Source organism: Pseudomonas sp. RA_5y_Pfl1_P24 (assembly GCF_963970945.1).
Taxonomy (GTDB): Bacteria; Pseudomonadota; Gammaproteobacteria; order Pseudomonadales; family Pseudomonadaceae; genus Aquipseudomonas; species Aquipseudomonas tritici.
In genome coordinates this window covers 229,475-287,145 of record NZ_CAXAOJ010000004.1, presented here as the reverse complement: position 1 = coordinate 287,145, position 57,671 = coordinate 229,475, and the positions used below count along the sequence as shown (strand labels likewise).

Here is a 57,671-nt window from a genome sequence, read left to right as displayed (position 1 = left end):
TTGTAGTAGAGCACGGCCTGACCGATAGCGACGGAGGGCCACTACGTATTAACATTTCGCGCCTGCGTAAGACCTTTGCCAACCGCATCTTCGAGCTGACCGGCGGCGATCTCGCTACTACCGCCGCGGCTCTAGGCAACACTTCACAGGTAACCGACCAAAACTATTTGGCGCCCGACGAGGTTACCCGTAGCAACTGGCAATTCATGGGCGAGGTACTAGTGCAGGAGTTGCTAACCAAGACAATTGGTGCGACCTACAGTGATACCCCCATGGGGCGCTGCGCTGACCCGGTGAACGGCCAGTACGCTCCGAAACGCGAGGGCGCGACCTGCATGAACTTCATGAACTGTCTGCGCTGCCCTCACTACGCAGTGACTGCCGAAGATTTGTACAAGTTGTACAGCTTCTATTTCCATGTGCTGGCTGAGCGCTCGCACGTGGACAAGCGACGCTGGGCACAGGAGTATGCTTACATCCCCCGCTTGATCGACCATTACATCGTTGCCGAAGGACTGCGGCGCGGCACCTTCAAAGCCGCGGCGGTAGAGGCTGCCCGTGAGCGCGCTCGCGCCCTACCGCACCCATTCTGGTCGGTTGATTTGATCGAAGACCTGAGGGTCTTCATATGAGTAACGTTACTCTAACTACGCAGACTTGGGGTTCCATTGCTACCCAGCCGAACCATGTGCGTGAACTCATCGAATCCGTACGCGACGCGCTTATTATCAGCGCAACTCAGGTCGATGGACATTGGGTCACTCTCAGCTACTACAGAGACGACATATGGCAACTGAACGGGTTCACCAGCAATGTGCCAGCCAGCAGAAAACGGCTGGACTTCAGTCTCATACCGCTGGCGTTTCGCGCGGTGATGAAGGCGATACTCTACCGCTATATACAACGTGGACGTCGTGGGGCTGGTCGACCGAAAGGTGCCATAATCACACAATTGCTAATTGATACAAGGCCATTCCTGCTCCACCTAGAAGCGCTGAAGATAGACCACTTAAGCGCGGTGACGCCGTTGATCTGTGCCGCTTATATTTCCGCCTGTAAGGCTCACCGGCAAGCTAGCCGATCCAAGGGCAAGCCATTGTCACAACGCGGACTTCAAGCCCGCTATGCGGCCGTCGAAGCGATCTATGAACTGAGCCAGTACACCAACGACAGGATACCGCAGCATCCGTGGCCCGAGACTTCCGCGAAGGCGATGGCGGGTCTTATCGGCAACAGCGCTCAGCCCAGCAAAACCCCACTGATTCCCGATGACGTGTTCTGCACTCTTTTCGAGCAGGCCCACCAGCAGGTTGAGCGCGGAGAGCAATTGCTTGACCTCCGTGACGCCCTAAATACCGAGTCGACACGCAGAACGGGGCAAGCAGCATCTTCCATTATTCAGGCAAAGAATCGTCACCTGGACGCCGTAGGCTGGAAGGGGGGGCTGAGGGCATTCATCAAAACGTTGATCAACCTGCGTACGGCCTGCTACATCGTTCTTGCCAGCACCTCCGGCTGTCGCAACCACGAACTAGCCAACTTGCATAGTGGTTCGCACCACCGCACCCAAGATGATGACGGCACCGTCTACCACTGGATGCGCTCACGTTCGGACAAAACTGATACCGGCATCCATGACTGGATGATTCCCGAGGCCGCCGTACGAGCCCTCCGCGTGATGGAGCGCTGGGCCGCCCCCTACCAAGTAATTCTCGCCGCAGAAATCTCACAGCTACGACGCGTCAACCCCCATGATCCGAAAATCATCGAGGCACGCAAGCACCGCCATGCACTCTTTCTCAACATGGCTCTGGGAAGTAATCAAGTTCGTACGCTTTCTATCACTAATTGGAGCCCATACCTTAAAACATTCGCCAAGGATTGCGGATTACAGTGGAATCTCGCCAGCCACCAGTTCCGTCGCACGTTCGCCACCTATGCCGCGCACAGCCGCTTCGGTGATCTACGCTACCTCAAACAGCATTACGCTCACTGGTCGCTGGACATGACCTTGGGTTACGCCATGGACGACACTCTGGGACATCACCTGGACTTAGAACTGTACGCCGATATTCAGGGGGAGTTGGAAGATATCAAGCTCGGCGTCGTCGATAACTGGTTGGGTGATGCCTCCCTATCCGGGGGTTATGGTCGGGCGCTCAAAAAATGGCAGCGGGAGCCTCAGAACCTGCTTATTTTCAAGGATTACGCAACTATGCTGAAGACCATTGCCGAGAGCACCTCAATTCGCAGCAATGGCCATGCCTGGTGCACGGCGGACAGTAGCGGTTGCGTCGGTAATACCCTCGAGCGTACCCGATGCAGCAACTGCAACAATGCCGTGATCGGAAACCGCCACACAGCCATCTACCAGCGACTCTATGATGACCTAAAAGAGCTGTTGCATTGCCCAGACATTGGTGAGGGTGGCCGCCTGCGCGTGGAGCGAGATCTGACTCGCTGCCGTGACGTACTGTTCCAGCTGGGTATGGATCCGGAGGCGTTAATTGCATGAAGCCAATGGACAAAAGAAGCAATTACAAGCCGGCTGAGGATCGTGAGAAGGATTTGAAGCTCGCCCTCTACCGTATCCAGAGGGTACGTGCACACACAGGGGAAACCAAAGTTACCATCGCTGCAGTAGCCAGCAAGGCTGGCGTATCGTCAGCGCTGATCCACAACCACTATCCCAATATTGCCGAGGCTACCCTTGAGCGCTCTCGCTGCAGTAGATGCAACCACTCAGTGATCGGAAACGTCCATGCACCGTTCTACCAGCGACTCTACGATGATCTTAAAGAGTTGCTGCACTGCAAGGATATTGGTGAGGGAGGTCGCCAACGCGTTGAGCGCGATTTGAACCGCTGCCGAGACGTATTGGTACAGTTGGGCATGCCATCGGAGGCGCAGACCGCATGAAGAGCAAAGGCAAGGCAGCCAACTACAAGCCTGCCGTGGATCGAGAAAAGGATCTCAAGCTAGCCATCTACCGAATCGAGAAGGGGGGCGCTCATACCAAGGAAACCAAATTGACCATCGCAGCCGTTGCCCGCGAGGCCGGCGTGTCGACGGCGTTGATACACAACTACTATCCGGCAATTGCAGAGGCCATACGGGAGAAGCAGGGTCGATCTAGCCGCGCCATGCGGGATATCAAACATCAAAATCTGATAGCCGAACGTCAAAAGTCTACAGGCTACCGCCAAGAGATTGATGAGTTGCGCGCCCAGCTGGCCAGAATCGCATCCATCAATGAGGTGCTGTTGGATGAGAACCAGACTCTCAAGTCTAAGCTGAAAGCGCAAAATGTAGTTGAACTGGTTTCCCCAATGCCGCGCAGATACGCAAAGCAATGTAAGCCACTATAAGGTTACTGGTCAGTGCTCGCAGAACGCCGGCTTTGAACCCCCTAATGACGACAAATGGGGGGAAGCTGTCGTGACCTGAAAGCCTAGCAAAGGTACAAGCCCATTCCGTATCCATGAGCGAAGTGGTGATGCAAAAGCTTACGCCGCGGGTTCTATGCCTCAATGTAGCGGTGCGTGACGAAGACCAGGGCTGGCCCGCCTGACGGCCCTCTCAGTTGGCTAGTTCCAGGTTCTCGATCCGCTTGTAGGTCTCGTAGAGTGCAATCATGTCGCCTTGAGCCATGACTTCCAGGGAAGCGGCCTTAGCTCATCTAGTGAGCTAGGGGTAGCTCATCCGTGAACGCTACCGTTCACGGATGAGCGATAGCGTTAATTAACCATATGGCGCAGAAGGCTTTTTGCGGAAGTGCGTATTCCGAAACTCCCAAAAACTCACTTAAGCTGCGTCTTGACCTCTTGTAGCAGAGCGTCCTGAGCCTCTACACCGCCCTCCCTAGTATATGCAGCAACCAGCAACGTCACAGGATGCACGCCAATTACGGCGGCAAGATCCTCTAGCTTTTCCAAGGTAGGGCACTTGAGCCCACGCTCCAACGTACTGAGATACGTCCGACTGCTAACCAAGGAAAAATCTTCCTGGGTGAGCCCCTTCTCAATTCGTATGCGCTTCAAGGTGAGACCGAAGGCTCGCTTCAATTCCATGGTTTTGTCCCACAAAACAGAAGATGAAGCGCTAGCGAGCCCTATAGAGCTACAATCTATAGGGCTCATTCATGGAACTTAAGCATGTTTCGTACGCATACCTCCACCTTGCTGGGATCGCCCGCCGTCGAGAGCGACTGTTTTCTTTGGGGCTGTATTGAGCACAGTCTCATCTTGCCATGGTTCTATGTCACTCTTGTAGGCGATGAAACCCAGACGACAACAATGCTTCAGGTGATGGACCCTAAGATTTTCATTGAATTACTGGAGCAACACCAAAAATCGCTACAGATAAAAGAAGTGCAACTTGTCACTCCACCGCACATAAATGGCGGCTCACTCTGGCAAATGGAAAAGCTTTTAGAGTTCTCTTATTGCCATGATTTAAAACTAGGCAGCTTTGAGCTTTATGAAGTCGAAGGCGGTTGCTTTTATACAAATCTAGAGCGAGATAAAACGTGCGACATTGCCGGCGCAGAGAAAACTATAGTATACCGAAGATCCATGCTGCAACATTGAGCACCAACACATTGAGTGGGCTACTACAAGACACCTCCTCAAAAAAATATTAACAGCCAAAACCAATAATACAAATTTCACCCACCTGACGTATCAGCAATTTTTCGACGGGATGACGCGGAGCTCTCGAAGTCGTGCCCGCATCCACTTTCCGTCATTTTGCATCTCCGACCTTAAGGAGACTAGTTCTTCAAACGTGAGACTCGAAATTTGAGCATAGATCGCATGATTAACCCTAGCTATCGTAGCAATATCAACAGAATGAAAAAAATTTGAAACCATAGATAAAGAGAAGCCCGTTCGGCAGACTATCTGGACCTGCGATAACTTTCGCGCAGCAAGCAGAAGAATATATGCATTGCATAATCCACGTATTGAATAGTCATTTATTCCTGAATCCGGGGATAATTCAGAAAGCTGGGCAAGACTTAGAACTATGATATTTTTCATACATCCCCCCTCAAAACACATGTTATTACAGATTCAAATCTCTTGACCGCACACCGCACCGCCTATCGTTTCAAGAATAGCATCATCCGAGGGGGATCTATGCTGCAGCATTGGACCTATTAGCTAGCGCGCTCAACGGCCATCGACACCCTACCTTTTAGGTTGGAACCCATCAAGGAATAGCAGCAGGCCCCTAGCGATTTCGCCGGGGGGGGGGACTCACGTACTCGTTATGGGAGATAGCTGAAAAGGCACTGCATTCGATTGGCGGCTTGTTCGAAGTTGAACACCTAGCAAGATACATGAACGACAGGGATCGCTGGTCGGATCTCTACGCGGCGGAAAAGGGGCCTTGGTGGTAATGGGCTTGATCCAGTCGGCACGCATGAGCAAGCACGATTCGCATGCCTATCCCAATGATATGCCGACTCAAATAGCAGGTGAGATCAGGTACTCCAGAAATACCCGTAAATACCTACCTGACTTACGTAAGATTAATTAACCATACACTTGCGAAGCTGCGAACTCACGACGATCAAAAGCAAGGTCGCCTCACCAACAATTACCCATCTAAGTCATTTATCAATACTTAGGAAATAACGAAGAAATTCAATTTTGGTCGCCACCAGTACGCTAGCCTTTGAGGAGTGCCCCCAAACAACCCCAGTTACACGAGAGTCCTCGGGGCGCCATTCTTTTCCTTGGCTTGTCACTTCGACATATCGAGTGTTCCAAACCAACGAACCACTCATTCCTGGCGGCTTAGGAAGCAATGGGTTTTTACCATCAAGTAAAACTGCATGTTCTGGGTTATAGGGTATTAAAAAATGATACTTGTCTATCGGTTTAGGTTCCTCATCAATCAACACGGTAGAGAAATCTCTCTCATGAGAAAATACTGCTAAGCCGCGGTGATGATGCTGGCCAAACCCGACTGCCGCGTCGTCCCCAGGAAATCCATAAATACAAAGATACTCGCCATCAACTGGCTCATGCCTTCTTGCGATCATTCCTATATCAACACACTTAGCCATATGCGGCACACGGTCCCAGTTTTTATCTGGAATGTGGTTAACAGCGATGTCAATCGGATATTTTTCTGAACTAAAAGCGCCGGGAATAGATATTGCGTGGCCAGCTCCAAATTGTGTCATAACAAGCATTGTGCCTTGTTCAACGCTAGCCACATGCTCGCATGTGAGCATTAGCCTGACTTCGTCCAAGTAAAGAAAGGAGCCGGTCCCATGGTGATCTCCGGGGGGGTCTCGATCATCACCAGGCTCGATTAGTGAAATAGCGCTGATAAAAGGATCTACAAAGGGCGGCAGCAACTGCTCAAGACGCTCGGGGAACGACATTAGCTAACTCCTGTATGACATCTGAAGGATCTTCTAAACATTAATCTACCGTTAAACAAGATGCTGCTTGTGCGCAAAAAACACTGATGCCAAGTAGACGCAGCCTTCAGCATTGGGAGTGGGTCATTTCCTTGTAATCGACGCGTCGACAAATGGGTTACTACCCTCCCCCCCCCCCGAAAGCCCACCAGTCACGAAATTGACGATGCCACAGATCTATCCGCAGACGATGACCGCCGACAAGTCACTGAGATTGCTCGGTTACGCGGTATACCGGTTTGGGGCTCACGAGCACCTTCAGCTCGATGCCGAAGAGATAATCATTAACTTCTATCCAGCGCTTTTTTTAACGCTACTCACTGCTGCCAGTTGATCTCAGAGCTACTTCGTAAGTTGCGCGTGGTCGGTTCGTCACCCACCGCTGCTGGAAATTAGGTTACGCCCATCTTGCTGGCATTGTAGAATCAGTCGCGAAGGGGTGGGTTTTTCCTCTCGTGCAAGCGAGGGCGGTTCTGATAATTAACAGCTTCGGCTGTTGGGCCTTGCCCACTGATCCCCTAGGGGATGTTCAACGGTACTCAAACCCTCCTGCCCCTTCGCCTTTTCTATGGAGAGATGTGAGTGAAAAAGGACGGCGTCTGGTTCACCTATAAAGCACGCATTCAGGCTCACAAGCGCCTGGAGTGGCTCGACTTTCACTCACAGCTTTTGCTGGTGTGGTACGCAATACTGAGTGCAGCACTCGGCGTGCTGACTATTAGGAACAGTGAGGTACTAGGCGCCAATACCGACATCATGGCGACCATTCTGTCGGTCGCTCTACTCGGCGTTTCACTCACTGTTACTAACCGCGACTTCCGAGCACGCGCCGCACAAATGCGCACGAACTACCTAGAGCTGCAAAAGCTCCATCGCCGGCTCCCTGACGAATCCCAAGATCCCAGGCCCACCGCTGAACAAATCGAGCGGTATGACGAGTTGCTTGCGGCCACTGAGAACCATCGTGAGATCGATGATCGAATTGCCCGCGTTTTTGCAACGGGACTCACAAGTAGATCACCTACGGCGTTCGAGAGCTTCGATGCTCTGTTATGGCTCACTTTGCGCTTTCTGATCACAGCAGTTCTTTATATTCTGCCGATAGCAGTAGGGCTTTACTCGTATTGGGCCAAGACATGAATGCTGCCCTTAGCTTTAAGAGACGTTTCTCTCGCAAAAGCTTGCAGGAAATCTACACCGACAAAATCAAGCTATCTGGAGCAATCGGGCTGGATCGCGTGAGGCCCGCGAATCTCGACAAAAATCTATCCGCCGAGCTGGATCACATCATCCAAAAGATTGGCCAATGCGCCTATCGATTCACGGCATACAAGGAAAAATTGATTCTCAAGGGGGCCTCGTCGCTTCCTAGGCAGATTTCCATCCCCACAGCTAGGGACAGAATTGTTTTAAGAGCCCTCTGTAACTGCCTCGCCGACGTATTCCCGACAGCCAAGCTAACCCTACCGCAAATCGTCATCGACGACCTCAAAGGTGCTCTCGACTCAGGCGCTTTCGCTGAATACGCAAAGATCGACCTAAAGACCTTCTACCCCAGCATTCCACACGAACTGATTACTAAAGCCACCAAAGCAAAGATCCGAAAGACAGAATTCAGACGCCTCATAATCGACGCCCTCACCACACCCACTGTCCCGGAATCCCGAGGTGGCAGAGATGTGGATCGACCAAGTGTCGGGGTACCACAGGGATTGGCTATCTCAAACGTCTTAGCTGAAATTGCTATGCAGGGCATCGATACCACTTTCCAGTCGCGACCAGGAATTTGGTATAAGCGATATGTAGATGACATCCTGATTTTAACTCCGGAAGGTGAGGCTCAGTCCACCGCGAATGAGCTGATTGTAGCCCTTAAGGCACTCAAGCTGAATCCGCACGACTTTGGCCCGGACTCTAAATCCAAGGTCGATGACTTGACCGAGCCTTTTAGTTTTCTGGGATATCAAATCGAAGGTGGCGAAATCTTGGTTCGCCGGGAGAGCATTCTTAGATTTGAAGGCTCAATAGCAAAGATTTTCACTGCCTATCGTCATAAGCTTCAAAGCGCTCGCAGTCGCGCAGATAAAGAGCGTGCACTCGCCTATTGCCAATGGAAGCTCAATCTCCGGATCACCGGCTGTATTTTTGAGGGCAAACGCCTTGGGTGGGCTGCGTACTTTTCGCAGATAACCAGCACCTCTCAGCTCCGAGCGATAAATCATACCATCAGCAAGCTGACTCACCGCTTCTGTCCACGAGGCGAGGTTCGCCCGAAGTCTCTTATCAAGACCTTCTATGAGCTGAAGCGGGGCTTAAGCGCAAACCATCGTTACATCCCTAACTTCGATGACCTGCACGTAGCTCAGAAGCGCCAGGTGCTTGAGATTTGGCTTGGCGCTGACGCCAGGCTTTTAAGCGATGCCGAGGTTGAGCGGCGGTTTGCGATCAAGATCAGTAAGGCGGTACGCGAACTGGAAGAGGATATTGCTCAAACATCTTAGCGATTTTCAGCTCTTGGGTCTGTAAAACGTTGAAGAATAACAGCAACACTCGTCCTTCATACCTGAATGACTATTGCTGCCAGCTAGGCAACCATGTACGGCAGATGACGCGATGGCGGCAGCGCTACTGACCAGCGGACACAAATTTATTGGCGTAGTTAAGGTATCGACAGTTTTTAGCGATTAAACTAGCTGGATGAAAAAGGTAGGGAATCATGGCTAGCGGCGAGCATTTAAAAGCGCTATTGCGCTCACATATCAAAGGAGATGACAGTCATTTCCTTGCCGTCGCTATGCAGATGGCTGCACACGAAGCCAAGCAAGGACATGGAAAGCTTGCTGAAGACTTACGCATGCTTATCGACTCTGCCCAGTCCAAGCGAAAGCCGATTCCGTCCGGACAACCGGTCCCCATTGGCCAACCCAGAGGGGAACTGAGCAATCTGCTATCTGTCTCTCTCCCGCAGACTCGTTTCTCAGAAATGATCTTAGACGACGCCACCCATGGACGGCTTGCACGCATCATCAGTGAACAGCGCAACTTCGAAAAAATACGTGCCCACGGCCTTTCACCGCGCCGTAAGTTGCTGCTGGTCGGCCCACCAGGAACGGGTAAAACAATGACGGCCTCGGCACTCGCTGGAGAACTCGGCATCCCCTTGTACATCGTGCGTCTTGATAGCCTGATAACCAAGTTCATGGGTGAGACAGCAGCCAAGCTTCGGCAGGTGTTCGATGCTATCCGAGACACTCGTGGGATTTACTTCTTCGACGAGTTTGACGCCATTGGATCTCAGCGTGGCCTTGCCAATGACGTTGGTGAGATTCGTCGTGTACTCAACAGCTTCTTGCAGATGATTGAGCAAGATCAGTCAAACAGCTTAATAATCGCAGCAACGAACCATCCGGAAATTCTCGACTATGCCTTGTTCCGGCGCTTTGATGATGTTATCGAGTACGGGCTACCTAACCAGGAACAGATTAAAGCCGTGCTGAGAACCCGGCTTGTTAATTTTTCGAAGTCGATAAAAAGCTGGGACAAGCTCACCACTGTAGCGAGCGGCCTGAGCTACGCGGAACTGGTTCGGGCAGCAGATGACGCAATTAAAGACGCGATCATTCATGATCGTGCTGAGGTAGACGCTAAGGACGTGGCAAAGCATCTCGAAGAACGTAAGGCTTTCCACGGAAGACAACGATTATAAGCCGGTAGAGCTTTTCGATGACGGAACCAAACGCAGGGCAGCGACGACACTTTCATTTACAACGCACAGGGCGACCGGAGCGATATCAATCAACGGCGTCCCCAACCCGCGAACCAATCTTCCCTCCACGCGAGCGAAGAGATCATGGGGCAAAGTTGCTGAGCCAACTGGAGCAATTCAGAGTACGAATGGCGGAGGCTGTTCAACTTCAGCGCTCTGAAGGTCAGGAAGGTGGCTTTGGCTTGCAACTTGAGTTTGTAAGTGAGCCTGGGTTTGAACTGGCATTTGAGGGGTTGGCCCGAGGTCAGCAGCGAATTGAGTTGTTGAATTTGCGTTACGACGGGGCAACTCAAACGCATTTCGCGACCGTGTTCGTTCCTGATGGAAAATTAAGCGCGTTTGAAGGACTGGTGACCCAGTATCTGGACGTCAACACCAGTAAAGGCGTTCCGCGTAATACACCTCTTCTAAACCCGATCCTTGAAATTCGAGCTGCAACTTTCAGCGCACTTTGGACTGATAGTCCTGGGGCTCTGCCAAGTTCTCCTGATGAGCCGATTTGGTGGGAATTCTGGTTACCCGCTCGCGATAACCAAGCCGCTGTTCTTCAGAGATTCCGCACGATTGCGGAAGTGCTTGAATTCCAGATTTCACATGAAGCGCTGATCTTTCCAGAGCGAACAGTCATAAACGTGTATGGCACACAAGCAGACATCAGCTCATCCATGGCGCTGCTGAATGAGGTTGCAGAAATACGCCGGGCCAAGGAAACGGCAGAGTTCTTCGACGCATTAAGCCCAGTTGAACAACGCGAATGGGTGGAGGAACTGCTCGAGCGTACCTCAGCCGGCGATGACAAGAGTGTTCGAATTTGCCTGATTGATACCGGCGTAAATCCCGGACACCCCCTACTGAGCAATCATATAGGAATGGCAGATCTGCACACTGTTGATGCCGAATGGGGAGTTCAAGATGACGTGGGCCATGGCACCGGCCTTGCTGGGATTGCCCTTTACGGCGATCTGATTGATCCACTGTCGGCTCAGGGCCCGGTCTCTATTTCTCACCGTGTCGAGTCCGTGAAGCTCTTACCTGGTGCTCAGTGCTACCAGCGCGAATCTTACGGTTCGTTGACCATGAACGCAGTTGCCCGGCCAGAAATCATCCAACCCAACATACAACGCGTATTCAACATGGCGATCACAAGCCTTGATGATCGTGACAAAGGTCGCCCTTCGGCGTGGTCGGCAGCAGTAGATCTTCTAACTTCCGATGCACTGGGTGGCCGCACACAGCCACGGTTGATGATTGTTTCGGCAGGCAACGCCGACACAGAACAATACCTCCGATACCCCTTCAGCAATCAATCTGATGGCATTCATGATCCCGGCCAATCATGGAACGCGATATGCGTGGGTGCTTATACCCAAAAGGTCACTCTAGATCCGCTGGTTGCAGGAGAATCTGCTCTTGCTGCCAATGGCAGTCTCAGCCCTTACAGCACCACGTCTTGTACTTGGACCAGAACACCTTGGCCATTGAAGCCGGATGTCGTCTTCGAGGGAGGAAATCTAGTTCGGGACGCTCACGGAATTTTCAGCCATACCTCTCTTTCGCTGCTGACAACATCACATCAACCTCAAAGTCGCCTGTTTTCAACCACATGGGCCACCAGTGCCGCATCTGCATTAGCTTCTCGTATGGCTGCTCAGATCTCTTCTGCATATCCACAGATTTGGCCGGAGACAGTACGTGCATTAGTGGTGCATTCCGCCGAGTGGACGGAGCGGATGAAGGCCGACTTTCTCGCAGGCGATGCCAAGTCAGACTATGAAGCACTGGTTCGCACCTGTGGTTTTGGTGTCCCTGACATAGGTAGGGCCTTGTGGAGCGCGTCCAACTCTTTGACCTTGGTGGTGGAAGACTCTCTTCGCCCATTCACCAGACAAGGATCCAAACCCGCAACAGCTCGTGACATGCATCTCCACCTACTTCCCTGGCCGCATCAGGAGTTGCTGAATCTCGGAAACGAGGATGTCGAGATGCGTGTAACCCTTTCTTACTTCGTTGAGCCAAATCCTGGCGTGGCGGAACGTGGAATCAAAGGGCGCTATCGATATGAATCCCATGGGTTACGATTCGAGGTCAGCCGATCTGGCGAGGATGCGACAGTGTTCCGTCAACGCATCAACAAACGCGCCCGAGAAGAAGATGATGAAGCCCCCTACCTCAGTAGTCCCTCCGACTCGCGTTGGCTGATAGGCACCCGGGGTCGCCACAAGGGGTCACTCCACTCAGACATCTGGCAAGGACCTGCCTCTGATCTGGCTGGGTTGGGAATGATCGGTATTTATCCAGCGCCAGGCTGGTGGAAAACCTTGGTCAAACAGCGGCGCTTTAACGATGACGTGAGATACAGCCTTGTCGTATCGATCAAGACACAACAAATGGAGGTCGATCTGTACAACGCCGTCGACGTCGCAATTACCAATGCGACAGCAATTGTGACGTGAGGTAGTGCGCGCCTTAATGTCCAGCGGTTTGAGCTGAAGGGGCGCTAGCACCCTTTTGGCTCAACCAAATTGGATAACATAACGGCTTGCGATAAACCGCATGCAAATCAATTAGGGTGGTGAACATGGAAGGAACGGTTGAAACACAGGCCGAAGATAGGCGACGCGCGTGGAGTTACAACGGTGCAGTGGAGGCTGGCTTCGAGCCTCAATCCTACTCCTGGAAGGACCTTCCGGTAGGGGTGTTGGTTGCTCGACTCGACTTTAAAATTTGGTCGAATAAAACAGCCGCCGGCTGTCTTGGATGCTACTTCACGTCGCTTGTTGATGGTCGCAGGTATCAACTCTCCGCATTCCGTCCTTACAGATCGACCTCACGACGATACTCACCGACAGACGAGGGTATTGATTTTTCACAACCAGGACTTGATGGCCAGACCTTTTTATTGGAGGTAGGTAAATCCGCGAACGGAAAGATCAAATGGCTTTCCGCGGAGTTCCAGGAATAGCTCTAAAAGCGCCCAAGTCGGCAACAATGCGGCCGTAATGCTGCATATATATCTGCCCGACGTACGGCTCATTTTTGAGAATGAAGCCAAACAAACTGGCCCTTTAATACGAACTTTCATGTCCCGACCTATAAAAACTCGGCAAACAAGGATGAGCTAATGGCTGACTACTTCAGTGATCGTGAGCGAGGCCCCCGCCCTAGAACGGAACAAAAAATAGGGCAGGTCGCATGGGTTGGCATCGTCACAATTGTAGATGTGCTTGCCCAGCAGGGGGCATTTGGACGTAGCTTCCCAGAGCGATGCCCTGATGGAACCGACATATGTGGTAACAACGATCTATCCCTGAGAAGAGCCATTGAAGCTGAACTCGACGGTTTAACTTGGCCGCTGCCGACTGAGCATAAGATCGAAGATGACATGTTCTTCCACAAGAGCGAACCATGGCATCCAGACACTTTGATTGCTCTAGATCTCGTAGAGTTTGTGTGGCGCACAGTAGCTCAACCCATCACCGGCTCTTACCACAGCTATCATCGGCATCATCATCTCACCTTTGATGAAGAAGTTGGACGTAATACATTTCGCGAGGATGTGAACCGGGTTCTCGCACGTAATGGCCTTGCCTACGAGCTCAAGTCCGACGGTAAAGTCCGGCGTGTATTGCCCGCTTTGATTGGTGAGGCCTTGTCACGGCCCTACCTCCGGACCGGTGATTCAACCCTGGACGTCATGCTGGAAGAGAGCCGTATCAAGTTCTCTGATCCCAACCCTTTGATCCGCCGCGAGGCGCTAGAGCGACTCTTCGATTCTTGGGAGCGAGTGAAGTCTCTCGCCCATACGGATAAGGCGAAGTCGATTACTATCATCCTAGACAACTGTGCAACCGAAAAAGGGTTTCGCGCACTGCTCGAAAAAGAGGCTCGCGAGCTTACTGCGATCGCCAATAGTTACTTGTTGCGTCATCATGAGGTCGGACAGGAGCCAGTGATTGATGTCCAGCACGTGGACTATTTGTTTCACCGCCTATTTGCGATGCTTGAATTAGTCATTCGCAAGAACGCCCCTACCTAATGTCGCACGCGACCGGGGTTAATCTGAAACATGCTCTATGTGGTAAAGCCGGCGTTCGAAAATTTCTTCGGACCCAAGCCCGTATGGAAGAGTAAAAGCTTTACCCCAACCACTGGCGTCCTACACGGTTGAGAGCTTTATCTAGGCATGATGAATTCCTGGCTGGAGGATTTGTGGGTATTTTCAACGTACCTCAGAATATTCTTGACGACCTATTTTACGAAGAAGACTAATAACAGTGTTAGGTGATACGACGCCCCTAACCCATTGAGAAGCGATGGCGTATTCCCTTTTGCAGCTAACCACATCGTTAAGCTCGGTTTACAGACGGAAAAACGGCAATGGATATCCAGATGGCTTCGGAAGCTGCTGTTCATCAGTTGGTCGCTCAGATCACAAGCATTACGATTGAGTGGGCTAAGCGCCATGATATTTGGTACGACGCCTGCCATACGGACCCTATAGTTCACTATGATGACGAACCTTGGCCTGGTGGGGCACTACTTCTTCTTTGTGCGGAGAGTCCGATAAATACTGTACTCGAGTGGGACCACAAGGAGGCACAGGAGCTAGGTCGTACACTTGAGTCAGCCGGCGTGTATTTGGAATGTCATGAGTCATGCACATGGGGATACTATTTAATCGATGACGATAGTGATCTTGCTCAAGCAGCCTATCGAGTGGCACGCTGGAAATGGATATGCCGTTTGGTTGAGGCAGACACGGCGGATGTCAGTGGTGACCTCTACGCTCATTTTGCGACGAACGCGCAAGACTTTCATCGGCTTACGCCTCGCGAGTTTGAAACGCTCATCAGCAGCATCTTCGCCGCTAGAGGCTGGAAAACAGAGCTCGGACCGGGTTCTGGGGATGAGGGTGTAGACCTACGTATTTGGCAACGAGATCCGATTGGAGACCTGCTCACACTGGTACAGGTGAAGCGTTACGCAGCCGGGAATCCGATCAAGCTTGATGCGGTTGCTGCCCTTTCAGCTCATGTAGACCGTCATAAGGCTAGTCGCGGCCTATTTATTACTTCATCGCGCTATCTACCTGGCGTGCGTCGTTTCGCCGAGCAGGCGGGCTCAAGGCTCATCTTGGCAGATGCCAGCAATCTGACACAGTGGTGCCATGAATCGGCGCAAGAAATGACTATGGCCCGTAATCGTGCTCTCGCCGCTCAAGAGCTTTTACCCCTGCTTCAAGGAATCCAAAGTCGAGGAGTAGATCCTCGTCTGGTTGTTGGCGATCGGCGTTATCCGAGCTTTTGCGTCGTATTGCGTGAGTCGCGAACGTCCGCTCTGCTAGCGCACATACCCAGTGTCCGGATATCCGGAGACATTCAAATGGGGCAGGTCATGCCAGTTTTGAATCAAGGAGCTGAAGTCTCTGAATACCGAGACACAGTGTTCCGTGCAACACGGACTGAAGAACGAGGGGAAGTAAGGTATTGGGGGCAGCGAACGCTATTTTCAGCTTGGAAAGGCAGGCCAGTTGGATTCGACCATTGGGATTAGGCAAGTGATTCAAGAAGCATAACAGACAGTTCGCCGATGCCGGCACACAGAAAAATTTGCGCTCACGCGGCTTGTGTCTTCAGCGGTTACCATAGAATTACGACTGTGCGGGATGGGCCGTTACTCAATCGTTCCGTGCATAAAAAATACGAAAAAAGTTAGATTAGGTAACCAATTGATTTATGGACGATAAAACATATGTAACAGTTAACAAGGCTCCGGAAGTTATGAGCGAAATTCCAAGCGCCACTGCCCTGACCAGCGAAACCTTGCAACGTGCCAGCGGGCAAGCCCAGGCTCTGCGCACTGAATTGCGCAAGGCGGTGATTGGCCAGGACCAGGTGATCGACGATGTCCTGACTGCACTGATCGCCGGTGGCCACGTGCTGCTCGAAGGGGTGCCTGGGCTGGGCAAAACCCTGCTGGTACGCGCCCTCGCACGTTGCTTTGATGGCGATTTCGCGCGTATCCAGTTCACCCCGGACCTGATGCCCAGCGATGTCACCGGCCACGCCGTATATGACCTGCACACCGAGCAATTCAAATTGCGCAAAGGCCCGGTGTTCACCCACTTGTTGCTGGCCGACGAAATCAACCGCGCCCCGGCCAAGACCCAGGCGGCCTTGCTTGAGGCCATGCAGGAACGGCAAGTCACCCTTGAAGGCGAGGCGCTGCCTATCGGCCAACCGTTCATGGTACTGGCGACCCAGAACCCCATCGAACAGGAAGGCACCTACCCCTTACCGGAAGCGGAACTGGATCGTTTTATGCTCAAGGTGCGCATGGATTATCCCGACGCGCAGCAGGAGCTGGATATGGTGCGCGAAGTAACGCGCTCGTCCCGGGCCGACATGCTGGATGTACACCCATTGCGCACCGTGTTGCAGGCCGAGGACGTGCTGCAACTGCAGCGGTTTGCCAGTGAATTGGCCCTGGATGAACAGGTGCTCGACTATGCCGTGCGCCTGGCGCGCACCACTCGTAGTTGGCCGGGGCTGACCATCGGCGCCGGGCCGCGGGCCTCCATCGCCCTGGTGCGTTGCGCGCGTGCTCGCGCCCTGTTGCGCGGTGGTGAATTCGTCACCCCGGACGACATCAAGGGATGCGCCTTGGCCGTACTGCGTCATCGGGTGCGTATAGCGCCAGAGTTGGACATCGACGGGCTGGAGGTCGACCAGGTGCTCAAGCAAATGCTCGATCAGATTCCGGCGCCTCGGCAATGACTCGCCCATGAAACCGACCCGTCTGCTGCTGAACTGGCTCGGCGTATTGCTGGCCTTGGGCATATTGCTAGGCACCGCAACAGCATTGCAGTTCAAGGTGCCCGACACCTTGCACTCAATCGCATGGGGGTTGCTCCTCGCACTGTTGCTGCTGGCTACGCTGGATGCGATACGCATGCGTCGGCGTCCATCCCCCCGTGTGCAACGACAGCTGCCCGGCAGCCTGGCGCTGGGACGGTGGGGCGAAGTACGGCTGGCTTTGGAGCATGACTTCCCACAGCCGCTGACGGTGCAGGTATTCGATCATGTCCCCGATGGATTGAGTGTCGAGAACCTGCCCCAGTCCATAGCGCTGCGCCCGGGTGAAAGCAGTGAGCTGGGTTACCGCCTTCGCCCTTTGCGGCGCGGGCATTTCAGTTTCAGTTGCTGTGAAATTCACCTGCCCAGCCCCATGGGCCTGTGGTCGGCGCGGCGACTTATCGATGTGAGCGATGCCACACGTGTCTACCCGGATTTCGCCCGACTGTACGGCGCGCAATTGCTGGGGGTGGACAACTGGCTGAGCCAACTGGGTGTGCGTCAACGTCAACGACGTGGATTGGGGCAGGCGTTTCATCAACTGCGCGAGTTTCGCGACGGTGACAGCCTAAGGCAGATCGATTGGAAGGCCACCGCCCGACAGCGCACGCCCATCGCCCGTGAATACCAGGATGAGCGCGACCAACAGATCGTGTTCATGCTTGATTGTGGACGACGCATGCGTAGCCAGGATGGCGAGCTGTCGCATTTTGACCACGCCCTCAATGCCTGTCTGTTGCTCAGCTACGTTGCCTTGCGCCAGGGTGATGCGGTGGGCCTGTGCACCTTTGCCGGTGACCCGCCACGCTACCTGGCACCGGTCAAGGGCAGCGGCCAGCTGAACCTGTTGCTCAACGCCGTGTACGACCTCGAGACCACCCGACGGACTGCCGATTACCAGACCGCGGCAAGTGATTTGCTGACTCGACAAAAGCGGCGCGCGTTGGTAATCGTGGTGACCAACCTGCGCGATGAGGACGATGAGGCACTGCTGACTGCAGTCAAGCGTATCAGCCGTCAGCACAGGGTGCTGGTCGCCAGTTTGCGCGAGGAAGTACTCGATCAAGTGCGCCAGGCGCCCGTGCAAACCTTGCCTGAAGCCTTGGCCTACAGCGGCACCATCGACTACCTGAATACCCGCGACGAATTGCATGACCGCCTCGCCGCCCAAGGCCTATCCGTATTGGACACCTTGCCGTGTGAACTGGGACCGGCCCTGGTGACACGTTACCTGGGCTGGAAGAAAGCGGGTGCGCTCTGAAAAGAGCACGCGCACACGGCAGGCCCCCCAAAAAACCGGATAGAAAATGCACTGTGTCTAGGCCGAAGCCTGCAAGGGATCAAAACTGAAGTAGTGCAGCAACACGTTGATCAGTTGCCCATATTCCTCAGGAGCGTGGAGCACGCTGAAACCTGAATCGTACTGCTGCGGGTTAATATCCTCGTGGCTCCACAGGCAGGTTGCCGTCAGATCGATTGGATGGAAGGTGCCGTCAGCACTGGGAATCTTCAACCGCAGCTCGAAGTCCACGTCGACCATCATGGGCAATTGGCTGATTAACATCAGCCCACCTTCCGAGACATTGCCCAAGAAGCCGATGGGCTTATCGGTGAGACGGTTAAACACTTGCAGAAAGTAAGGTAGCTGATGCCGCTCAATCCGTCGGTCGGTAAACATGGTGAGATCGCCATCCAATGGCCATGACTGCGGCCGTGCCAGTGATTCGGTGCGAGAAAAACCGCTCGCTCTCCCTGGATCTCGGTGCGACAACAGGCAATAGTTGCCGATGGACGGCCGCCGAGTCCGGACCCTTGATTCGTTCGAATGGAAACTTGTACAAACGAACATTCAAAGAATAGCTCAAGACTTGCAGCAGGCCAGTTATGAAATGACGAATATCATCAAAGGGAGGCTGGACGCGGCTGAGCGACGCGGGCTCCGGGGTAATGCCCAAGTTGTTGCAAGGTGTCGAGCCTCGCGCGAGCACGGTAGGCGTACTCACTCGACGGGTACTGATTAATGATGAATTGATAAGTCTGTACCGCGTCGACAAACAGCTTTTGCCGTTCCAGGCATTGGCCGCGCAACATCGAGACCTCCGGCTGTACATAACGCCGGGTACGACTTTCGCGGTCGACCTGGGACAATTCCAGGGTGACACGCTCACAATCACCGACCTTGTAGGCGCGGTAGGCATTGTTCAAATGGTGATCCATCGACCAACGGGTGCAGCCGACAACACTGACGGCCAGGGCAGCAATGAGCAAAATTCGCATGAGGGTTCTCCTGTCTTGTGCAGTGTATCGACCCATCGTCGAAAATCTTCAAGGATGTTCGTATTCAGCCGCAACGAAAACAAGTCAATCGTCGATAAGTAGTGCAAACGAACAATGACTACAACGAAAGAGCATAGTAGCCTTCCTCAGCGCTTGAACTCAGGAGTCTGTGCATGTCCGTCCGTCGCACCAAAATCGTCGCCACCCTTGGCCCGGCCAGCAACTCGCCGGAAGTCCTCGAACAGCTGATTCTGGCTGGCTTGGACGTCGCCCGTCTGAACTTTTCCCACGGCACCCCAGACGAGCACAAGGCTCGCGCCAAGCTGGTGCGTGACCTGGCCGCCAAGCACGGCCGCTTCGTGGCACTGCTGGGTGACCTGCAAGGCCCGAAAATCCGTATCGCCAAATTCGCCAACAAGCGGATCGAGCTGAAGATCGGTGACAACTTCACGTTCTCCACCAGCCATCCGCTGACCGAAGGCAACCAGCAAGTCGTGGGTATCGACTACCCGGACCTGGTCAAGGACTGCGGCGTCGGTGACGAACTGCTGCTGGACGACGGTCGTGTTGTGATGCGCGTCGAAACCGCGACCCCGACTGAGCTGCATTGCGTCGTGTTGATCGGTGGTCCGCTGTCTGACCACAAAGGCATCAACCGTCGCGGTGGTGGCCTGACGGCGCCGGCCCTGACGGAAAAAGACAAGGCCGACATCAAGCTCGCCGCCGAAATGGAAGTGGACTACCTCGCGGTGTCCTTCCCGCGCGACGCCGCCGACATGGAATACGCCCGTAAACTGCGCGACGAAGCCGGCGGTACTGCCTGGCTGGTGGCGAAGATCGAACGCGCCGAAGCTGTGGCCAACGACGAAACCCTCGACGGCCTGATCAAGGCTTCCGACGCGGTGATGGTTGCGCGTGGCGACCTGGGCGTGGAAATCGGTGACGCTGAGCTGATCGGTATCCAGAAGAAGATCATCCTGCACGCACGCCGCCACAACAAAGCGGTGATCGTAGCGACCCAGATGATGGAGTCGATGATCCAGAACCCGATGCCGACCCGCGCCGAAGTGTCCGACGTAGCCAACGCCGTGCTCGACTACACCGATGCGGTGATGCTCTCAGCTGAAAGTGCCGCTGGCCCGTATCCGCTGGAAGCGGTGCAAGCCATGGCGCGTATCTGCCTCGGCGCCGAAAAGCACCCGACCAGCAAGACCTCCAGCCACCGCATTGGCAAAGAGTTCGAAAGCTGCGACCAGAGTATCGCCCTGGCGGCCATGTACACCGCCAACCACTTCCCGGGTGTGAAGGCGATCATCGCCTTGACCGAAAGTGGCTATACGCCGCTGATCATGTCGCGCATCCGTTCCTCGGTACCGATCTATGCGTTCTCCCCGCACCGCGAAACCCAGGCCCGCGCGGCCATGTTCCGTGGCGTGTACACCGTCCCGTTCGACCCGGCTTCGTTGCCACCGCATGAAGTCAGCCAGGCGGCCATCGACGAGCTGATCAAGCGCGGCGTCGTGGAGAAAGGCGACTGGGTCATCCTGACCAAGGGCGACAGCTACCACACCATCGGTGGCACCAACGGCATGAAGATCCTGCACGTTGGCGACCCAATGGTCTGAGTGACGCGCTGAAAAACAAAAGCCCCGCCATGTGAATGGCGGGGCTTTTGTTTTTCAGATTGGTTTTTGTATTGGCTTCAATGGCCTAGCCATACATCATCAGCGCCGAGAAATGAAAGCCGACAACGCAGCAATCGCCTCCGGCGACCTCAACCGCTGGGTAAACAACGCGCCCTCCTCCTCAATCACCTGCCGCAATTGCTCGCGATCCACACTCTTCATGAGTTGCTTGGTCACCTGCACCGCTCCCGGCGCCAATGTCTCAAAGCGCTCGGCCATTTCCCGCGCCCTGGCCAACGCCGCCTCGCCGCTACCCAACGCCTCGGTGGCAATCCCCCACGCCGCCGCCTGCTCGCCGCTGAAGCCCTCGCCCAGCAGCAATAACTCAGCCGCCTTGGCGTGACCCAACAACCTCGGCAGGATCAGGCTCGAACCAAACTCCGGACACAGCCCCAGGTTGACGAACGGCATCCGCAATCGTGCATCACGGCTGACATACACAAGGTCGCAATGCAGCAGCAGGGTTGTACCGATACCCACCGCTGCACCTGCTACCGCGGCGATCACCGGCTTGCGGCAGTTGAGCAGGCTCTTCATGAAATGAAACGGTGGGCTGTCGAGGTCGCTGGGCGGCTGTTCGAGAAAGTCGCCGATGTCGTTGCCCGCAGTGAAACACTCACTGCTGCCCTGGATCAGCACGCAGCGGATATCCACATCCGCATCGGCCTGCTCGAGCGCCTCGGCCAATTGGGTATACATGGCCCGAGTCAGCGCATTTTTCTTCTCGGGACGATTGAGCTGCAGGATCAGCAGCCCGCGTTCGCGGTGCTGCAGGAGGGCGTCAGTCATGGCAGATCTCGCGGCTGTGGAGTTCAGCGCTCAACCACGGGGCAGGAACACATCGGCCAGCAGTTGATTACGCGGCAGTCCCGCCAGGAACAGGCGCTTGGAAAAGGCCTCGACGCTGACGGGGTGACCGCAGAGTAGAGCCAGCGTTTGCCGCGAAACAAGCCGCAGTTGCGCCAATGCCTGTGCCGACCCGGCCGCCGTCCACAGCTCCACCGTGAGGTTGGGATGCTGCGCAGCCAACGCCGCCAAGGGTTCGGCGAGATAATGGCCTTGAGCATCATGGGCCAGGTGAATCACGCGGATGGCGCCCTGGTGATCCTGGCGCAGCGCCTCGCGCAACACGCCCCACAACGGCCCTAACCCTGTGCCGGAGGCCAGCAGCCACAGCGGTCGGGATTGCCAGTCGGGGTCGTATTGCAGCGCACCGCCACGCAGTTCGCCCAGGCGCAGGTGATCGCCAATCTGCAACTGCCGGGCAAGATCGCTGAATTCGCCGGGGTGGCAGCAGTCAAGGTGAAACTCCAGAAAGGGATCTTCCTGTGGCAGGCTCGCCAGGGAATATGGACGTGCCACCTGCCCCGCCCACAACACCAGGTGCTGCCCGGCCCGGTAACGCAGGCCACGCTCCGACTGCAGGCGCAGGCGCAGCACGCTCGGATTCAGCCAATCAGCACCCACTACCTGCGCCGGCAAACCCTCACGCGTCGGGTCAAACGCCTCGACCCGCACATCCCCGCTGACCTGGCACTGACAGGCCAACCGCCAGCCATCCTGGCGTTGCGCCGGGCTCAAGGCCTCGGGTTGCTTGTCCTCGACATCACCTTGGCAACGCACCAGGCAGGCATGGCAACTCCCAGCGCGGCAACTGTAAGGCACAGCAACACCTGCCTGGTTCAGGGCATCCAGCAGGTTGCTGCCGGTGGATACCGACCAATGGCGTTCGCCGACGTACAGTTCAGGCATATAAGGACTCCATCATAAGAGGCGCGCACAGGGAATCATGCCTGCGACAGTTTGACCATAGTCGGGTGTATCGGCCACCGTGTCGGGTTATACTGCCGCGCCTTTTTAGCGTCGCGCCTGCACCAGTGGCGTGCCTTGGAAAGGTGGTTTCAGCCGACCGATGCACCCCACTGAAGCCACCTTATTGAATGTTCCCTTATAGAGGAGCGCGACTCATGACCGTGATCAAGCAAGACGACCTGATTCAGAGCGTTGCTGACGCCCTGCAATTCATTTCCTACTACCATCCGGTTGATTTCATCCAGGCCATGCACGAAGCCTACCTGCGCGAAGAATCGCCAGCGGCCCGTGACTCCATCGCCCAGATCCTGATCAACTCGCGCATGTGCGCCACCGGCCATCGCCCGATCTGCCAGGACACCGGTATCGTTACCGTGTTCGTGCGCGTGGGCATGGACGTACGTTGGGATGGCGCCACCATGGGCCTGGACGACATGATCAACGAGGGCGTGCGTCGCGCCTACAACCTGCCGGAAAACGTCCTGCGTGCATCCATCCTGGCCGACCCGGCAGGCGCGCGTAAGAACACCAAGGACAACACCCCGGCGGTCATCCACTACTCCATCGTCCCGGGTAACACCGTGGAAGTGGACGTAGCGGCCAAGGGTGGCGGTTCCGAGAATAAGTCGAAAATGGCCATGCTCAACCCGTCCGACTCGATCGTCGACTGGGTCTTGAAGACCGTTCCGACCATGGGTGCCGGCTGGTGCCCACCGGGCATGCTCGGCATTGGCATCGGCGGTACCGCCGAAAAAGCCGCCGTGATGGCCAAGGAAGTGTTGATGGAATCCATCGACATCCACGACCTGAAAAAGCGCGGCCCGCAGAACCGTATCGAAGAGATGCGCCTGGAGCTGTTCGAGAAGGTCAACCAACTGGGCATCGGCGCCCAGGGCCTGGGTGGCCTGACCACGGTGCTCGACGTCAAAATCATGGACTACCCGACCCACGCCGCCTCGCTGCCGGTGTGCATGATCCCCAACTGCGCCGCCACCCGTCACGCACACTTTGTGCTCGACGGTTCGGGCCCGGCGTCGCTGGAAGCGCCACCGCTGGACGCCTACCCGGAAATCGTCTGGGAAGCCGGCCCATCGGCCCGTCGCGTCAACCTCGACACCCTGACCCCAGAAGAAGTGCAGAGCTGGAAGCCGGGCGAGACCGTGTTGCTCAACGGTAAGATGCTCACCGGTCGCGATGCGGCGCACAAGCGCATGGTCGAGATGCTGAACAAGGGCGAAACCCTGCCAGTGGACCTCAAGGGTCGCTTCATCTACTACGTTGGCCCGGTTGATCCGGTGCGCGAAGAAGTGGTTGGCCCGGCTGGCCCGACCACCGCGACGCGGATGGACAAGTTCACGCGTCAGATCCTCGAGCAAACCGGCCTGCTGGGCATGATCGGCAAATCCGAGCGCGGCCCGACCGCCATCGAAGCGATCAAGGACCACAAAGCCGTGTACCTGATGGCCGTTGGCGGTGCTGCTTACCTGGTGGCGCAAGCCATCAAGAAGTCGCGCGTTGTCGCCTTCGCCGAACTGGGCATGGAAGCGATCTACGAGTTCGACGTGAAAGACATGCCGGTCACCGTTGCGGTGGACAGCAAGGGCGAATCCGTGCACATCACCGGTCCTGCCATCTGGCAGAAAAAGATCAGTGAAAGCCTGGCGGTAGAAGTGCAGTAAGCGCTTCTTTCGCGGGGACAAAGGCGACTGCGGCTCATGGCCCAGTCGCCTTTTTATTGCCTGCTGATTTCTCTGCCGTGAGCCGGCCCCGCTCGCCACAACATTAACGTCGCGCATGCTATGGTGCACTCCCCTTTCTGCGCCTGCTCATCACCGTATGATCGTGATCCCTCGCCCCCTGCGCCTGACCTTCTATTCCTTGCTGATCATCGCCGGTGCGGTGCTGGCCGCGGCCTTGGCCACGCGCCATGCCGAACGCCAGGCTCTGGGGGAGGATGCGGCCCGTGCCAACCAGCAACTCGCGCTGTATGCCAACTCACTGCATACCCTGATCGAACGCTACCGAGCGCTCCCGGCTGTGCTGGCGCTGGACTCGGAGATGATCAATGCCTTGAAAAGGCCGGTGGATGCTCAAACTCAGGACGTACTGAACCGCAAGCTCGAACGCATAAACGGTGCCGCGCAATCGTCCACCCTGGAATTGATGGACCGCACCGGCCTCGCCGTTGCCGCCAGCAACTGGAGCCTGCCGAGCAGCTATGTCGGCCATAACTACGCCTTCCGGCCGTATTTCAGCCAGACCCTGAGCCAGGGCACCGGGCGTTTTTACGCGGTCGGCGTGACCACTGGCATACCGGGTTACTTTCTCTCCAGCGCCGTGGTGGACGAGCACGAACAGTTTCTCGGCGCCATGGTGGTCAAGCTGGAGTTCCCCGAACTTGAGCGCGAGTGGGCCCAGGGCAATGACCTGCTGCTGGTCAGCGACGCGCGTGGCATCGTGTTTATCGCCAATCAACCGGGCTGGCGTTATCGCAACCTGCGGCCGCTGTCGGCCAGCGATCTCGCCGAACTCAAGGCCACCCGCCAATACGACAAAAAACACCTGCAGCCGTTGGACACCCAGACGCTGCAACGCTTTGACGAAAACAGCCATTTGATGCGCGTCAATGGTCCGGACGGTAACGCCAATTACATCTGGGAATCCCTGCCGCTGAAGGCCGAAGGCTGGACCCTGCACCTGCTGCGTAAACCGCAGTTCGCTTTTGAGGACCAGCGCAACGCTGGCCTCGCCGCCGCCGGTTCCTGGCTGGCGCTGGTGTTCCTGGTGCTGTTCCTGACCCAGCGCTGGCGCCTGGCCCGCCTGCGCCAGCGCAGCCGCGAAGAGCTTGAGCAACTGGTGGAAGAACGCACCCAGGCGCTACGCACTGCCCAGGATGGCCTGGTGCAGTCGGCCAAATTGGCGGCACTGGGGCAAATGTCCGCCGCCCTCGCCCATGAAATCAATCAGCCGCTGACCGCCCAGCGCATGCAGTTGGCCACCTTGCGCCTGCTGCTGGATCACGGCCGCGTCGACGACGCCTACAAGGCGCTCACGCCGCTGGACGACATGCTCACGCGCATGGCCGCGCTCACCGGCCACCTCAAGACCTTCGCGCGCAAAAGCCCGAGCGGCCTGCGTGAACGACTGGACTTGGCCAGCGTGGTCGATCAGTCCTTGCACCTGCTCGACGCACGCTTGCGCGATGAAGCCATCGGCGTCGTGCTGGACCTGACACGCCCCGCCTGGGTCCGTGGCGATGCAATCCGCCTGGAACAGGTACTGATCAACCTGCTGCGCAACGCGCTCGACGCCATGGCCGACAAGCCACGTAAACGCCTGGAAATCCGCCTGCACGCCGATGAACAACTGTGGCAACTCACCGTCAGCGACAGCGGCGGCGGGATTGCCGAAGAACACCTGAACAACGTGTTCGACCCGTTCTTCACCACCAAGCCAGTGGGTGACGGGCTCGGCCTGGGGCTGGCAGTGTCCTACGCTATCGTGCACGAACTGGGCGGCCGCCTGATCGCCGCCAACCGTGGCGACGGCGCGGCTTTCACCCTGACCCTGCCTATCGCGCTGGAGACGCCCGACCTATGTTGAACGCGGTGATTGTGGTCGACGACGAAGCCAGTATCCGTAAGGCGGTCGAGCAGTGGTTGAGCCTGTCTGGGTTTGAGGTGCAGTTGTTCAGCCGCGCCGAGGAATGCCTGGCGAAACTGCCCAAGGACTTTCCCGGGGTGATCCTGAGCGACGTACGTATGCCGGGGCTCAGCGGCCTGGAACTGTTGGCCGAAGTGCAGCGCCGTGATGCGGATTTGCCGGTGATATTGCTGACCGGCCACGGCGATGTGCCGATGGCCGTCGACGCCATGCGCGACGGTGCCTACGACTTCCTGGAAAAACCCTTCAGCCCCGACGCCCTGCTCAACAGCCTGCGCCGCGCCTTGGACAAGCGTGGATTGATCCTGGAAAACCGTCGCCTGCATCAACAGGCCGATCATCGCGCACAGTTGGAGTCGACCCTTTTAGGCGTGTCTAGAGGTTTGCAAACCCTACGCCGCCAGGTGCTGGATTTGGCGAGCCTGCCGGTCAATGTGCTGATCCGTGGCGAGACCGGCAGTGGCAAGGAGCGGGTTGCCCGTTGCCTGCATGACTTCGGCCCCCGGGCGAAAAAACCCTTTGTGGCACTCAACTGCGCGGCGATCCCCGAGCAGTTGTTCGAGGCCGAGTTGTTCGGCCACGAAAGCGGCGCATTCACCGGCGCCCAGGGCAAGCGCATCGGCAAACTGGAATACGCCCACGGCGGCACGCTGTTCCTCGATGAAATCGAAAGCATGCCGCTGGCCCAGCAGGTGAAACTGCTGCGCGTATTGCAGGAACAGAAGCTCGAGCGACTGGGCTCCAACCAAAGTATCCACGTGGATCTGCGCATCATCGCCGCCACCAAGCCGGACCTGCTGGAAGAGGCCCGCGCCGGGCGCTTTCGCGAAGACTTGGCCTACCGATTGAACGTCGCGCAATTGCGCCTACCGCCCTTGCGTGAGCGCCGTGAAGATATCCCGTTGCTGTTCGACCACTTTGCACAGAGTGCCGCCGAACGCCTGGGCCGCCGCGTTGAACCGCTGAGCGGTGCGCAACTGGGGCGCCTGCTCAGCCATGACTGGCCGGGCAATGTGCGTGAATTGGCCAACGTTGCCGAGCGCCAGGTACTGGGCCTTGGCGAGCCGGAACCGGAAGGCGTCGAGGCCGGACAATCGTTGGCGGCGCAGCAGGAGGCGTTTGAAGCACATTGCCTGAAGGCTGCGCTGACGCGGCACAAGGGCGATATCAAGGCCGTGCTGGCCGAGCTGCAACTGCCCCGGCGAACCTTGAATGAGAAGATGCAGCGGCATGGGTTGGTGCGAGAGATGTTTCTCTAGCGACCTTCTGATCGCCATCGCTGGCAGGCCAGCGCCCACAGTTGACGGTGTTCACCATTCAAAATATGGGAGCTGGCCTGCGATGACGCCGGTGTCCATAAGCGGATTTCCGCTCATCACCTGCAAATTATCAGCGACTTTCCGCTCAAAAAAACCCTGTAACCCTTCTATTCCGGGCCTTCATCTACCTGGCACAGCTCGTGCTATAGCCCAAGCCAGGCAGTGCTCAAGCACGCTCCACAAAAACAATTAGATGAAGGATCCTTCAATGGATAACTCCAACTCCCTGCCTCTGGGGTCGGCGGCTGCGCCGGCAAAAGCACGCACCACTTCCAGCCGGATCAAATCGATTTTCAGCGGATCGGTCGGCAACATGGTCGAGTGGTACGACTGGTACGTCTACGCCGCTTTCTCGCTGTACTTCGCCAAAGCCTTCTTCCCGAAAGGCGACACCACCGCCCAACTGCTCAACACCGCCGCGATCTTCGCCGTCGGCTTCCTGATGCGCCCGATCGGTGGCTGGCTGATGGGCCTGTACGCCGACAAAGTCGGGCGTAAAAAGGCCCTGATGGCCTCGGTCTACTTGATGTGCTTCGGCTCGCTGCTGATTGCCCTGAGCCCGGGTTATGAAATGATTGGTATCGGTGCGCCGATCCTGCTGGTGTTTGCCCGCTTGCTGCAGGGGCTGTCGGTCGGGGGCGAATACGGTACCTCCGCCACTTACCTCAGCGAGATGGCGACCAAGGAACGTCGTGGTTTCTACTCCAGCTTCCAGTACGTAACCCTGATCTCGGGCCAGCTCATCGCCCTGGCGGTACTGATCGTGCTGCAGCAAGTGCTGACCACCGAGCAGTTGTACGCGTGGGGCTGGCGTATCCCGTTCGCCATCGGCGCCCTGTGTGCAGTCGTCGCGCTGTACCTGCGTCGCGGCATGGAAGAAACCGAGTCGTTCACCAAGAAGGAAAAAGCCAAGGAAAGCGCGATGCGCACCTTGATGCGACACCCCAAGGAACTGATGACCGTGGTCGGCCTGACCATGGGCGGCACCCTGGCCTTCTACACCTACACCACCTACATGCAGAAATACCTGGTGAACACCGTCGGCATGAGCATTTCCGACTCCACCACCATCTCGGCGGCGACGCTGTTTCTGTTCATGTGCCTGCAACCGATCGTCGGCGGGCTGTCGGATAAAGTCGGCCGTCGGCCAATCCTGATCGCCTTCGGTATCCTCGGCACCCTGTTCACCGTGCCGATCCTCACCACCCTGCACACCATCCAGAGCTGGTGGGGCGCGTTCTTCCTGATCATGGCAGCACTGATCATCGTCAGCGGTTACACCTCGATCAACGCCGTGGTGAAGGCCGAGCTGTTCCCGACTGAAATCCGCGCACTGGGTGTGGGCCTGCCCTATGCACTGACCGTGTCGATCTTCGGCGGTACCGCTGAATACATTGCACTGTGGTTCAAGAGCATCGGCATGGAAACCGGTTACTACTGGTATGTGACGGCGTGTATTGCAGTGTCGCTGGTGGTCTACTTGACCATGAGAGACACGCGCAAGCATTCGCGGATTACCACCGACTAAACATGTGGGAGGGGGGCAAGCCCCCTCCCACATTGGTTTTATATCGCTGAGTTAATCAGGACAGTTCCGCCACCTCGTTGCGCCCATACCGCCGCTGCGCATACGACGCCCCGGCAATCATCACCACCAACACCGCCGCCAATACCGCCGATGATCCAATGGTGCCGAAATCCAGCCCGCCCTTTTCATGGGGCTTGGTCAGGAAGTCGCCCAGGGTTGCACCAAACGGCCGGGTCAAGACGAACGCCACCCAGAACAACAACACCGACGAGATTTGGGTGAAGTACTTGAGCGCCACCACCGCAGCGATGGTCGAGCCAATCAACAAGGCACCACCGGCGAAGCCGAGACCCGAATCATCCGCCAGGAAGTCGCCCAATGCGGTGCCCAGGGTGTTGGAGAACAGGATCGCCATCCAATAGAACAACTCACCCCGGAAGGTCTGCACCTTGTTCACGTTCAGCGAGTCACCGCTGAGGTGCCACAACGCAAAGATGATCATCAGGATCACGATCAGGATCATCGACCCCGTGGCGTAACCCAGCCCCAGGGTACGGTCCATGAAGTCGGACATCGTGGTACCCGCAGTACTGGTGGACAAAATCACGATCCAATACAGCACCGGGTTGTAGGTTTTGGACCAGAGTTGCGTCACCAGGGTGACCAGGAACACGCTGATCAAAATCATCGAACTGATCGCGTAACCGACATTTAGGGTCATCGACAACAAGTCCCCGGCGGTTTCGCCCAAGGTGGTTGCGCAGATTTTCATGACCCAGAACGCCAGGGTGATCTGAGGAAGTTTATTCATAAGTAGAAGGCTCCGAAGCTCAGTCTTTCGATGGCCGACTTATAGGGATGTCGACCTTGAGCGCAGACTGAACGGGCCGCTGTGAAAAATAGGTGGGCGATGAATGAAAATTCCATGGCTTGATGGAAATTCGCTGCCACGGGCTGCACTATGACTGCCTCCCAGAATTGCGTAGCAGGAACCCCGGCTCATGTCTGACGATATCCATTTCTACGAACCCGCCATCGGCCACGGCCTGCCCCATGACCCATTCAATGCCATCGTTGGTCCACGGCCAATCGGCTGGATCTCGTCGCACGACAGCGCAGGCCGCCTGAACCTGGCGCCCTACAGCTTCTTCAATGCGTTCAACTACATTCCGCCGATCATTGGGTTTTCCAGCGTCGGACGCAAAGACAGCCTGAACAACATCGAGCAGACCGGCGAGTTTGTGTGGAACCTGGCGACCCGCCCGTTGGCCGAGCAGATGAACCAGAGCTGCGCCGCCGTATCGCCAGAGGTAAACGAATTCGAGTTGTCCGGATTGACGCCGGTAGCTTCGAAGATCGTTGGCGTACCACGGGTGGGCGAGAGCCCGGTGTCGTTCGAGTGCAAGGTGACGCAAATCATCCAACTGCAACGTGCCGACAAGGCGCTGGTGCCGAGCTGGCTGGTGCTGGGCGAGGTGGTCGCGGTGCATATCGCCAAGTGGCTGCTCAAGGATGGCATCTATGACACCGCCGCCGCCGAGCCGATTTTGCGTGGCGGCGGGCCGGCAGATTACTTCCAGCTAGGGCCGGAGGCGCTGTTCAAGATGTATCGCCCTGGTGCCACAAAACCCTGATTGGCCTGCGGTCTAAATGTGGGAGCGGCAGCGCGCTCTAGTTTTCGGCAGTTGCCCAACTCAGCTGACCGTCTTCATCGACATCGACCAATCGCTCCAATTGCACAGTGGCCGCATCATCAGCATCGGAAGCCGTCTTGAACGTCTGTCCATCAAGGATCTTGTGAAACCGAGGTGCGCCCATGCCATCGAGTGCCTTGACGGCAACGGCGGCGCTGTAGCCACCTTCTCCGGGTACGACGGCGGAAACGGCTTCGTGGTGAGCAAATTGTTTACGTGCCATGTTGCAGGTCCTGGCCAATGGAAAGTCGGCCATTCTAAACCCTAACCGGCGAGTTGCAGGTACTCGCCATAGGCATTGGCGGCTGAGGCATCGGTAAAGGTCTGGAAGTCCATGCTGCGAACCACCCTGTCGTTCAACAGCTCGGTAAAAATCATCAGGGCCGGAGAATTGAAGTAGGCGCTCATCGCCTGCTCGCTGCTCCAAAAGCCCGAGACCAGCCAGACATCGGGGTCGACCTGGGAACGCTGCAACGAGAATTGCAGGCAACCCTGAGCCTGGCGGCCCGGTTCGATCAAACTGCTCAAGCGTGCACCGAGTTCGGTGCTGCACCCGGTGCGGGCGCGGATAAAGGCCATATGGCTCGCGGGAATGGGGGTGGACATGTTCGACTCTCCCGTTGAGAAGTGATGCTCGGCAAGCACTGTGGGGGCGTGTTGCCACAGGATCAACGATAACGGCGCAGGTGCGGGCGCGGTTAGTCGATTCCTGCTGGCTTATTGCACAATCCTGCGAGAAGCGCAGATAGGACGTTTGGCCCCGGCATTTATTCCAAGGGCAACCGCCTTGTTTCAGGGAGATGACAGTCCCCACGATTGCCTGATTCACGGTGTGTCGCAGGATCAGGCAAGGATTGTGCAGAATCGACGTAACACTGTTTGCACAGCCGCCGCTAAGCTGATCCCATTGAAGTAGCCTGTAGAGGATGCCCCATGCCGTCGCCCGAACCCCGATCCCTCCCCCTCGATGCCGAGATGGAAAAGCAGCGCGCCGAACTGGCGAGCATTGTGCAGCGGCATACCTGGGAAGACGGCTCATACGGTACGGCAATCACCTCGCTGTACCTGAACCGCCACAATGCACCGCGCGACTTCATGCCGGTACTGGTGGAGCCGGCCCTGTGCATTCTGGCCAGCGGCAGCAAGGAAGTACGCCTCGCGGATGAAGTGTTCGCCTACGACCCGCTCAATTACCTGGTGTTCTCGGTAGCGATGCCGGTGGCTGGCCGGATCATGGAGGCCACGCCGCAAGACCCCAACCTGTCGATCAGGATCAACATCGACCCGGCCCAACTCACTGCGCTGATCGCGGAAGCCGGCCCGATGGGTGTGCCGTCGCGCCCGACCTCCCGCGGCATGTACGTCGACCGCATCGACAACCAGTTACTCGACGCGGTGCTGCGCCTGGCGCGGTTGCTGGATACGCCCAAAGACATCGCCATGCTTGCGCCGCTGATCAATCGGGAAATTCTTTATCGCCTGTTACGGGGTCCGCAGGGCTATCGGCTGTATGAAATTGCCGTGGCCAACAGCCAGAGCCACCGAGTGAGCCAGGCGATCAAGTGGTTGAACAGCAACTACGAGCAACCGCTGCGCATCGACGACTTGGCCAGGGAAGTGAACCTGAGCGTCTCGACCCTGCACCACCGCTTCAAGGCAATTACAGCCATGAGCCCGTTGCAATACCAGAAACAGTTGCGCTTGCAGGAAGCGCGGCGGTTGATGATTGCCGAGGGGCTCGAGGCGTCGGCGGCGGGATATCGCGTGGGGTATGAGAGCGCGTCACAGTTCAGCCGCGAATACAGCCGGTTGTTTGGGGCGCCGCCATTGAGGGATTTGGCTAGATTGCGCCAAAGCATCTGACCGGATGGAGATCAACGTGTGGGATCCGCGTTTATTCAGTCGAGGCCGCGAGGCAGTTGAAGAGTCACGCGCAACCCGCCCTCACGCAGGTTCTGCAAACTGACTTCACCGCCATGGCTGTGGGCAATATTGCGCGCAATCCCTAATCCCAAGCCGTAACCCTGCTGGTGCCCGGCCAGACGAAAGTGCGGTTCAAACACTTGCTCCAGCCGCTGCTCCGGAACCCCAGGCCCCTCGTCATCCACGTGCAGAACGAACTCCGAGCCATCATCCTCGATGTGCAAATGCGCGTTCTGCCCGTATTTCAACGCGTTGTCGATCAGGTTGCCGATGCAACGTTTGAGCGCCAGCGGCTTGCCGGGATAAGGGGTCAGTGCACGGCCATGCTGGGTGACGCGCCCATTGCCGTTCGGCGCCAGGTACGGTTCCACCAGGCAGTCGAGCACGTGGTTCAGGTCCACCGGCTCGATATTTTCATGAATATCGGTGTCTTTCACGCATTGCAGCGCGCCTTTCACCAGCAACTCTAATTCATCAAGATCTCGGCCGAATTTGGTTTGCAGGTTTTCGTCCTCAAGCAGTTCCACGCGCAGGCGCAGACGGGTAATCGGTGTGCGCAAATCATGGGAAATGGCGCTGAACAACTGGCTGCGCTCGGTCAGGTAGCGGCTGATACGTTCGCGCATCGCGTTGAACGCACGGCCCACTTCCACCACTTCGCTGCCGCCGCCTTCGGCTACCGGCTCTACGTCAGCCCCCAAGGACATATCCCGCGCCGCCCTCGCCAGGCGTTTGAGGGGCCGACTCTGCCAGTGCACCAACAAGCCGATAAACAGCAGCAGGAAACCGCTGGTCAGCACGATAAACCACACTTGCTGGGACGGCAGGCCTTGTTCTTCAAGACTGGTGTAGGGCTCGGGCAGCAGCGAAGCGATGTACAGCCATTCGCCCGGGGCGAGTTGGATCTGGGTCACCAACACGGGCGGATTCACCGGTTCCAGGGTCAACGCGTAATGCGCCCAGGAGCGCGGCAATTCGTCGAGTTTCAGGCCGGCGTTGAAGATGCGCAGGTCTTCGGTGCTGACGAACTCCACCGAGATGTGCACGTCGGCACCGAGGGTCTGGCGCAGCACTTCATCCACGGCCACCAGCACGGCCTGCTTGCGCGGGGTCTGCGGCAAGACCTCCATGTCCAGCGGTCGGTCGTTGAGGGTGACCACGAAACGGGTGCCGCCCATGCTGCGCAATTGATCCAGGACCAACGGGCGGTACGCCACCGGCAACGAACGGAAGTAGCTCACGCTGGCGGTCATCGAATGCGCCAGGCTGCGGGCACTGGTGACCAGGCCCTCGAGCTGGGTGGCGCGCAACTGCGACACCCAGATCACGCTGGACAGCGCCTGGGCAAACAACACTGCCAGCAGCGTCAGTAGCAGCATGCGCCCCAGCAGCGAGCGTGGCACAGGGAAACGGCGGCGGCGCTCGGTCACATGTTCAGTGGGCATTGCCGGCAACCACGCTGGCTGCCAGTTGATAACCGCTGCCGCGCACGGTGCGGATCAGCCTCGGGGGTTTTTCGGTATCGCGCAGGCGTTGGCGCAGGCGGCTGACAGCCATGTCGACGATACGGTCCAGCGGCATCAAGTCGCGACCACGGGTGGCGTTGCCGATGGTGTCACGGTCGAGGATCTGTTGGGGGTGGTCGAGAAACAATTTGAGCAGGGCAAAGTCGGCACCGGAGAGGATCACTTCTTCGCCATCCACATGAAACAGCCGGTGGCTGATCATGTCCAGGCGCCACTCATCAAACACCAGCACATCCCCGCCTACGCTGCGTTCCTGGCCAAACTGGCAACGGCGCAATAGCGCTTTGATCCGCGCCTGCAGCTCACGGGGGCTGAAGGGTTTGCCGATGTAGTCATCGGCTCCCAGCTCCAGGCCGATCACGCGGTCGGCTTCGTCAGAGCTGGCAGTGAGCATGATGATCGGCACCTGCGCCTGGCGCGGGTGCTGGCGGATCCAGCGGCAGAGGCTGAAACCGTCTTCGTCCGGCAACATCACATCAAGGATGACCAGGTCGCACGGCGCCTCGTTCATCGCCTGGCGGAACCCCGCGCCATCCGGCACGCCACGCACCTGGAAACCGGCGCGACTGAGGTAGGTCTGCAGCAACTCGCGGATTTCCTGGTCGTCGTCGACGAGGAGAATGGATTTACTGATTACGCTCACGGGGTCCTCCTTGTTGTTATGGCCAAGCTTAAGTCATTTGTTGCTCTCAAGGGCCCCTTCGACTTGCTCGCAATGGGGCCATCACGGCCTACGCAAACGCCTGCTCCAAAGCCACGCCAGCCCCGGTCAATCCAGAATACGGGGCTGTCACCAACCACACCGGAATGCCCTTGAAGTAGTCGCTCATGCAGCCTTTGTCCGCGAAGCTCTTGGCGAAACCGCTGCTGATAAAGAAGTCGGCAAACCTCGGTATCACGCCGCCCACGATGTACACGCCACCTCGCCCGCCGGTGGTCAGCACGTTGTTGCCGGCTACTCGGCCCAGCCAGATGCTGAACTGGTCTAACACGTCCATCGCCACCGGGTCGCCGGCCAGGCCTGCCGCCGTGATGGCTTCGGGCGTGTCCAGCACCGGAGGGTGCCCGTCCACTGCACAAATCGCTCGATACAGGCGCGGCAAGCCGCCTCCGCTCAAGGCGGTTTCGGCGCTGACGTGGCCGATCTCGTTGTAGATGTGCTGCCACAACTGGGTTTCCCGCGGGCTGCTCAAAGGCAGGTCGACATGGCCGCCCTCGCCCGGCAATGCGGCGAAACGCCCGCCGCCCAAATCCAGCAATGTGCCAACACCCAGGCCGGTGCCAGGACCAATCACCACCGCCGGGCGCAACGGCTCCGGCGTGCCTTCGCAGACCACACGAAACTCGTCGGGCTGCAAGCGCGTCATGCCCAAGGCCATGGCCGAGAAGTCGTTGACCAGTAGCAGCTCATCCACCTGCAAGGCTTTACAGAAAGCGGTCTTGCTCAGGCGCCAGTGATTGTTGGTGAATTTAAATTCATCCCCACTGACCGGCCCGGCCACCGACAGGCACACCGCACCGATGTCACCGATTTCCAGGCCTTCTTCCTTGAGATAAACCTTGATCGCCTCTTCGGGGCTGGAATGATCCGCCGTGGCATGCACGCGGATCGAATGCAACGCCTGGTCCCGCCACAACGCGAAACGCGCGTTGGTTCCACCGATATCACCGACCAGCGCTAGCTTCACTTAAGCGTCTCCAGGGCAGAGGTAAAGGCGCTGGCGCCCTGCTCTGCGGAGCTTGCGGCCAAGCGCATAAATGCAAACAGCTCACGACCGGCCCCCACGTTATTGCCCAGAAGGCCCGTGGCAGGCGTGCGCGCTGCAAATGCTTCGGCGTCCACCTTAAGCTCCAAGGTGCCGGTAACGCCATCCACACGAATGATATCGCCATCGCGCACCCGCGCCAGCGGCCCGCCGCTTTGGGCTTCGGGGTTGACGTGAATCGCGGCGGGAATCTTACCCGACGCGCCGGACATACGCCCGTCTGTCACCAATGCCACCTTGAAACCACGGTCCTGCAGTACACCCAGGAACGGCGTCATCTTGTGCAGCTCGGGCATGCCGTTGGAGCGCGGCCCCTGGAAGCGCATTACCGCGACGAAATCTTTTTCCAACTGACCGGCCTTGAACGCATCGGCCAGGTCCTGCTGATCCTGGAACACCACCGCCGGCGCTTCGACGATCTGGTGCTCTGGGGCTACAGCAGAGACTTTCATCACACCGCGGCCGAGGTTGCCTTCCATCACACGCAAACCACCTTCCGGCGAGAATGCACGGGCCACGGGGCGCAGGATGGTTTCGTCGAGGCTTTCGATCGGACCGTCGCGCCAGACCAGCTCGCCATCCACCAGGAACGGTTCCTGGATATAACGGCTCAGGCCCTTGCCAGCCACGGTGTTGACGTCTTCATGGAGCAGGCCGGCTTCAAGCAGTTCACGGATCAGGAACGACATGCCGCCCGCCGCCTGGAAGTGGTTGATGTCCGCCTTGCCGTTCGGATACACGTGGGACAGGGTCGGCACCACCTCGGAGAGGTCGGCCATGTCCTGCCAGGTGAGAATAATGCCCGCCGACATGGCGATAGCCGGCATGTGCAGCGTGTGGTTGGTGGAACCGCCGGTGGCGTTGAGGGCGACGATGGAGTTGACGATGGACTTCTCGTCGACGATCTCGCCGATCGGCGTGAAGCTGCCGTTGGCCTTGGTCAGGCGCGTGACCTGGTGCGCGGCTTCGCGGGTCAGGGCGTCACGCAGCGGCGTGTACGGGTTGACGAACGAGGCGCCCGGCAAGTGCAGGCCCATCACTTCCATCAGCAATTGGTTGGTGTTGGCAGTGCCGTAGAAGGTGCAGGTGCCAGGGCTGTGGTAGGACTTCATCTCCGATTCCAGCAGCTCTTCGCGGGTCGCCTTGCCTTCGGCATAGCGCTGGCGCACATCGGCTTTCTGTTTGTTGGAGATGCCCGACGGCATCGGGCCGCCCGGGACGAAGATCATCGGCAGGTGGCCGTAGCGCAGTGCGCCCATCATGAGGCCGGGGACGATCTTGTCGCAGATGCCGAGCATCAGCGCCGCGTCAAACATGTTGTGGGACAGCGCTACCGCCGTGGACATGGCAATCACTTCACGGCTGAGCAGGCTCAGCTCCATACCGGGCTCGCCTTGAGTCACGCCGTCGCACATGGCGGGGGTGCCACCGGCGAACTGGCCGACCGAACCGACTTCGCGCAGGGCTTTCTTGATCTGTTCCGGGAAGTGTTCGTACGGCTGATGCGCCGAGAGCATGTCGTTATATGACGAAACAATTGCCACGTTGGCGGCATTCATCATACGCAGGCTATTTTTATCTTCAGTGCCGCAACCGGCCACGCCGTGGGCGAAGTTGGCGCATTGCAGCTTACCGCGCATCGGACCGTCGATGGCTGCACCGCGAATGAGCGCAAGGTAAGCCTCGCGAGTGACGCGGCTGCGGGCGATAAGCCGTTCGGTGACCTCAAGAACGCGGGGATGCATGTGTAGAACTCCAGGCTAACGGATGTGGCGACCCTCGTTCCTGGGTTGATCAAACGCCCGCAGCGCATGGGATGGCAGGTAGGCATTTGGATCATCGGACCAGTTGATTCAGGTCACTCGTTGTAGATTGAACAAAATATTGCCACTAAAAAGGCTTGTTTTCTATTTTTATGCGAATAATCTTGTAATTCTTACAACAAATCGACGACAGGCACTCTCCAATGACTCTTCGTATCGCAATCAATGGTTTTGGCCGTATCGGCCGTAATGTCCTGCGCGCACTGTATACCCAAGGCTACCGCCAGGATTTGCAGATCGTCGCCATCAATGATCTGGGCGACAGTTCGATCAACGCCCACCTGCTCAAATACGACACCGTGCATGGCACTTTCGAAGCAGAGGTCGCACACGATCAGGAAAGCCTGACCGTCAATGGTGACCGGATTGCCGTCAGTGCCATTCGCAACCCGGCCGACCTGCCATGGGCTGCACACAAGATCGACGTGGTGTTCGAATGCACCGGTCTGTTCACTGACCGTGACAAGGCTGCCGCCCATATTACTGCTGGCGCGCGCAAGGTGATCATCTCTGCACCGGCCAAGGGCGCGGACGCCACTGTGGTCTACGGCGTGAACCACGACATTTTGCGTCAATCCCACCAGATCATCTCCAACGCCTCGTGCACCACCAACTGCCTGGCGCCTGTGGCCCAAGTGCTGCACCGCGAGCTGGGTATCGAAAGCGGCCTGATGACCACGATTCACGCCTACACCAACGACCAGAACCTCACCGACGTCTACCACACCGACCCGTACCGCGCGCGTTCGGCCACCCAGAACATGATACCGAGCAAGACCGGCGCGGCTGAAGCGGTCGGCCTGGTGCTGCCGGAACTGGCGGGCAAACTGACCGGCATGGCCGTGCGGGTGCCGGTGATCAACGTGTCGCTGGTGGACCTCACCGTACAGCTGAAGAAAGAAGCCACTGCCGAACAGGTCAACGCGCTGCTCAAAGAAGCCAGCCAGCACTCGAAGATCCTCGGCTACAACACCCTGCCGCTGGTTTCCAGTGACTTCAACCACAACCCGCTGTCGTCGATCTTCGATGCCAATCACACCAAGGTCAGTGGCAAGTTGCTGAAAGTGCTGGCGTGGTACGACAACGAGTGGGGCTTCTCCAACCGTATGCTGGATAACTGCCTGGCGCTGTGCAACGCCGAGTAATCCAGTGGGAGTGGGCTTGTGTGGGAGCGGGCTTGCTCGCTCCCACACTTGTCCTGTGCAAAACCGCTCAAAGTGCCCCTTGCCATTTGAGTTGATGATAAGCATTATCATTAACTGCATATCGGTCTGGTATCACTGTGAGCCAATCTCGCTTCAACCATGTCTTTCTCACCCAACGGGTGATTCTGCTTCGCACCTTGCAGCGGATGGTGAATAATCACAGCACCGCCGAGGACCTGTTGCAGGAAACCTACCTGCGCGTCACCCGGGCCCTGAGCGAGCGGCCGATCGATCACCTTGAACCTTTTGTCTATCAGACGGCGCGCAACCTGGCGCTGGATCACCTGCGCGCGCGTCGGATCCAGGCCCGCACGTTGCAGGAAGATGTCCCGCTGGACGTTCTGCAAAGCGTCGCCGCCCCTATCAGTACACCCGAGGACGCCACCCAGGCCGAGCAAATGCTTGAGGCCCTGAGCGTCAGCCTGGGCCAGTTGAGCGCCCGTCAGCAGCAGATTTTCATCCTCAGCCGCCTGCATGGTTGCAGCTACCAGCAGATTGCTGATCAGTTGCACGTGTCCTTGAGCACCGTGCAAAAGGAACTGAAATTGATCATGGCCATCTGTGTAGGTGTGGCTGAACGGCTGGATCGGCCTTAAGCTTCACCCGACAGAAGCGTAGGCACAGGCTGTACGAAAGTTGAATAGAACGTGGCGAAGACCCGAGGAACACCGTGACGGACCCGAATAAACTGCGGCCCCATGAGCTGGCTCATGAGGTGTTGCAAGACACGGCTATGGACCAAGCCCTCGACTGGCTGATCGCCTTGCAGTGCCCGCAGCCCGGGCAGCAGGCCGAATTTGAAGCCTGGCTGACGCGTGACCCGGCTCACGTCCGCGCCTTCGGCAAGGCCCAGGCAGCCTGGGGTGGCGCGCCGGTACACAGCGCCGCCGTTGCCCTGGCCGTGCCACGCAAGCCCAGCGCCTGGCGCCGGGTCAAACCGCATTGGAAACCGTTGGCCACCGCCGCCGTGCTGTTGATCGGCCTGTTCAGCTTCAGCGACCTGCCGGTACGTCTGCAAGCTGACCACCTCACCGTGGTGGGCGAACGCCAGCGCCTGCAATTGGACGACGGTTCGAAGGTGTTGCTCAACACCAACTCGGCGTTTTCCAGCAGCATCAAGGACCACCAGCGCATCGCCCGCCTGTATCAGGGCGAGGCGTTTTTCGACGTCGTGCCCAGTCATGGCCTGCCCCTGGAAATCGACGCCGGCCCCGTACGTGCCAGCGTACGCGACACCACTTTCGCCGTGCGCTACCTCAACGGTGAAGCCCAAGTGCAAGTGCAGCGCGGCGATGTCGACCTGAGCAATACCTTCGACGATGCCCGCGTGCGCCTGAGCGCCGGTGAAAGTATCCGCATCGGGCCCAACGGCTTCGGCCAGCCTGCCAAGCTGGACGCCAACAAAGACCTGGCCTGGGTACAAGGCCGGCTGATCTTCGAAAACTGTCCGATGAGCGAAGTGCTCGCCGAACTGCGCCGCTATTACCCCGGCTGGATCGTCAACACCAACGACCGGCTCGCCAGCGTCGCCGTCACCGGCAATTACCGCCTCGACCAGCCCCTGGACGTCGTGCGTTCACTGGCTCACATCACCTCGGCCAAGCTGTCGGAATACCCGGCGCTGGTGATCTTGAACTAAATGAGAATTATTTTTACTCGATAGCTGGCGGTGGTACGTCTCGTCTTAGCCAATGCAACTGATTCTTATTTGTCTCAGTTCGCAACTATAAGATTCGTATCCCGGAGCGCTCTCGATGTCCTCTTGTTTCAACCGCCGGTCCTCCTCGCCCGTCCTGTCCTTGCTGACAGCGGCTATCCTACTGGCCGCTGCGCCAGTGATGACGGCCGCTGCTGCCGAACCTGCGCCGCGCAGCCATGGCAACTACACCTTCAGCATCGAGCAGCAGCCGCTGGTCTCGGCACTCAACGCCTTTACCGCCGTAACCGGTTGGCAAGTCGGCCTGCCAGCGGAACTCGGCCAGGGCGTATCGTCCCCTGGCGCACGCGGCCCGTTGTCGCCGGAAAAAGCCCTGGATCGGCTGTTGGTGGGGACCAACTTGAGCTACCGCAAACTGGGCAACAACAACATCGTCCTGGAAAAGCGCGCAGCGGGAAGCACCCTCAACCTGCAGCAGGTGACTATCAGCGCCACCCGTAACGAGCAGGATGTAAATAGCGTGCCGAGCAGCGTCAGCGTGTATGAACGTGAGGAGCTGGACCGCCAGAACGTGAACACACTTCGCGAGCTGGTGCGTTACGAGCCCAACGTCTCAGTGGGCGGCGCCGGCGGCCGGGCGAGCAACTCGGGCTACAACATTCGTGGCATTGACGGCGACCGCATCCTCACCCAGGTGGATGGCGTGGAAGTGCCGGACAATTTCTTCAACGGCCCTTACGCGAAGACCCGCCGCAATTACGTGGACCCGGAAATCGTCAAGCGCGTGGAAATCCTGCGCGGCCCGGCCTCGGCCCTGTATGGCAGCAGCGCCATTGGTGGCGCCGTCAGCTATTTCACCCTCGACCCGGATGACATCATCAAGCCCGGCCAGGACGTCGGCGCCCGCCTGAAGACCGGCTACAGCTCCGCCGACGAAAGCTGGTTGACCTCCGCCACCGTCGCCGGGCGCGTACAGGACTTCGACGGCTTGCTGCACCTGAGCCAGCGTAATGGTCACGAAATGGAATCCTACGACGGCAACAACGCCACGGGCCTGGCGCGTACCGGTGCCAACCCCGAGGATGCGCGCACCACTAACGTGCTGGCCAAGCTGGGTTGGAATTATGGCGATGACAACCGACTGGGCCTGACTTACGAGAAGTTCAAGGACGATCGCGACGTCAACCTCAAGAATGCCGTGGGCGGCCCGTTCACAGGCGGGCGCGGCTTCAACTTCTACCGGGCGCGGTCGGGCAACGACACCATCACCCGTGAACGTTTCGGTATCGAAAACCGCTTCGCCCTCGAATCGCCGATTGCCGATCACATCAAGACCAGCCTCAACTACCAGATCGCCAAGACCGACCAGACCACCGCCGAGATCTACCAGCCATCACGGCGTGTATTGCGCACCCGCGAAACCCTTTATGAAGAAAAACAGTGGGTGTTCGACGCACAGCTGGATAAGACCTTCAGCCTGGGTGAAACCGATCACCAACTGACCTATGGCACCACCCTCAAACAACAGAAAGTCACCGGCTCCCGCGAAGGCGCCGCCACCTGCCTGGCGGTCGGCAGCGGTTGCACGGCCATCGGCGCACCCAGCCCGATGGCCAGCGACAGCGTGAAAAAAGCCAGCGACTTCCCGGACCCGACTATCAACACTTACTCGCTGTTCGCGCAGGACCAGATCACTTGGGACAAGTGGACCTTCCTGCCCGCGGTGCGCTATGACTACACCCAACTCAAGCCCAAGTTAACTGAAGCGTTCCTCAACACCGTCGACCCGACGCGGATCTACGCCCACAGTGACAAGGAAAAAACCTGGCACCGTGTGACGCCCAAATTCGGCCTGACCTACGCGCTGACCGATCACTACACCTGGTTTGGTCAATACGCTGAAGGCTTCCGCACACCGTCTGCCAAAGCCTTGTACGGCCGCTTCGAAAACCTGCAGCAGGGCTACACCGTCGAGCCCAACCCGGACCTCAAGCCGGAAAGCAGCAAGGGCGTGGAAACCGGGATTCGTGGCAACTTCGACTCCGGTTCGTTTGATATCGCCGTGTTCTACAACAAATACCGCGATTTTATCGACGAGGACGCCTCCGTCGCCGGCAGCACCTCACAGCAATTCGAAGCCAACAACATCAAGCACGCCACCATCAAGGGGATCGAAGCCAAAGGGCGCCTGAACCTTGACGCGTTTGGCGCACCGCAAGGCATGTACACCCAGGGTTCGGTTGGCTACACCTATGGCCGCAACGACGACAATGGCGAGGCGCTCAACAGCATCAACCCGCTCAAGGGCGTATTCGGCCTGGGCTACGACCAGGACAACTACGGTGGCCTGCTGAGTTGGACCCTGGTGAAAAAACAGAATCGCGTCGACAGCACCACCTTCCATGCGCCTGACGGCAGCACCACTGGCCCCTTCAAGACCCCAGGCTTCGGCATTGTCGACCTGACCGCCTTCTATAAGGTCACCCACGACGTGACCCTCAACGGTGGTCTTTACAACCTGACCGACAAGAAGTACTGGAACTGGGATGACGTGCGCAGCTACGACGGTGTCGGCGAGGCCGGTGTGACCTCACCCGCCAACCTCGACCGCCTGACTCAGCCGGGTCGCAACGTTGCGATCAACGTGGTCTGGGACATCTGACCCGCACCACTCACCTCGTCGAAATTTCATCGCCGGGGTGAGGATTTTTTACTGTGCCGCGTCTTCTTGTTCGTCTAGTTGATAACCGCTCTCTTTAAGAGCAATAAGGCGCTCCCCTTCTCAAGGACTTATTCATGACCGCTTCTCCTACCGCAGAACGTCCAAGCCTGCGCTCCCAGCGCCTGAACCAGATCACGAACGAGCCGCACACCAAGCTCGACGCATTGGTCAAAGCCCACGCGCCGTTCGAGACCCAGGCCAACTTCGCGCGTTTCGTGGTGGCGCAGTATCTGTTCCAGTCGGAATTGGTGGCCCTTTACAACGATGCCGAACTGATCAAGATCGTGCCGGACCTGGCGGAGCGCTGCCGTGCCGACGCCGCCAAGCAGGACCTGGCCGACCTGGACACCGAAGTGCCTGCGCCGGTGGCTGGCGCCGTGAAGAACCCGAGCAAGGCCGAAGCCCTCGGCTGGCTGTTCGTTTCCGAGGGTTCCAAGCTGGGCGCTGCGTTCCTGATCAAGCGCGCCGTGGGCCTGGGCCTGAGCGAAACCTTCGGTGCCCGCCACTTGGGTGAACCGGCCGGCGGTCGTGCCGAAGGCTGGAAGCGCTTCACCCGCACCCTCGACGCCTTGGCGTTCAGCGCCGAAGAGGAGGCCGCAGTGGAAAAAGGCGCGGTCGACGCGTTTGTACGCTTCACCATCTTGCTGGAACAGGCGTACGCTAGCGCCCCTGAACTGGCGTAATGTTCCGGTAGAACCGGATCAATGTGGGAGCTGGCTTGCCTGCGATAGCGGTGCGTCAGGTATAGATGCAGTGACTGACACACAGCTATCGCAGGCAAGCCAGCTCCCACACTTGATTGCATTCCAGCTCAGATAATTCGCATTTTCCCTACCAGATAAGCTTCACCATGACCCGCAAACCCCAATCCACCTCGAAAATCGCGCAGATCCTCTTTGGCCTGCTGGCCTACGTCAGCCTGGGCATCGGATTGGTGGCGATCGTCATCCCGGGTTTGCCCACCACCGAATTCATCCTGTTGGCCGCCTGGGCCGCCACCAAAAGTTCGCCGCGCCTTAGCGCCTGGCTGGAAAACCACCGGCTGTTCGGGCCGATCCTGTCCAACTGGCGCAACGGCAAGATCATCACGCGGCGGGCCAAGGTCAGCGCCACCGTGAGCATGCTGCTCTGCGCGATTCTGATGCTGGCGATACTCGACCACGGCTGGCCGATCTACCTGGCGATTGCCGGCATGAGCCTGGGCAACCTGTGGATCTGGTCACGCCCGGAACGGCTTACACCCCCCACATAACGCTGCCTCTAGGCATTCACCTACCGCGCATGAATTGATTTATGACACCGATGTTTCAGACATAGCGCTGAGTGGCGCCCCTGCATTCGAGCCAAATTCAAAGACGCCCTCTGTGGGAGCGGGCTTGCCCGCGATGGCGGTGCATCAGCAACACATCGTTGACTGACCCACCGCCATCGCAGGCAAGCCAGCTCCCACATAAAGCAGATTTGCAGCGACTTAACGACCGGGCCAGGCTTGAACAAACGCCGCCACATCCTCTTTCGGCGCAGTACGCGGCGGATTTTGCGGCGTACCCAGATACAGGAAACCAATCACTTCCTCATCCGCCGTCAGCCCCAGGCCTTTAGCAACGTGCGCCGAGTAGGACAATTCGCCAGTGCGCCACACCGCACCAATCCCCTGGGCGTAGGCCGCCAACAGGATCCCATGGGCAGCGCAGGCCGCAGCCAGCAGTTGCTCGGACTTCGGCACCTTGAAATGTTCCTGCAAGTGGGCAATCACCACCACGACCAACGGCGCACGCAGCGGGCCATTCTGGGCTTTGTCGATGGCGGCTTGCGGCGCTTCAGCGTCTTGCAGGCGCACCGCCTCAGCCAGCAACGTGCCCATTTGCTCGCGGGCGGCGCCTTCCACCGTCAGGAAACGCCAAGGGCGCAACTGCCCGTGGTCTGGCGCCCGCATGGCGGCGGCGAACAGCACGTCGCGCTGCTCCTGGGTCGGGGCCGGTTCCAGCAAGCGCGGCACGGAAACACGGTTGAGCAAAGCGTCGAGAGCCTGCATTGGCCACCTCCAGAGAAAAATGTGCGGTCATTCTAGCGGGAATGAATCGGGATGCCACTAAACGATAATTGCTCTTATTCATTGCGCCCTGCCCTGTTAGACTTTGCGCCCATAATTTGCGCATTCGCTTAGGGCTTTCGATGTTCCGTCCGTTTTTTCGCCTGTCCGCAGTACTGCTGTCCTTGAGCCTGGCGGCCTGCGATGACGCACCCAGGTTCACCAAGGCCGAGCCCGGTGAATCACGGGCGGGCGGCGCAGCGACGGTGAACAAGCGCGACCAGAACGCGTTTTCCCTGCCTTCGGCCAACTTATCAGCCACGCGGCGCCTGGATTTCAGCGTGGGCAACAGCTTCTTTCGCAGCCCATGGGTGATCGCGCCGTCCACCACCACGGCGCGTGATGGCCTGGGCCCGTTGTTCAATACGAATGCCTGCCAGAACTGCCATATAAAAGACGGCCGTGGGCACCCACCGTTGCCCGACGCACCGAATGCGGTGTCGATGCTGGTGCGCCTGTCCATTCCAAGTAGCCCTGCGTATGCCAAGCTGATCGAACAAATCGGCGTAGTGCCCGAACCGGTCTACGGCGGGCAACTGCAAGACATGGCCGTGCCCGGCGTTGCGCCCGAAGGCAAGGTGCGGGTCGACTACACGCCGGTCAACGTTACCTTCACGGACGGCACGGTAGTCGAACTACGCAAGCCGGCCCTGCAATTCACCCAGCTTGGCTACGGCCCGATGCATCCGGATACACGCTTCTCCGCGCGCATCGCCCCGCCGATGATCGGCCTGGGCCTGCTGGAAGCCATCAGCGACGCCGATATCCTGCGCAACAGTGACCCCAAGACGGCCGACAAAGAAGCCATCGTCGGCCGCGCCAATTGGGTCTGGGACGACGCCCAGCAAAAAACCGTGCTGGGGCGTTTCGGCTGGAAAGCCGGGCAACCCAACCTCAATCAACAAAATGTTCACGCGTTTTCTGGTGATATGGGCCTCACCACGTCCCTGAGACCGTTCGATGACTGCTCCGATGCTCAAGTCGCCTGCAAGCAGGCGCCTAACGGCAATGGCCCCGACGGCGAGCCTGAAGTCAGCGACAACATTCTGCGCCTGGTGCTGTTCTACACGCGCAACCTGGCGGTGCCAGTGCGCCGCGACGTCAACTCGCCGCAAGTGCTGGCCGGTAAAAATCTGTTCTATCAAGCGGGCTGCCAGGGTTGCCACACACCCGCGTTCACCACGGCCGCCTCTGCCTCCGAACCTGAACTGGCCAGCCAAGTGATCCGCCCCTACAGCGACCTGCTGTTACACGATATGGGCGACGGATTGACCGACAACCGTAGCGAATTCAAGGCCGGTGGCCGAGACTGGCGCACGCCGCCGTTGTGGGGCATTGGCCTGACGCAGACCGTGAGTGGCCACACCCAGTTCTTGCATGACGGCCGCGCGCGCAACCTGCTCGAAGCCGTGCTGTGGCACGGCGGCGAAGCACAAGCGGCGCAGCAGCATGTGTTGTCTTTCAATGCCGAGCAGCGCGCTGCGTTGCTGGTGTTCCTAAATTCTTTATAAGCTTTGCCCCAATTACAGAAGGGAGCTCGACATGTTCCGTCCCAAGTTGTTGTTCACCAGCCTTGCCGCACTCGCCCTCGGCGCTTGCTCACCGCAAGACCCGCAAGCAGTGACCTCGGCGGCTATCGCCAAGCAAGTGATTTTGCCGACGTACAGCCGTTGGGTTGAAGCCGACCGCCAACTGGCCGTCAGCGCCCTGGCTTACTGCCAAGGCAAGGAAAGCCTGGACACCGCCCGCGCCGACTTCCTGCATGCGCAAAAGGCCTGGGCCGAGTTGCAACCGCTGCTGATCGGCCCGCTGGCCGAGGGCAACCGTGCTTGGCAGGTGCAGTTCTGGCCGGACAAGAAAAACCTGGTCGGCCGCCAAGTCGAACAACTGGTCGACAGCCAGCCACAGATCGACGTCGCGGCCCTGGCCAAGTCCAGCGTGGTCGTGCAAGGCCTGTCGGCCTACGAATACATCCTCTACGACGCCAAGACCGACATCGCCGACGACGCTCAGAAAGCCCGTTACTGCCCGCTGCTGGTGGCTATCGGCGACCGTCAGAAGGCCCTGGCCGAAGAAATCCTGGCCAGCTGGAACAGCACCGACGGCATGCTTGCGCAGATGACCAAGTTTCCTAACCAGCGCTACGCGGACTCCCACGAAGCCATCGCTGACCTGCTGCGCGTCCAGGTGACCGCACTGGACACCCTGAAGAAAAAACTCGGCACGCCGATGGGTCGCCAGACCAAGGGTATCCCGCAGCCATTCCAGGCCGATGCGTGGCGCAGCCAGTCGTCCCTGCAAAGCCTCGAGGCCAGCCTCGCGGCGGCCCAGACTGTGTGGGTCGGCGTCGACAACAAAGGCCTACGCGGCCTGTTGCCTGCCGAGCAGAAGCCGTTGGCCGACAAGATCGATGCCGCCTATGCCGCGTCGCTGAAGCTGTTAGACAGCAACCAGCGTACCTTCAACGAACTGCTGGCCGACGACACCGGACGCCAGCAGCTCAACGACATTTATGACAGCCTCAACGTTGTCCACCGCCTGCACGAAGGCGAGCTGGCCAAAGCGCTGGGCATCCAACTGGGCTTCAATGCCAACGACGGTGACTGATGATGCTTAGGCGACAGGCTTTGGCGGTTGGCAGCATGCTGCTCAGTGCGCTCACCTTGGGTGGCTGGACGCTGTTCAAAAGCAAAGACAAAAGCCCGCTGCTGCTCTCGGCGCGCGATGATGCGGACGGCAAGCACTACGCTGTGGGCTATCGCCTGGACGGCAAGCAAGTGTTTGCCACCCAGGTCGGCCAGCGCTGTCACGACATCATCAACCACCCGACGCTGCCCATTGCACTGTTTGTTGCCCGTCGCCCAGGCACTGAGAGTTATCTGATCGACCTGCGCAGTGGTGCGCTGCTGCAAACCATCACCTCCCACGCCAATCGCCACTTCTATGGCCATGCGGTCATTCACAAAAGCGGCGACTGGCTGTACGCCACCGAAAACGACACGTCCGACCCCGGCCGTGGCCTGCTCGGTGTGTACAGGTTCGAAGGCGAGCGGCTGGTGCACAGTGGCGAGATTTCCACCCATGGGATCGGCCCACATCAGGTGTCGTGGATGCCCGACGGCGAAACCCTGGTGGTGGCCAACGGCGGCATTCGCACCGAAGCCGAAAGCCGCGTGGAGATGAACCTCAACGCCATGGAACCGAGTCTCGTGCTGATGCACCGCGACGGTACGCTGATCAGTAAGGAAACCCTCGGCCAGCAGATGAACAGCGTGCGCCATATGGGGATCGCCAGCGATGGCACCATCCTTACCGGGCAGCAGTTCATGGGGCCGTCCCAGGAGCGTTCCGAATTGTTGGCGATCAAGCGACCGGGCCAGCCTTTCGTCGCGTTCCCGGTGGCCGATGAGCAGTTGCAGTCGATGGGGCACTACACCGCCAGCGTCGCGGTGCACAGTGAATTGCGCCTGGTGGCGTTGACCGCCCCACGGGGCAACCGCTTCTTTATCTGGGACATGGACAGTGGCGAGCTGCGCCTGGATGGACCATTACCCGACTGTGCCGGTGTCGGTGCCGTCGAGGATGGTTTTGTCGTGACCTCGGGCCAAGGCCGTTGCCGGTTCTACGATTGCCGTCAGAAACAGTTGGCAGCAAAACCGTTGGAATTGCCGGCAGGGCTCTGGGATAACCATCTGCATCTGATCTGACGCTCCCCTCTGAACAGGGCCAGTCCTGGCCCTGTTCCCGGTGATAAACACCGTCTGGAATACCCACTACACTTCTACAAAAAATCGCCTGCCAATGTTTTCCAGGGAATCGGAATATGCTGCGCCGTCGCATGCTGATCATGTTGGGTATCGTCCTGTCAATCGTCCTGCTGCTGGGGGGCTACAAAGCCTTTTCCATCTACCAGCAGATCCAGGTCTTTTCCAAGCCAAAACCGGCGGTCAGCGTGGTGGTCGCGACGGTGGTCGAACAATCCTGGCAACAGCGCCTTCCATCCGTCGGCTCACTCAAAGCCTTACAAGGTGTGAACCTGAGCCTGGAGGTGGCTGGTGAGCCGGTTTGATATCGGAATGGTGATTGCGACAGGGATGTCGATTGGCACTTTGTTTACGCTGTTTGTATTGCCCTGTGTCTATACGTTGCTTGCCAAACAGGATCGAACGATCTAAACGACGGCTAAACCCTGCAACGCCTAAAGAATGCCGCTAACTCGACTTTTTACAGACTTTGGAACCAAGGTCCTATCGACCGCCACTACAGGCACGATCTAACCTCCAGGTAAAAAGAAGAAATGGAACTCAAACCATCAAACTATGCCGTCCCCCTGAACACTTGCGTAAAAAGCCAGACGCCATCAACCAGCCAGACAAGCGGTGTCTTGGCCACTGAAAAAGACAACGCCGCCCCCCCGTCCCACGCCACTGGCAGGCCGTACGGCGATCATCGAAGCGCTGAGGACATTCTCCAGGCCAATCCCTCATTGGATATCTTCGACAAAATCGACTACCCGAAAGGTTACAAAGAGCGACTCTACAAGCAGGTGGGTGACTGGACGCCGAACAACCCCGACCCCAAGTCGAGGGCCGATGCTGCGTACAACGCTGCCCGAGTGTTCAGTTACATCGAATCCGGGAAAGACAGCAGAACGTCCAATAGCAGACCCAACAGTGAGGCGACTGATGGCCTTCGGTACGCTGGTTATCCACCCCGTGAAGCCAGTAATGCGGAACTAATGGAGAACTTCCTGCAACACGGCTACTCGGCATTGATAGACCCAGAGGCAGAATCACAAAAGGCGGAAAACACAGCCATAGAAGCCGAAAAAGCCAGGATAAAAGACCAGCAGAACGCCTCGAAAACGGACACCACCAAGAGCGATCAAACCTCAAGGACTGAAAACAATATTGACTACGCCCCGAACGGCGCCACCGGAAGACCAAAAGGGGACCGTCGCACAGCAGAACAGATCATCAAGGACAATCCCATCTTGAACAACTTGCCCTCGTCTATTACGAAAGAATCGCTGTTCAAGCATCTGGGTGACTGGACCGGCAGCAATCCGGATCCGGAAAAACGTGCGGATGCAGCCTTTAATGCTGCACGTCTGTTCAATTACATCGATGGCCTCGACGTAAAGGAATCCGCTAGAAACCCGAGCAAGCAAGGTGACGGCAAGATCACGGGTGAACATCAGGACCCACTCCCACCGCCCTTCGATGAAGTCACGATTGTGAAAGGCTCTGAGGCCGACCTCGTGAAAAAATTCAGCGAGGAAGGTTACGCAGCCTTGGGCAATCACGGCACTCCGCTTGCCTCAGACAATGAAAAACGCCCTCAGAAAATACCTCCGTCCCCTTCCGGGCGGCCTGAAGGTGATAAGCGCACAGCTGATCAAATCCTCAACGCGAATCCAATCATTGGCAGGTTGGAAGAGTCCTTGGCTGGAATTCAAGGTGGTGCCAGGATTCTCGAGAAACTGAAGGCACTGACAGGCGACTGGAGCGAGAACAACACAAATGCCGAGTCGCGTGCCAACGCAGCGTACAACATCGCTAAAGTTGCAAACTACCTCGACGCAAACCCCACCTTTTATAGGCTTGACGAGGGGTTTGACGACATCGGTCCTGGCCATCTGACTGGCTTCACAAGTGATGGCGCTAACCCACACACTGAGGCAAGCGCGCTTATCAACTTTAGCAATAGCGGCTACACCGCGTTAGCGGGTTAAACAGGTAGACACCGACCTACTTTGCAAAAAAAAACCTCGCACTGCGAGGTCTTTTCATGTTGGTTTGAATCGTTTCAACTCTGTGGCCTCATCCCTTGAGACATGCCGAACATAAAGAGCAGTAACTCATGATCAGGCTTGACCGCTGTGCTCGCCTTGGCCACGCGCGGTAACAGGCATTGCCCGCCACTCTGCGTTGCACTGAGCACCTGTGTGCGAGGCTGCTCCCACGCCGCCAGCGCCAAGGCTGCAACGCCCAGCGCACCGACCAAAAATAAACCTCGTGCTATTTCTAGCTTCATCTGGTTAAACCCTTGATAGCGCTGCCAAACGCCGTCTCGTAAAAGTAGCTGAGTTTTTTCCAATCGGTATCGTTCCACGACGAATGGCGGCGCAATTGCAGCATGTCATGGGAGGCCGCCCGATAAGCGGTCAAGCGCTGGCGGCATTTCTCGAAATCCAGCAGCGCCACTTCGACATTGGCCGAATCACCTTCGCCTGTCACCCGCACAAAAATATGCTTGATGTACAGACAGCCATGCTGCCAACGCCCCTTGTGCATGCGCGCCAGGGTGCCGGCCAATTCCTTGAGCACGCGTTCATGCACCTGCTCGCCGTATTGCTCGCGACCACCGGCGGCGTACCAGTTTTCAATTTCGTCAAAGCCATCAAGGGCTGAGGTCACCAGCAGTGCCTGCCAACGGTGCTCGGGGTCGCGGCGTGCCTCGCAAAAGACCATTTCCGGAACGCGTACGTCCAACAGGCGCAGGCCTTTGATGGCATCGCGCTCACGCAGCACGGTGGGACGGCCGAAGGGGTGCAGCCAACTGCGGTAAATATGCCCGGTCTGGCGCTTGCAGTAGAGCAAACGTCCATTGGGACTTATCACGCGCTGCACGCCACTTTCACCGCCGCGCCGGCGGTTGGGCTCCTCGACCCACTCACCCTGCTGGCGCCAGAAATAATCGAATCGCTCTTCGGGCGCTACGTGACTGCCTGCTACGCACTCAACTGCCATCCTGTTACCTCTTGCGTAATACGTACACCCGCCACATGGCGTAGAGCGGTATGAAGTCCAGGGATTCCTGAACACGAAAGCCGGCTTCCTCGAATTCCGCTTCGACAGTAGCAGCCGGTAACACAAATCTGTTTTGGTAACCTTCCTGCTCACCTTTTTTGCGACGCTGCCCTTCGAGACGCTTGCGTTTCCAGGCTTTGAAGTTGCCATCGACCCACAGCGAAATGATCACGCTGTCACGGGTAACGCGCTGAAACTCCCGCAATACCGCCGCCCGATGCGCCGGATCACCAATGTGGTGCAACAGGCGCATACAAAAAATGCTATCCACAGCGTTATCCGGCAGATCGATATCAAACGCGGATGTCTGCAAGGGCCGTACCCGTTTCACCACATCGGCGGGTTGAGCGGCCGTCGCCACCTTCAACATCGAGGCAGAGTTGTCAGCGCCGATGATCACACGATTGGGTTTTTCGGCCAGCAGCGGCCAGAAGCGCCCGGCACCGCAGGGCAAATCCAGCACCAAACCAGGCTCACCGGCCATCGCCAACGCACCACGGGCCAATTGCGCGTCGCGTTTATGGGACAGCCGGCGTGCCAGATTGTCCTGATGCTTGAGCAAATAGTCGTGGGCGTGCTCGTCGTCGTACTTTTCGGAAAATTCGAGCTTTATCGGGGTAGACATCTGCGGATCTCCAGTTGCTGATGCCTACAACCTTAAGCAGCAGCCTGTGATCAACAGGTCAACCCGTTGTGAAAAACTTGTCCTGTCCGATCTCATACATTTCAAGACTTTACAGACACAAGCAATAGCATGGGGCCATGTTCGCCGAATTACGGGGAACTCTGGCAGGATAACGGCAGGGGGGGGTGGAGCCAGGCTTAGACCTGGCTCAGTTGCACATGAAAACGGCAGCCATTCGGCTCCATGGTGCTGAGGCTCACGCTCCAGCCCTGGTTCTCACAGATACGCTGAACCAGTGACAAACCGAGGCCCAGGCCGTCACCGCGTTTTTCGCTGCCGCGCACGAAAGGCTCGAACATCGCTTCGCGCTTGTCTTCGGGAATCCCCACGCCGGAGTCTTCCACCACAAAGCCACTCGGCTCGAGGGTCAAGCGGATAAAGCCGTGCTCGGTGTAGTGCAAGGCATTGCGCAACAGATTGCCCATCACCGCATGCAGGAAGGTGGCGTTGTAGCGGGTGTCCAGCGGGTTACCCGGCTGGTAGATCAACTCCAGGCCCTTACGCTCAATGGGCTCGCGCCAGATGCCGAGCAGATCATCGGCGACCTGCTCCAGGCTGACCTGCGGTGACATGCTGCCATCGTCACGCTGGGCACGGGCCAGCATGAGAAAGGTCTGCACCAGCTCACGCATTTCTTCGCAAGCACGGGCGATCCGCTCGACCTGGCTACGGCCTCGCTGATCAATGGCCGGATTTTCCAGCAACAGCTCGCAAGAACTCGCCAGTACCATCAAGGGGGTGCGCAATTCGTGGCTCACGTCACTGGTAAACAACTGCTCACGAGACAGCGCCTGGCGCAAGCGCCCCAGCGTGGCATCGAAGGCCACGGCCAACTCACCCACTTCATCCGCCGCGTAATCCGGCGCCAGCGGTGGTGCCAGGCCCAGCAATTGGTCACGGTGACGCACCTGGCGGGCCAGGCGTACGACCGGCGCCATCACTTTGCGGGCGAGCACCCAGCCGAGGAACACCGCCAGTGCCAGGCTGAGCACAAAACCCACCAGCACCACGGCAAACAGCACGCGCTCGCGCTCTTCGAAATCGCTTTGATCCTGCAGCAGCACATAGCGCCGGCCGTCGACCACTTCAACCATGGCGTGGTAAGAGAGCGACTCGCGGAACACTTCGTGGAAACCGGGTTCGAGGTGACGCAGATCCTTGGGCAATTCAAAATCGCCGGGGCCACCGCTGAAGTAAAACAGCTGGTCCGGCTCAGGCCGGTGGCGCCAGTCCTCGACGGTGTCCATCAGCAACAGGCGCTGCAGGTCACCGCCCAGGCCCGCCGAGATCAGTTTTTCTTCCACAAGGTGCACGGTCGCGACGATGCCCATGGCGAAGGCGCCCGCCACCAATGCACTCATCAACGCAAAGGCAATGATGATCCGTTGGGCAAGGCTCTGCTTAAACTCCATCACGCCCCTCGGCCAAGCGATAACCGACGCCGTGCACGGTTTGCAGCAATGGCTTGGCGAACGGTTTATCGATCACTTGGCGCAATTGGTGGACGTGGCTGCGCAGGCTGTCGCTGTCCGGGCAGTCATCGCCCCACAGGGCTTCTTCGAGAATTTCGCGGCGTAGCACGTGCGGGCTCTTCTGCATCAGCACCGCCAGCAGCTTCAGGCCGACCGGGTTGAGCTTGAGCAGGCGACCTTCGCGAGTGACTTCCAGGGTGTCGAGGTCGTAGCTCAAGTCAGCCACCTGCAGCGTGCGGCGACCGCCGCCCTGTGCACGGCGCAGCACGGCTTCGATCCGCGCCGCCAATTCCGACAAGGCAAAAGGTTTGAGCAGGTAATCGTCGGCACCAGACTTGAAGCCTTGCAGCCGGTCATCCAGTTGATCGCGGGCGGTGAGCATGATCACCGGCGTGTCACGGCGCGCGTCTTCGCGCAGGCGTTTGCACAGGGTGTAGCCATCGATGCCGGGCAGCATGATATCGAGCACGATCAAATCGTAATGCTCGGTGGCGGCCAGGTGCAGGCCCGACAAACCGTCCTGCGCACAGTCTACGGTGTAGCCTTTCAGCCCCAGGTAGTCGGCCAGGTTGGCCAGAATATCGCGGTTGTCTTCAACCAATAGAATTCGCATGGGCAGTGTCTCCGTACGCGGTAACAGCCGTGTTGGCTCGCGCAGCTTAAGGCCAAGTGTGGCTCAGGGATAGGCCTGGAGGGCACGCTGATAAAGCTTTTCAACCAAGATTTATATTGAACGAGATTTTCACTATGGCTTCACACAATGGAGACAGTGCCAGGGCGAAAATTTGCGGTTAATTCAACGCCTCATCGGTTCGCAGGGCACCCTCGCAGGCCAGCCAGCGCCCACAGTTGGCTGCATTTCAAATTCAAACAATAAAAAAGCCCCGCCTGCATCACTGCAGGCGGGGCTTTTTCAGTACGGGGGTAAGGCTGGCTTACATCATGCCGCCCATGCCACCCATGCCGCCCATGTCTGGCATACCGCCACCGCCAGCGCCTTCAGCCTTAGGCTTGTCAGCAATGGCAGCTTCGGTGGTCAGGATCAGGCCACCGATGGAGGCTGCAGCTTGCAATGCCGAACGAGTCACCTTGGTAGGGTCCAGGATGCCCATTTCGATCATGTCGCCGTAGACGCCAGTCGCAGCGTTGTAACCGTAGTTACCTTTGCCGTTCTTGACTTCGTTGACCACAACGCTTGGCTCGTCGCCGGAGTTGGCAGCGATCTGGCGCAGTGGTGCTTCAACAGCACGACGCAGTACAGCGATACCAACGTTCTGGTCAGCGTTGTCGCCGGTCAGGTTAGTCAGGGCTTCCAGCGCACGGATCAGCGCAACGCCACCGCCAGGTACCACGCCTTCTTCGACGGCTGCGCGGGTTGCGTGCAGGGCGTCTTCAACGCGTGCTTTCTTCTCTTTCATTTCAACTTCGGAACCCGCGCCAACCTTGATCACGGCAACGCCGCCGGACAGCTTGGCCAGACGTTCTTGCAGTTTTTCACGGTCGTAGTCGGACGAAGTCTCCGCAACCTGGGCGCGGATCTGAGTGATGCGCGATTGGATGTCGCCTTCAACGCCAGCACCGTCAACGATGATGGTGTTTTCTTTGGAGATGGTCACGCGCTTGGCACTACCCAGGTTTTCCAGGGTGGCGCTTTCCAGGCTCAGGCCGATCTCTTCGGAGATAACGGTACCGCCGGTCAGAACGGCGATGTCCTGCAGCATTGCCTTGCGACGGTCGCCGAAGCCTGGAGCCTTGACGGCTGCGACTTTAACGATGCCACGCATGTTGTTCACTACCAACGTCGCCAGGGCTTCGCCTTCAACGTCTTCGGAAACGATCAGCAGTGGGCGGCCGGCTTTGGCAACAGCTTCCAGTACTGGCAGCATTTCGCGGATGTTGGAGATCTTTTTGTCGACCAGCAGGATCAGCGGGCTGTCCAGCTCGGCAACCATGGTTTCTGGCTTGTTGACGAAGTACGGGGACAAGTAGCCACGGTCGAACTGCATGCCTTCTACAACCGACAGTTCGTTTTCCAGGCCAGAACCTTCTTCAACGGTGATCACGCCTTCTTTGCCGACTTTTTCCATGGCTTCGGCAATGATGTCGCCGATGGAGCTGTCGGAGTTGGCGGAGATGGTACCTACCTGGGCAATAGCCTTGGTGTCAGCGCATGGCTTGGACAGGTTTTTCAGCTCAGCAACGATGGCGATGGTCGCCTTGTCGATGCCGCGCTTGAGGTCCATCGGGTTCATGCCGGCAGCGACGGCTTTGTAGCCTTCGTTGACGATTGCCTGAGCCAGAACGGTAGCGGTGGTGGTGCCGTCGCCTGCGTCATCGTTGGCACGGGAGGCAACGTCTTTGACCAGCTGCGCGCCCATGTTTTCGAAACGATCTTCGAGTTCGATTTCTTTTGCTACCGAAACGCCGTCCTTGGTGATGGTCGGAGCGCCGAAGCTCTTCTCGATGATCACGTTACGGCCTTTAGGGCCCAAGGTCGCTTTTACCGCGTCAGCCAGGATGTTGACACCGGTGAGCATTTTTTTGCGGGCGGAATCGCCGAATTTAACTTCTTTAGCAGCCATGATCGATATTCCTTAAATACTTTGGAGTAACGGGAAAATGAGCGGGGAAATCAGTCTTCCAGAACAGCGAGAATCTCGTTCTCAGCCATAACCAGCAGGTCTTCGCCGTCGACTTTCACAGTGTTGCTGCCGGAGTAAGGACCAAATACAACCTTGTCACCGACTTTAACGGCCAGCGCACGCACGTCACCGTTTTCCAGGGTCTTGCCTGGGCCTGCAGCGACGATCACACCGTGGTTGGCTTTTTCAGCAGCCGAACCTGGCAGAACGATACCGCCAGCGGTTTTCTTTTCTTCTTCGCTGCGACGGATTACGACGCGGTCGTGCAGAGGACGAAGCTTGCTCATTGTCGATCTCTCCTAATTGTGTTTT

52 protein-coding genes and 3 pseudogenes (1 of these 55 cut by a window edge) are annotated in these 57,671 nt (G+C 57.9%); 34 read left to right on the top strand and 21 right to left on the bottom strand.

Annotated elements, in window-relative coordinates; all coding sequences use genetic code 11:
• The 4 genes in view from AACY30_RS08235 to AACY30_RS08220 are tightly spaced (each overlapping or abutting the next) and all read left to right on the top strand, a layout consistent with a single transcriptional unit that may run on beyond the window.
• Positions 1-632, top strand: the 3' portion of a protein-coding gene (locus tag AACY30_RS08235; protein WP_339540137.1) for a hypothetical protein. 1,048 nt of this gene lie to the left of the window's left edge; only the last 632 of its 1,680 coding nucleotides appear in the window; the start codon falls outside the window, past its left edge; it ends in the stop codon at positions 630-632.
• On the top strand, positions 629-2,515 hold the full coding sequence (locus AACY30_RS08230) for an integrase (RefSeq protein ID WP_339540136.1): 1,887 nt from the start codon (positions 629-631) through the stop codon (positions 2,513-2,515). Before AACY30_RS08235 ends, AACY30_RS08230 begins: the two co-directional genes overlap by 4 nt.
• The gene (locus tag AACY30_RS08225; RefSeq protein ID WP_339540135.1) at positions 2,512-2,919 is read left to right on the top strand and encodes a TetR/AcrR family transcriptional regulator; all 408 of its coding nucleotides are present in this window, start codon (positions 2,512-2,514) and stop codon (positions 2,917-2,919) included. The genes AACY30_RS08230 and AACY30_RS08225 overlap by 4 nt, the downstream gene beginning before the upstream one ends.
• On the top strand, positions 2,916-3,368 hold the full coding sequence (locus AACY30_RS08220; protein ID WP_339540134.1) for a TetR family transcriptional regulator: 453 nt from the start codon (positions 2,916-2,918) through the stop codon (positions 3,366-3,368). The genes AACY30_RS08225 and AACY30_RS08220 overlap by 4 nt, the downstream gene beginning before the upstream one ends.
• Before the next feature lie 432 nt (positions 3,369-3,800).
• Here AACY30_RS08220 and AACY30_RS08215 read toward each other — a convergent pair whose 3' ends face one another.
• On the bottom strand, positions 3,801-4,070 hold the full coding sequence (locus AACY30_RS08215) for a helix-turn-helix domain-containing protein (RefSeq protein ID WP_201191790.1): 270 nt from the start codon (positions 4,068-4,070) through the stop codon (positions 3,801-3,803).
• Positions 4,071-4,154: 84 nt separating this feature from the next.
• On the opposite strand from AACY30_RS08215, the gene AACY30_RS08210 reads away from it, so the two are divergent.
• Together AACY30_RS08210 and AACY30_RS27385 are read left to right on the top strand one after the other, a co-directional pair.
• A complete protein-coding gene (locus AACY30_RS08210; RefSeq protein ID WP_339540133.1) occupies positions 4,155-4,589 on the top strand; it encodes a hypothetical protein in 435 nt (144 codons plus the stop codon).
• Between the two features lie 686 nt (positions 4,590-5,275).
• Positions 5,276-5,541: pseudogene (locus AACY30_RS27385) on the top strand (hypothetical protein); the annotation flags it as partial.
• Between the two features lie 73 nt (positions 5,542-5,614).
• Here AACY30_RS27385 and AACY30_RS08205 read toward each other — a convergent pair.
• Positions 5,615-6,397 carry a hypothetical protein gene (locus tag AACY30_RS08205; protein WP_339540132.1) on the bottom strand — a complete coding sequence of 261 codons (783 nt, stop codon included), beginning with the start codon at positions 6,395-6,397 and terminating at the stop codon, positions 5,615-5,617.
• Between the two features lie 621 nt (positions 6,398-7,018).
• Here AACY30_RS08205 and AACY30_RS08200 point away from each other — a divergent pair.
• The 9 genes from AACY30_RS08200 to AACY30_RS08160 all read left to right on the top strand — a co-directional run bounded on the left by AACY30_RS08200 (position 7,019) and on the right by AACY30_RS08160 (position 18,317).
• Entirely contained in the window at positions 7,019-7,576 is a 558-nt protein-coding gene (locus AACY30_RS08200) for an SLATT domain-containing protein (protein ID WP_339540131.1), read from the top strand.
• Positions 7,573-8,937, top strand: a complete 1,365-nt coding sequence (locus AACY30_RS08195; RefSeq protein WP_339540130.1) for an RNA-directed DNA polymerase — start codon at positions 7,573-7,575, stop codon at positions 8,935-8,937. Before AACY30_RS08200 ends, AACY30_RS08195 begins: the two co-directional genes overlap by 4 nt.
• Positions 8,938-9,152: 215 nt before the next feature.
• A complete protein-coding gene (locus tag AACY30_RS08190; protein ID WP_339540129.1) occupies positions 9,153-10,142 on the top strand; it encodes an AAA family ATPase in 990 nt (329 codons plus the stop codon).
• A gap of 155 nt (positions 10,143-10,297) precedes the next feature.
• Entirely contained in the window at positions 10,298-12,655 is a 2,358-nt protein-coding gene (locus AACY30_RS08185; RefSeq protein ID WP_339540128.1) for a S8 family peptidase, read from the top strand.
• A gap of 125 nt (positions 12,656-12,780) precedes the next feature.
• Positions 12,781-13,164: a hypothetical protein gene (locus AACY30_RS08180; protein WP_339540127.1), complete on the top strand. Its 384-nt coding sequence runs from the start codon at positions 12,781-12,783 to the stop codon at positions 13,162-13,164.
• Positions 13,165-13,323: 159 nt separating this feature from the next.
• Entirely contained in the window at positions 13,324-14,238 is a 915-nt protein-coding gene (locus AACY30_RS08175; protein ID WP_339540126.1) for an AbiJ-NTD4 domain-containing protein, read from the top strand.
• Positions 14,239-14,579: 341 nt separating this feature from the next.
• On the top strand, positions 14,580-15,755 hold the full coding sequence (locus AACY30_RS08170; protein ID WP_339540125.1) for a restriction endonuclease: 1,176 nt from the start codon (positions 14,580-14,582) through the stop codon (positions 15,753-15,755).
• A gap of 227 nt (positions 15,756-15,982) precedes the next feature.
• A complete protein-coding gene (locus tag AACY30_RS08165; RefSeq protein WP_339436024.1) occupies positions 15,983-16,978 on the top strand; it encodes an AAA family ATPase in 996 nt (331 codons plus the stop codon).
• A gap of 7 nt (positions 16,979-16,985) precedes the next feature.
• Positions 16,986-18,317, top strand: coding sequence for a DUF58 domain-containing protein (locus AACY30_RS08160; RefSeq protein ID WP_339540124.1), 1,332 nt, complete (start codon positions 16,986-16,988; stop codon positions 18,315-18,317).
• A 57-nt stretch (positions 18,318-18,374) separates the two neighbouring features.
• Here AACY30_RS08160 and AACY30_RS08155 read toward each other — a convergent pair whose 3' ends face one another.
• Together AACY30_RS08155 and AACY30_RS08150 are read right to left on the bottom strand one after the other, a co-directional pair.
• Complete coding sequence (locus AACY30_RS08155) at positions 18,375-18,734, bottom strand: PilZ domain-containing protein (protein ID WP_339470102.1); 360 nt, start codon at positions 18,732-18,734, stop codon at positions 18,375-18,377.
• A gap of 224 nt (positions 18,735-18,958) precedes the next feature.
• The gene (locus tag AACY30_RS08150; protein WP_049711727.1) at positions 18,959-19,333 is read right to left on the bottom strand and encodes a hypothetical protein; all 375 of its coding nucleotides are present in this window, start codon (positions 19,331-19,333) and stop codon (positions 18,959-18,961) included.
• Positions 19,334-19,506: 173 nt separating this feature from the next.
• On the opposite strand from AACY30_RS08150, the gene pyk reads away from it, so the two are divergent.
• Complete coding sequence (pyk, locus tag AACY30_RS08145; protein ID WP_339417239.1) at positions 19,507-20,958, top strand: pyruvate kinase; 1,452 nt, start codon at positions 19,507-19,509, stop codon at positions 20,956-20,958.
• Between the two features lie 99 nt (positions 20,959-21,057).
• Here pyk and AACY30_RS08140 read toward each other — a convergent pair whose 3' ends face one another.
• Positions 21,058-21,807: an enoyl-CoA hydratase-related protein gene (locus AACY30_RS08140; protein ID WP_339540123.1), complete on the bottom strand. Its 750-nt coding sequence runs from the start codon at positions 21,805-21,807 to the stop codon at positions 21,058-21,060.
• Between the two features lie 30 nt (positions 21,808-21,837).
• On the bottom strand, positions 21,838-22,770 hold the full coding sequence (locus AACY30_RS08135; protein ID WP_339470100.1) for an iron-sulfur-binding ferredoxin reductase: 933 nt from the start codon (positions 22,768-22,770) through the stop codon (positions 21,838-21,840).
• A gap of 215 nt (positions 22,771-22,985) precedes the next feature.
• On the opposite strand from AACY30_RS08135, the gene AACY30_RS08130 reads away from it, so the two are divergent.
• From AACY30_RS08130 to AACY30_RS08115, 4 genes are all read left to right on the top strand, one after another.
• Entirely contained in the window at positions 22,986-24,509 is a 1,524-nt protein-coding gene (locus AACY30_RS08130; protein ID WP_339540122.1) for a fumarate hydratase, read from the top strand.
• Positions 24,510-24,666: 157 nt separating this feature from the next.
• A complete protein-coding gene (locus tag AACY30_RS08125; RefSeq protein ID WP_339540121.1) occupies positions 24,667-26,433 on the top strand; it encodes an ATP-binding protein in 1,767 nt (588 codons plus the stop codon).
• Positions 26,427-27,752, top strand: coding sequence for a sigma-54-dependent transcriptional regulator (locus tag AACY30_RS08120; RefSeq protein WP_339436020.1), 1,326 nt, complete (start codon positions 26,427-26,429; stop codon positions 27,750-27,752). The genes AACY30_RS08125 and AACY30_RS08120 overlap by 7 nt, the downstream gene beginning before the upstream one ends.
• A gap of 268 nt (positions 27,753-28,020) precedes the next feature.
• The gene (locus AACY30_RS08115) at positions 28,021-29,340 is read left to right on the top strand and encodes an MFS transporter (RefSeq protein ID WP_339427478.1); all 1,320 of its coding nucleotides are present in this window, start codon (positions 28,021-28,023) and stop codon (positions 29,338-29,340) included.
• 55 nt (positions 29,341-29,395) lie between these two features.
• Here AACY30_RS08115 and AACY30_RS08110 read toward each other — a convergent pair whose 3' ends face one another.
• Positions 29,396-30,151 carry a COG4705 family protein gene (locus AACY30_RS08110; RefSeq protein ID WP_032890866.1) on the bottom strand — a complete coding sequence of 252 codons (756 nt, stop codon included), beginning with the start codon at positions 30,149-30,151 and terminating at the stop codon, positions 29,396-29,398.
• Between the two features lie 190 nt (positions 30,152-30,341).
• Between AACY30_RS08110 and AACY30_RS08105 the strand changes: the two genes are divergently transcribed.
• Positions 30,342-30,974, top strand: a complete 633-nt coding sequence (locus AACY30_RS08105) for a flavin reductase family protein (protein WP_339470098.1) — start codon at positions 30,342-30,344, stop codon at positions 30,972-30,974.
• Positions 30,975-31,011: 37 nt separating this feature from the next.
• On the opposite strand, the gene AACY30_RS08100 is transcribed toward AACY30_RS08105, so the two are convergent.
• Complete coding sequence (locus tag AACY30_RS08100) at positions 31,012-31,257, bottom strand: hypothetical protein (RefSeq protein ID WP_339417249.1); 246 nt, start codon at positions 31,255-31,257, stop codon at positions 31,012-31,014.
• Between the two features lie 41 nt (positions 31,258-31,298).
• Positions 31,299-31,640 carry an antibiotic biosynthesis monooxygenase family protein gene (locus tag AACY30_RS08095; protein ID WP_339417250.1) on the bottom strand — a complete coding sequence of 114 codons (342 nt, stop codon included), beginning with the start codon at positions 31,638-31,640 and terminating at the stop codon, positions 31,299-31,301.
• 327 nt (positions 31,641-31,967) lie between these two features.
• Between AACY30_RS08095 and AACY30_RS08090 the strand changes: the two genes are divergently transcribed.
• Positions 31,968-32,897, top strand: coding sequence for an AraC family transcriptional regulator (locus AACY30_RS08090; protein ID WP_339470095.1), 930 nt, complete (start codon positions 31,968-31,970; stop codon positions 32,895-32,897).
• A gap of 35 nt (positions 32,898-32,932) precedes the next feature.
• On the opposite strand, the gene AACY30_RS08085 is transcribed toward AACY30_RS08090, so the two are convergent.
• The 4 genes from AACY30_RS08085 to edd form a co-directional block, all read right to left on the bottom strand.
• Positions 32,933-34,360, bottom strand: a complete 1,428-nt coding sequence (locus AACY30_RS08085) for an ATP-binding protein (protein WP_339470241.1) — start codon at positions 34,358-34,360, stop codon at positions 32,933-32,935.
• Between the two features lie 31 nt (positions 34,361-34,391).
• Positions 34,392-35,126, bottom strand: a complete 735-nt coding sequence (locus AACY30_RS08080) for a response regulator (RefSeq protein WP_025854798.1) — start codon at positions 35,124-35,126, stop codon at positions 34,392-34,394.
• 88 nt (positions 35,127-35,214) lie between these two features.
• Positions 35,215-36,171 carry a glucokinase gene (locus tag AACY30_RS08075; protein WP_339540120.1) on the bottom strand — a complete coding sequence of 319 codons (957 nt, stop codon included), beginning with the start codon at positions 36,169-36,171 and terminating at the stop codon, positions 35,215-35,217.
• The gene (gene edd / locus AACY30_RS08070; protein ID WP_339470094.1) at positions 36,168-37,994 is read right to left on the bottom strand and encodes a phosphogluconate dehydratase; all 1,827 of its coding nucleotides are present in this window, start codon (positions 37,992-37,994) and stop codon (positions 36,168-36,170) included. The genes AACY30_RS08075 and edd overlap by 4 nt, the downstream gene beginning before the upstream one ends.
• Positions 37,995-38,215: 221 nt before the next feature.
• Here edd and gap point away from each other — a divergent pair, with 221 nt between their 5' ends.
• The 6 genes from gap (at position 38,216) to AACY30_RS08040 (ending at position 44,908) form a co-directional block, all read left to right on the top strand.
• On the top strand, positions 38,216-39,217 hold the full coding sequence (gene gap, locus AACY30_RS08065) for a type I glyceraldehyde-3-phosphate dehydrogenase (RefSeq protein ID WP_049711713.1): 1,002 nt from the start codon (positions 38,216-38,218) through the stop codon (positions 39,215-39,217).
• Between the two features lie 137 nt (positions 39,218-39,354).
• The gene (locus tag AACY30_RS08060) at positions 39,355-39,873 is read left to right on the top strand and encodes an RNA polymerase sigma factor (protein WP_339470092.1); all 519 of its coding nucleotides are present in this window, start codon (positions 39,355-39,357) and stop codon (positions 39,871-39,873) included.
• Between the two features lie 74 nt (positions 39,874-39,947).
• Positions 39,948-40,916, top strand: coding sequence for a FecR family protein (locus AACY30_RS08055; protein ID WP_339470091.1), 969 nt, complete (start codon positions 39,948-39,950; stop codon positions 40,914-40,916).
• Positions 40,917-41,031: 115 nt separating this feature from the next.
• A complete protein-coding gene (locus tag AACY30_RS08050) occupies positions 41,032-43,596 on the top strand; it encodes a TonB-dependent receptor (protein ID WP_339470090.1) in 2,565 nt (854 codons plus the stop codon).
• A 134-nt stretch (positions 43,597-43,730) separates the two neighbouring features.
• Positions 43,731-44,339, top strand: a complete 609-nt coding sequence (locus AACY30_RS08045; RefSeq protein ID WP_339470088.1) for a biliverdin-producing heme oxygenase — start codon at positions 43,731-43,733, stop codon at positions 44,337-44,339.
• A gap of 167 nt (positions 44,340-44,506) precedes the next feature.
• Entirely contained in the window at positions 44,507-44,908 is a 402-nt protein-coding gene (locus AACY30_RS08040) for a YbaN family protein (protein ID WP_339417263.1), read from the top strand.
• Between the two features lie 219 nt (positions 44,909-45,127).
• On the opposite strand, the gene AACY30_RS08035 is transcribed toward AACY30_RS08040, so the two are convergent.
• A complete protein-coding gene (locus AACY30_RS08035; RefSeq protein WP_339540119.1) occupies positions 45,128-45,691 on the bottom strand; it encodes an NAD(P)H nitroreductase in 564 nt (187 codons plus the stop codon).
• A 140-nt stretch (positions 45,692-45,831) separates the two neighbouring features.
• On the opposite strand from AACY30_RS08035, the gene AACY30_RS08030 reads away from it, so the two are divergent.
• The 6 genes and pseudogenes from AACY30_RS08030 (at position 45,832) to AACY30_RS08010 (ending at position 51,482) form a co-directional block, all read left to right on the top strand.
• Positions 45,832-47,259, top strand: coding sequence for a di-heme oxidoreductase family protein (locus AACY30_RS08030; RefSeq protein ID WP_339540118.1), 1,428 nt, complete (start codon positions 45,832-45,834; stop codon positions 47,257-47,259).
• Between the two features lie 31 nt (positions 47,260-47,290).
• Positions 47,291-48,355, top strand: coding sequence for an imelysin family protein (locus AACY30_RS08025; protein WP_339540117.1), 1,065 nt, complete (start codon positions 47,291-47,293; stop codon positions 48,353-48,355).
• A 2-nt stretch (positions 48,356-48,357) separates the two neighbouring features.
• Positions 48,358-49,455: a DUF1513 domain-containing protein gene (locus AACY30_RS08020; RefSeq protein ID WP_339417333.1), complete on the top strand. Its 1,098-nt coding sequence runs from the start codon at positions 48,358-48,360 to the stop codon at positions 49,453-49,455.
• A gap of 116 nt (positions 49,456-49,571) precedes the next feature.
• Positions 49,572-49,805 (top strand): annotated as a pseudogene (locus AACY30_RS08015) (efflux transporter periplasmic adaptor subunit); the annotation flags it as partial.
• Positions 49,804-49,923: pseudogene (locus AACY30_RS27380) on the top strand (hypothetical protein); the annotation flags it as partial. The pseudogenes AACY30_RS08015 and AACY30_RS27380, both read left to right, overlap by 2 nt.
• 122 nt (positions 49,924-50,045) lie before the next feature.
• Complete coding sequence (locus tag AACY30_RS08010) at positions 50,046-51,482, top strand: hypothetical protein (RefSeq protein ID WP_339540116.1); 1,437 nt, start codon at positions 50,046-50,048, stop codon at positions 51,480-51,482.
• A gap of 74 nt (positions 51,483-51,556) precedes the next feature.
• Here AACY30_RS08010 and AACY30_RS08005 read toward each other — a convergent pair whose 3' ends face one another.
• The 7 genes from AACY30_RS08005 to AACY30_RS07975 all read right to left on the bottom strand — a co-directional run bounded on the left by AACY30_RS08005 (position 51,557) and on the right by AACY30_RS07975 (position 57,646).
• A complete protein-coding gene (locus tag AACY30_RS08005; RefSeq protein WP_339417275.1) occupies positions 51,557-51,784 on the bottom strand; it encodes a hypothetical protein in 228 nt (75 codons plus the stop codon).
• The gene (locus tag AACY30_RS08000) at positions 51,781-52,500 is read right to left on the bottom strand and encodes a lipopolysaccharide kinase InaA family protein (RefSeq protein WP_339540115.1); all 720 of its coding nucleotides are present in this window, start codon (positions 52,498-52,500) and stop codon (positions 51,781-51,783) included. Before AACY30_RS08000 ends, AACY30_RS08005 begins: the two co-directional genes overlap by 4 nt.
• A gap of 4 nt (positions 52,501-52,504) precedes the next feature.
• The gene (locus AACY30_RS07995) at positions 52,505-53,185 is read right to left on the bottom strand and encodes a class I SAM-dependent methyltransferase (RefSeq protein ID WP_339470082.1); all 681 of its coding nucleotides are present in this window, start codon (positions 53,183-53,185) and stop codon (positions 52,505-52,507) included.
• 197 nt (positions 53,186-53,382) lie between these two features.
• Complete coding sequence (locus AACY30_RS07990; RefSeq protein ID WP_339470081.1) at positions 53,383-54,657, bottom strand: sensor histidine kinase; 1,275 nt, start codon at positions 54,655-54,657, stop codon at positions 53,383-53,385.
• Positions 54,647-55,330: a two-component system response regulator ColR gene (gene colR / locus AACY30_RS07985; RefSeq protein ID WP_049711697.1), complete on the bottom strand. Its 684-nt coding sequence runs from the start codon at positions 55,328-55,330 to the stop codon at positions 54,647-54,649. Before colR ends, AACY30_RS07990 begins: the two co-directional genes overlap by 11 nt.
• A 322-nt stretch (positions 55,331-55,652) precedes the next feature.
• Positions 55,653-57,299 carry a chaperonin GroEL gene (gene groL, locus AACY30_RS07980; RefSeq protein ID WP_339417281.1) on the bottom strand — a complete coding sequence of 549 codons (1,647 nt, stop codon included), beginning with the start codon at positions 57,297-57,299 and terminating at the stop codon, positions 55,653-55,655.
• A 50-nt stretch (positions 57,300-57,349) separates the two neighbouring features.
• Complete coding sequence (locus AACY30_RS07975; RefSeq protein WP_003175874.1) at positions 57,350-57,646, bottom strand: co-chaperone GroES; 297 nt, start codon at positions 57,644-57,646, stop codon at positions 57,350-57,352.
• Between the last annotated feature and the right edge of the window lie 25 nt (positions 57,647-57,671).

Coding starts and splice junctions, on each gene's coding strand:
- AACY30_RS07995 (WP_339470082.1), bottom strand. CDS start 53,185: ATGTCTACCCCGATAAAGCTCGAATTTTCCGAAAAGTACGACGACGAG.
- AACY30_RS08035 (WP_339540119.1), bottom strand. CDS start 45,691: ATGCAGGCTCTCGACGCTTTGCTCAACCGTGTTTCCGTGCCGCGCTTG.
- AACY30_RS08005 (WP_339417275.1), bottom strand. CDS start 51,784: ATGAAGCTAGAAATAGCACGAGGTTTATTTTTGGTCGGTGCGCTGGGC.
- AACY30_RS08140 (WP_339540123.1), bottom strand. CDS start 21,807: ATGACTGACGCCCTCCTGCAGCACCGCGAACGCGGGCTGCTGATCCTG.
- AACY30_RS08165 (WP_339436024.1), top strand. CDS start 15,983: ATGAGCGAAATTCCAAGCGCCACTGCCCTGACCAGCGAAACCTTGCAA.
- AACY30_RS08045 (WP_339470088.1), top strand. CDS start 43,731: ATGACCGCTTCTCCTACCGCAGAACGTCCAAGCCTGCGCTCCCAGCGC.
- AACY30_RS08215 (WP_201191790.1), bottom strand. CDS start 4,070: ATGGAATTGAAGCGAGCCTTCGGTCTCACCTTGAAGCGCATACGAATT.
- AACY30_RS08100 (WP_339417249.1), bottom strand. CDS start 31,257: ATGGCACGTAAACAATTTGCTCACCACGAAGCCGTTTCCGCCGTCGTA.
- AACY30_RS08105 (WP_339470098.1), top strand. CDS start 30,342: ATGTCTGACGATATCCATTTCTACGAACCCGCCATCGGCCACGGCCTG.
- AACY30_RS08160 (WP_339540124.1), top strand. CDS start 16,986: ATGAAACCGACCCGTCTGCTGCTGAACTGGCTCGGCGTATTGCTGGCC.
- AACY30_RS08095 (WP_339417250.1), bottom strand. CDS start 31,640: ATGTCCACCCCCATTCCCGCGAGCCATATGGCCTTTATCCGCGCCCGC.
- AACY30_RS08225 (WP_339540135.1), top strand. CDS start 2,512: ATGAAGCCAATGGACAAAAGAAGCAATTACAAGCCGGCTGAGGATCGT.
- AACY30_RS08040 (WP_339417263.1), top strand. CDS start 44,507: ATGACCCGCAAACCCCAATCCACCTCGAAAATCGCGCAGATCCTCTTT.
- AACY30_RS08150 (WP_049711727.1), bottom strand. CDS start 19,333: ATGCGAATTTTGCTCATTGCTGCCCTGGCCGTCAGTGTTGTCGGCTGC.
- AACY30_RS08010 (WP_339540116.1), top strand. CDS start 50,046: ATGGAACTCAAACCATCAAACTATGCCGTCCCCCTGAACACTTGCGTA.
- AACY30_RS08135 (WP_339470100.1), bottom strand. CDS start 22,770: ATGCCTGAACTGTACGTCGGCGAACGCCATTGGTCGGTATCCACCGGC.
- AACY30_RS08110 (WP_032890866.1), bottom strand. CDS start 30,151: ATGAATAAACTTCCTCAGATCACCCTGGCGTTCTGGGTCATGAAAATC.
- AACY30_RS08025 (WP_339540117.1), top strand. CDS start 47,291: ATGTTCCGTCCCAAGTTGTTGTTCACCAGCCTTGCCGCACTCGCCCTC.
- AACY30_RS08180 (WP_339540127.1), top strand. CDS start 12,781: ATGGAAGGAACGGTTGAAACACAGGCCGAAGATAGGCGACGCGCGTGG.
- AACY30_RS08090 (WP_339470095.1), top strand. CDS start 31,968: ATGCCGTCGCCCGAACCCCGATCCCTCCCCCTCGATGCCGAGATGGAA.
- edd (WP_339470094.1), bottom strand. CDS start 37,994: ATGCATCCCCGCGTTCTTGAGGTCACCGAACGGCTTATCGCCCGCAGC.
- colR (WP_049711697.1), bottom strand. CDS start 55,330: ATGCGAATTCTATTGGTTGAAGACAACCGCGATATTCTGGCCAACCTG.
- AACY30_RS08195 (WP_339540130.1), top strand. CDS start 7,573: ATGAATGCTGCCCTTAGCTTTAAGAGACGTTTCTCTCGCAAAAGCTTG.
- AACY30_RS08125 (WP_339540121.1), top strand. CDS start 24,667: ATGATCGTGATCCCTCGCCCCCTGCGCCTGACCTTCTATTCCTTGCTG.
- AACY30_RS08230 (WP_339540136.1), top strand. CDS start 629: ATGAGTAACGTTACTCTAACTACGCAGACTTGGGGTTCCATTGCTACC.
- AACY30_RS08000 (WP_339540115.1), bottom strand. CDS start 52,500: ATGGCAGTTGAGTGCGTAGCAGGCAGTCACGTAGCGCCCGAAGAGCGA.
- AACY30_RS08205 (WP_339540132.1), bottom strand. CDS start 6,397: ATGTCGTTCCCCGAGCGTCTTGAGCAGTTGCTGCCGCCCTTTGTAGAT.
- AACY30_RS08220 (WP_339540134.1), top strand. CDS start 2,916: ATGAAGAGCAAAGGCAAGGCAGCCAACTACAAGCCTGCCGTGGATCGA.
- AACY30_RS08170 (WP_339540125.1), top strand. CDS start 14,580: ATGGATATCCAGATGGCTTCGGAAGCTGCTGTTCATCAGTTGGTCGCT.
- AACY30_RS08175 (WP_339540126.1), top strand. CDS start 13,324: ATGGCTGACTACTTCAGTGATCGTGAGCGAGGCCCCCGCCCTAGAACG.
- AACY30_RS08190 (WP_339540129.1), top strand. CDS start 9,153: ATGGCTAGCGGCGAGCATTTAAAAGCGCTATTGCGCTCACATATCAAA.
- AACY30_RS08030 (WP_339540118.1), top strand. CDS start 45,832: ATGTTCCGTCCGTTTTTTCGCCTGTCCGCAGTACTGCTGTCCTTGAGC.
- AACY30_RS08155 (WP_339470102.1), bottom strand. CDS start 18,734: ATGTTTACCGACCGACGGATTGAGCGGCATCAGCTACCTTACTTTCTG.
- AACY30_RS08050 (WP_339470090.1), top strand. CDS start 41,032: ATGTCCTCTTGTTTCAACCGCCGGTCCTCCTCGCCCGTCCTGTCCTTG.
- pyk (WP_339417239.1), top strand. CDS start 19,507: ATGTCCGTCCGTCGCACCAAAATCGTCGCCACCCTTGGCCCGGCCAGC.
- gap (WP_049711713.1), top strand. CDS start 38,216: ATGACTCTTCGTATCGCAATCAATGGTTTTGGCCGTATCGGCCGTAAT.
- groL (WP_339417281.1), bottom strand. CDS start 57,299: ATGGCTGCTAAAGAAGTTAAATTCGGCGATTCCGCCCGCAAAAAAATG.
- AACY30_RS07975 (WP_003175874.1), bottom strand. CDS start 57,646: ATGAGCAAGCTTCGTCCTCTGCACGACCGCGTCGTAATCCGTCGCAGC.
- AACY30_RS08130 (WP_339540122.1), top strand. CDS start 22,986: ATGACCGTGATCAAGCAAGACGACCTGATTCAGAGCGTTGCTGACGCC.
- AACY30_RS07990 (WP_339470081.1), bottom strand. CDS start 54,657: ATGGAGTTTAAGCAGAGCCTTGCCCAACGGATCATCATTGCCTTTGCG.
- AACY30_RS08020 (WP_339417333.1), top strand. CDS start 48,358: ATGCTTAGGCGACAGGCTTTGGCGGTTGGCAGCATGCTGCTCAGTGCG.
- AACY30_RS08120 (WP_339436020.1), top strand. CDS start 26,427: ATGTTGAACGCGGTGATTGTGGTCGACGACGAAGCCAGTATCCGTAAG.
- AACY30_RS08210 (WP_339540133.1), top strand. CDS start 4,155: ATGTTTCGTACGCATACCTCCACCTTGCTGGGATCGCCCGCCGTCGAG.
- AACY30_RS08115 (WP_339427478.1), top strand. CDS start 28,021: ATGGATAACTCCAACTCCCTGCCTCTGGGGTCGGCGGCTGCGCCGGCA.